General features: G+C 58.8%; 62 protein-coding genes (3 of these 62 cut by a window edge). 34 read left to right on the top strand and 28 right to left on the bottom strand.

Annotation, left to right across the window (positions count from 1 at the left end; translation table 11 throughout):
• Positions 1–518: the 3' portion of a quinone oxidoreductase gene (locus tag I5192_RS00575; protein ID WP_223117514.1), read on the top strand. The gene continues 466 nt to the left of window position 1, outside the view; only the last 518 of its 984 coding nucleotides appear in the window; its start codon lies off the left edge, out of view; it ends in the stop codon at positions 516–518.
• A gap of 41 nt (positions 519–559) precedes the next feature.
• Here the strand turns inward: I5192_RS00575 and I5192_RS00580 are convergent, their stop codons facing one another.
• From I5192_RS00580 to I5192_RS00615, 8 genes are all read right to left on the bottom strand, one after another.
• Positions 560–1,093: an outer membrane protein gene (locus I5192_RS00580; RefSeq protein WP_170465891.1), complete on the bottom strand. Its 534-nt coding sequence runs from the start codon at positions 1,091–1,093 to the stop codon at positions 560–562.
• A 261-nt stretch (positions 1,094–1,354) separates the two neighbouring features.
• A complete protein-coding gene (locus I5192_RS00585; RefSeq protein WP_170395661.1) occupies positions 1,355–1,828 on the bottom strand; it encodes a YHS domain-containing (seleno)protein in 474 nt (157 codons plus the stop codon).
• Between the two features lie 172 nt (positions 1,829–2,000).
• Positions 2,001–2,276 (bottom strand): hypothetical protein, encoded by a 276-nt coding sequence (locus I5192_RS00590; RefSeq protein ID WP_223117515.1) that lies wholly within the window; start codon positions 2,274–2,276, stop codon positions 2,001–2,003.
• The gene (plsY, locus tag I5192_RS00595; RefSeq protein WP_223117516.1) at positions 2,273–2,878 is read right to left on the bottom strand and encodes a glycerol-3-phosphate 1-O-acyltransferase PlsY; all 606 of its coding nucleotides are present in this window, start codon (positions 2,876–2,878) and stop codon (positions 2,273–2,275) included. The genes I5192_RS00590 and plsY overlap by 4 nt, the downstream gene beginning before the upstream one ends.
• A complete protein-coding gene (gene pyrC / locus I5192_RS00600) occupies positions 2,878–4,158 on the bottom strand; it encodes a dihydroorotase (RefSeq protein WP_223117517.1) in 1,281 nt (426 codons plus the stop codon). The genes plsY and pyrC overlap by 1 nt, the downstream gene beginning before the upstream one ends.
• Positions 4,155–4,541, bottom strand: coding sequence for a hypothetical protein (locus I5192_RS00605; RefSeq protein WP_170597242.1), 387 nt, complete (start codon positions 4,539–4,541; stop codon positions 4,155–4,157). The genes pyrC and I5192_RS00605 overlap by 4 nt, the downstream gene beginning before the upstream one ends.
• Positions 4,526–5,044 carry a hypothetical protein gene (locus tag I5192_RS00610; RefSeq protein ID WP_170408385.1) on the bottom strand — a complete coding sequence of 173 codons (519 nt, stop codon included), beginning with the start codon at positions 5,042–5,044 and terminating at the stop codon, positions 4,526–4,528. The genes I5192_RS00605 and I5192_RS00610 overlap by 16 nt, the downstream gene beginning before the upstream one ends.
• Entirely contained in the window at positions 5,041–5,976 is a 936-nt protein-coding gene (locus tag I5192_RS00615; RefSeq protein ID WP_170566212.1) for an aspartate carbamoyltransferase catalytic subunit, read from the bottom strand. Before I5192_RS00615 ends, I5192_RS00610 begins: the two co-directional genes overlap by 4 nt.
• 758 nt (positions 5,977–6,734) lie before the next feature.
• On the opposite strand from I5192_RS00615, the gene I5192_RS00620 reads away from it, so the two are divergent.
• The 6 genes from I5192_RS00620 (at position 6,735) to I5192_RS00645 (ending at position 14,231) form a co-directional block, all read left to right on the top strand.
• Positions 6,735–7,499: a uracil-DNA glycosylase family protein gene (locus I5192_RS00620; protein WP_170514155.1), complete on the top strand. Its 765-nt coding sequence runs from the start codon at positions 6,735–6,737 to the stop codon at positions 7,497–7,499.
• Positions 7,496–8,095, top strand: coding sequence for a metallophosphoesterase (locus tag I5192_RS00625; protein WP_170395679.1), 600 nt, complete (start codon positions 7,496–7,498; stop codon positions 8,093–8,095). The genes I5192_RS00620 and I5192_RS00625 overlap by 4 nt, the downstream gene beginning before the upstream one ends.
• Positions 8,092–8,712, top strand: coding sequence for a LysE family translocator (locus tag I5192_RS00630; protein ID WP_170423650.1), 621 nt, complete (start codon positions 8,092–8,094; stop codon positions 8,710–8,712). The genes I5192_RS00625 and I5192_RS00630 overlap by 4 nt, the downstream gene beginning before the upstream one ends.
• A 6-nt stretch (positions 8,713–8,718) precedes the next feature.
• On the top strand, positions 8,719–9,261 hold the full coding sequence (gene moaB / locus I5192_RS00635) for a molybdenum cofactor biosynthesis protein B (RefSeq protein WP_223117518.1): 543 nt from the start codon (positions 8,719–8,721) through the stop codon (positions 9,259–9,261).
• Between the two features lie 105 nt (positions 9,262–9,366).
• Entirely contained in the window at positions 9,367–10,824 is a 1,458-nt protein-coding gene (locus I5192_RS00640) for an efflux RND transporter periplasmic adaptor subunit (RefSeq protein WP_170513173.1), read from the top strand.
• 5 nt (positions 10,825–10,829) lie between these two features.
• The gene (locus tag I5192_RS00645; RefSeq protein WP_223117519.1) at positions 10,830–14,231 is read left to right on the top strand and encodes an efflux RND transporter permease subunit; all 3,402 of its coding nucleotides are present in this window, start codon (positions 10,830–10,832) and stop codon (positions 14,229–14,231) included.
• Here the strand turns inward: I5192_RS00645 and I5192_RS00650 are convergent.
• A complete protein-coding gene (locus I5192_RS00650; protein ID WP_170612826.1) occupies positions 14,198–14,647 on the bottom strand; it encodes an NUDIX hydrolase in 450 nt (149 codons plus the stop codon). The two genes, I5192_RS00645 and I5192_RS00650, sit on opposite strands and share 34 nt — an antisense overlap.
• 4 nt (positions 14,648–14,651) lie before the next feature.
• The gene (locus I5192_RS00655; RefSeq protein ID WP_223117520.1) at positions 14,652–15,464 is read right to left on the bottom strand and encodes a protein-disulfide reductase DsbD domain-containing protein; all 813 of its coding nucleotides are present in this window, start codon (positions 15,462–15,464) and stop codon (positions 14,652–14,654) included.
• A gap of 148 nt (positions 15,465–15,612) precedes the next feature.
• Here I5192_RS00655 and I5192_RS00660 point away from each other — a divergent pair, with 148 nt between their 5' ends.
• The gene (locus I5192_RS00660) at positions 15,613–16,167 is read left to right on the top strand and encodes a YqgE/AlgH family protein (protein ID WP_170395693.1); all 555 of its coding nucleotides are present in this window, start codon (positions 15,613–15,615) and stop codon (positions 16,165–16,167) included.
• Here I5192_RS00660 and I5192_RS00665 read toward each other — a convergent pair.
• Positions 16,164–17,111: an L-threonylcarbamoyladenylate synthase gene (locus I5192_RS00665; RefSeq protein ID WP_223117521.1), complete on the bottom strand. Its 948-nt coding sequence runs from the start codon at positions 17,109–17,111 to the stop codon at positions 16,164–16,166. The two genes, I5192_RS00660 and I5192_RS00665, sit on opposite strands and share 4 nt — an antisense overlap.
• Positions 17,112–17,243: 132 nt before the next feature.
• Between I5192_RS00665 and I5192_RS00670 the strand changes: the two genes are divergently transcribed.
• From I5192_RS00670 to I5192_RS00700, 7 genes are all read left to right on the top strand, one after another.
• On the top strand, positions 17,244–18,947 hold the full coding sequence (locus I5192_RS00670) for an acyl-CoA dehydrogenase (protein ID WP_223117522.1): 1,704 nt from the start codon (positions 17,244–17,246) through the stop codon (positions 18,945–18,947).
• Entirely contained in the window at positions 18,947–19,993 is a 1,047-nt protein-coding gene (locus I5192_RS00675) for an MBL fold metallo-hydrolase (protein WP_223117523.1), read from the top strand. Before I5192_RS00670 ends, I5192_RS00675 begins: the two co-directional genes overlap by 1 nt.
• Before the next feature lie 4 nt (positions 19,994–19,997).
• Positions 19,998–20,447: a DUF6173 family protein gene (locus I5192_RS00680; RefSeq protein ID WP_170395701.1), complete on the top strand. Its 450-nt coding sequence runs from the start codon at positions 19,998–20,000 to the stop codon at positions 20,445–20,447.
• A gap of 64 nt (positions 20,448–20,511) precedes the next feature.
• Positions 20,512–22,350, top strand: a complete 1,839-nt coding sequence (locus I5192_RS00685) for a glycerophosphodiester phosphodiesterase (protein ID WP_223117524.1) — start codon at positions 20,512–20,514, stop codon at positions 22,348–22,350.
• A complete protein-coding gene (locus tag I5192_RS00690; protein WP_170423670.1) occupies positions 22,337–22,891 on the top strand; it encodes a hypothetical protein in 555 nt (184 codons plus the stop codon). The genes I5192_RS00685 and I5192_RS00690 overlap by 14 nt, the downstream gene beginning before the upstream one ends.
• 68 nt (positions 22,892–22,959) lie before the next feature.
• Positions 22,960–23,094 carry an aa3-type cytochrome c oxidase subunit IV gene (locus I5192_RS00695; RefSeq protein ID WP_170395707.1) on the top strand — a complete coding sequence of 45 codons (135 nt, stop codon included), beginning with the start codon at positions 22,960–22,962 and terminating at the stop codon, positions 23,092–23,094.
• A gap of 21 nt (positions 23,095–23,115) precedes the next feature.
• Entirely contained in the window at positions 23,116–23,748 is a 633-nt protein-coding gene (locus tag I5192_RS00700; RefSeq protein ID WP_170395709.1) for a hypothetical protein, read from the top strand.
• Here I5192_RS00700 and I5192_RS00705 read toward each other — a convergent pair.
• Together I5192_RS00705 and I5192_RS00710 are read right to left on the bottom strand one after the other, a co-directional pair.
• Positions 23,737–24,069, bottom strand: a complete 333-nt coding sequence (locus I5192_RS00705; protein WP_170395711.1) for an AzlD domain-containing protein — start codon at positions 24,067–24,069, stop codon at positions 23,737–23,739. The genes I5192_RS00700 and I5192_RS00705 overlap by 12 nt on opposite strands.
• Positions 24,066–24,776 carry an AzlC family ABC transporter permease gene (locus tag I5192_RS00710; protein WP_170408370.1) on the bottom strand — a complete coding sequence of 237 codons (711 nt, stop codon included), beginning with the start codon at positions 24,774–24,776 and terminating at the stop codon, positions 24,066–24,068. Before I5192_RS00710 ends, I5192_RS00705 begins: the two co-directional genes overlap by 4 nt.
• On the opposite strand from I5192_RS00710, the gene I5192_RS00715 reads away from it, so the two are divergent.
• From I5192_RS00715 to glp, 4 genes are read left to right on the top strand one after another with little or no spacing between them, the layout of a single operon-like run.
• Entirely contained in the window at positions 24,775–25,716 is a 942-nt protein-coding gene (locus tag I5192_RS00715) for a formate dehydrogenase accessory sulfurtransferase FdhD (RefSeq protein WP_255612005.1), read from the top strand. The genes I5192_RS00710 and I5192_RS00715 overlap by 2 nt on opposite strands.
• The gene (mobA, locus tag I5192_RS00720) at positions 25,709–26,365 is read left to right on the top strand and encodes a molybdenum cofactor guanylyltransferase MobA (RefSeq protein ID WP_223117525.1); all 657 of its coding nucleotides are present in this window, start codon (positions 25,709–25,711) and stop codon (positions 26,363–26,365) included. The genes I5192_RS00715 and mobA overlap by 8 nt, the downstream gene beginning before the upstream one ends.
• The gene (gene mobB, locus I5192_RS00725) at positions 26,362–26,853 is read left to right on the top strand and encodes a molybdopterin-guanine dinucleotide biosynthesis protein B (RefSeq protein WP_223117526.1); all 492 of its coding nucleotides are present in this window, start codon (positions 26,362–26,364) and stop codon (positions 26,851–26,853) included. Before mobA ends, mobB begins: the two co-directional genes overlap by 4 nt.
• On the top strand, positions 26,850–28,115 hold the full coding sequence (gene glp, locus I5192_RS00730) for a gephyrin-like molybdotransferase Glp (RefSeq protein WP_170408366.1): 1,266 nt from the start codon (positions 26,850–26,852) through the stop codon (positions 28,113–28,115). The genes mobB and glp overlap by 4 nt, the downstream gene beginning before the upstream one ends.
• Here glp and I5192_RS00735 read toward each other — a convergent pair.
• From I5192_RS00735 to I5192_RS00745, 3 genes are all read right to left on the bottom strand, one after another.
• Positions 28,112–29,104 carry a hypothetical protein gene (locus tag I5192_RS00735; RefSeq protein WP_170513856.1) on the bottom strand — a complete coding sequence of 331 codons (993 nt, stop codon included), beginning with the start codon at positions 29,102–29,104 and terminating at the stop codon, positions 28,112–28,114. The two genes, glp and I5192_RS00735, sit on opposite strands and share 4 nt — an antisense overlap.
• Before the next feature lie 14 nt (positions 29,105–29,118).
• Positions 29,119–29,589 carry a transcription elongation factor GreA gene (gene greA, locus I5192_RS00740; RefSeq protein ID WP_170395722.1) on the bottom strand — a complete coding sequence of 157 codons (471 nt, stop codon included), beginning with the start codon at positions 29,587–29,589 and terminating at the stop codon, positions 29,119–29,121.
• A gap of 234 nt (positions 29,590–29,823) precedes the next feature.
• Entirely contained in the window at positions 29,824–30,204 is a 381-nt protein-coding gene (locus I5192_RS00745) for a VOC family protein (RefSeq protein ID WP_170408363.1), read from the bottom strand.
• Positions 30,205–30,293: 89 nt separating this feature from the next.
• Here I5192_RS00745 and soxR point away from each other — a divergent pair, with 89 nt between their 5' ends.
• The 4 genes from soxR to I5192_RS00765 all read left to right on the top strand — a co-directional run bounded on the left by soxR (position 30,294) and on the right by I5192_RS00765 (position 35,157).
• Positions 30,294–30,761: a redox-sensitive transcriptional activator SoxR gene (gene soxR, locus I5192_RS00750; RefSeq protein ID WP_170647134.1), complete on the top strand. Its 468-nt coding sequence runs from the start codon at positions 30,294–30,296 to the stop codon at positions 30,759–30,761.
• 124 nt (positions 30,762–30,885) lie between these two features.
• The gene (locus tag I5192_RS00755; RefSeq protein ID WP_223117527.1) at positions 30,886–32,532 is read left to right on the top strand and encodes an electron transfer flavoprotein-ubiquinone oxidoreductase; all 1,647 of its coding nucleotides are present in this window, start codon (positions 30,886–30,888) and stop codon (positions 32,530–32,532) included.
• Between the two features lie 104 nt (positions 32,533–32,636).
• Entirely contained in the window at positions 32,637–34,349 is a 1,713-nt protein-coding gene (locus I5192_RS00760) for a tetratricopeptide repeat protein (RefSeq protein ID WP_170395730.1), read from the top strand.
• On the top strand, positions 34,339–35,157 hold the full coding sequence (locus tag I5192_RS00765) for a 4-(cytidine 5'-diphospho)-2-C-methyl-D-erythritol kinase (RefSeq protein ID WP_223117528.1): 819 nt from the start codon (positions 34,339–34,341) through the stop codon (positions 35,155–35,157). The genes I5192_RS00760 and I5192_RS00765 overlap by 11 nt, the downstream gene beginning before the upstream one ends.
• Here I5192_RS00765 and I5192_RS00770 read toward each other — a convergent pair.
• Positions 35,150–36,148 (bottom strand): polyprenyl synthetase family protein, encoded by a 999-nt coding sequence (locus tag I5192_RS00770; protein WP_223117529.1) that lies wholly within the window; start codon positions 36,146–36,148, stop codon positions 35,150–35,152. The genes I5192_RS00765 and I5192_RS00770 overlap by 8 nt on opposite strands.
• Positions 36,149–36,204: 56 nt before the next feature.
• Between I5192_RS00770 and I5192_RS00775 the strand changes: the two genes are divergently transcribed.
• The 3 genes from I5192_RS00775 (at position 36,205) to I5192_RS00785 (ending at position 37,473) form a co-directional block, all read left to right on the top strand.
• Positions 36,205–36,420, top strand: coding sequence for a DUF2007 domain-containing protein (locus I5192_RS00775; RefSeq protein ID WP_008755664.1), 216 nt, complete (start codon positions 36,205–36,207; stop codon positions 36,418–36,420).
• The gene (locus I5192_RS00780; RefSeq protein ID WP_223117530.1) at positions 36,417–37,184 is read left to right on the top strand and encodes a tRNA1(Val) (adenine(37)-N6)-methyltransferase; all 768 of its coding nucleotides are present in this window, start codon (positions 36,417–36,419) and stop codon (positions 37,182–37,184) included. Before I5192_RS00775 ends, I5192_RS00780 begins: the two co-directional genes overlap by 4 nt.
• A 124-nt stretch (positions 37,185–37,308) precedes the next feature.
• Positions 37,309–37,473, top strand: coding sequence for a YdcH family protein (locus I5192_RS00785; RefSeq protein WP_170395738.1), 165 nt, complete (start codon positions 37,309–37,311; stop codon positions 37,471–37,473).
• Between the two features lie 4 nt (positions 37,474–37,477).
• Here I5192_RS00785 and I5192_RS00790 read toward each other — a convergent pair whose 3' ends face one another.
• The 10 genes from I5192_RS00790 to I5192_RS00835 form a co-directional block, all read right to left on the bottom strand.
• Complete coding sequence (locus I5192_RS00790) at positions 37,478–38,344, bottom strand: DMT family transporter (protein ID WP_223117531.1); 867 nt, start codon at positions 38,342–38,344, stop codon at positions 37,478–37,480.
• On the bottom strand, positions 38,341–39,288 hold the full coding sequence (locus I5192_RS00795; protein ID WP_223117532.1) for a transcriptional regulator GcvA: 948 nt from the start codon (positions 39,286–39,288) through the stop codon (positions 38,341–38,343). Before I5192_RS00795 ends, I5192_RS00790 begins: the two co-directional genes overlap by 4 nt.
• A 303-nt stretch (positions 39,289–39,591) precedes the next feature.
• Complete coding sequence (gene phbB / locus I5192_RS00800; RefSeq protein ID WP_170395744.1) at positions 39,592–40,314, bottom strand: acetoacetyl-CoA reductase; 723 nt, start codon at positions 40,312–40,314, stop codon at positions 39,592–39,594.
• Positions 40,315–40,501: 187 nt separating this feature from the next.
• Complete coding sequence (locus I5192_RS00805) at positions 40,502–41,677, bottom strand: acetyl-CoA C-acetyltransferase (RefSeq protein ID WP_039540509.1); 1,176 nt, start codon at positions 41,675–41,677, stop codon at positions 40,502–40,504.
• Positions 41,678–41,871: 194 nt separating this feature from the next.
• The gene (locus I5192_RS00810; RefSeq protein ID WP_223117533.1) at positions 41,872–42,705 is read right to left on the bottom strand and encodes an EAL domain-containing protein; all 834 of its coding nucleotides are present in this window, start codon (positions 42,703–42,705) and stop codon (positions 41,872–41,874) included.
• Between the two features lie 110 nt (positions 42,706–42,815).
• Complete coding sequence (locus I5192_RS00815) at positions 42,816–43,004, bottom strand: hypothetical protein (protein WP_223117534.1); 189 nt, start codon at positions 43,002–43,004, stop codon at positions 42,816–42,818.
• A gap of 90 nt (positions 43,005–43,094) precedes the next feature.
• Positions 43,095–44,066: a sterol desaturase family protein gene (locus I5192_RS00820; protein ID WP_170395752.1), complete on the bottom strand. Its 972-nt coding sequence runs from the start codon at positions 44,064–44,066 to the stop codon at positions 43,095–43,097.
• On the bottom strand, positions 44,063–44,449 hold the full coding sequence (locus I5192_RS00825; protein WP_170395754.1) for a hypothetical protein: 387 nt from the start codon (positions 44,447–44,449) through the stop codon (positions 44,063–44,065). Before I5192_RS00825 ends, I5192_RS00820 begins: the two co-directional genes overlap by 4 nt.
• Before the next feature lie 59 nt (positions 44,450–44,508).
• Positions 44,509–44,838 carry a hypothetical protein gene (locus tag I5192_RS00830; RefSeq protein ID WP_170395756.1) on the bottom strand — a complete coding sequence of 110 codons (330 nt, stop codon included), beginning with the start codon at positions 44,836–44,838 and terminating at the stop codon, positions 44,509–44,511.
• A gap of 93 nt (positions 44,839–44,931) precedes the next feature.
• Positions 44,932–45,498 carry a TlpA disulfide reductase family protein gene (locus I5192_RS00835; protein ID WP_170395758.1) on the bottom strand — a complete coding sequence of 189 codons (567 nt, stop codon included), beginning with the start codon at positions 45,496–45,498 and terminating at the stop codon, positions 44,932–44,934.
• Between the two features lie 21 nt (positions 45,499–45,519).
• Between I5192_RS00835 and argH the strand changes: the two genes are divergently transcribed.
• The 4 genes from argH to I5192_RS00855 all read left to right on the top strand — a co-directional run bounded on the left by argH (position 45,520) and on the right by I5192_RS00855 (position 51,232).
• Positions 45,520–46,908 carry an argininosuccinate lyase gene (argH, locus tag I5192_RS00840; protein WP_170408352.1) on the top strand — a complete coding sequence of 463 codons (1,389 nt, stop codon included), beginning with the start codon at positions 45,520–45,522 and terminating at the stop codon, positions 46,906–46,908.
• Positions 46,908–47,090, top strand: a complete 183-nt coding sequence (locus I5192_RS00845; RefSeq protein WP_170395762.1) for an argininosuccinate lyase — start codon at positions 46,908–46,910, stop codon at positions 47,088–47,090. The genes argH and I5192_RS00845 overlap by 1 nt, the downstream gene beginning before the upstream one ends.
• A 293-nt stretch (positions 47,091–47,383) precedes the next feature.
• The gene (gene lysA / locus I5192_RS00850) at positions 47,384–48,649 is read left to right on the top strand and encodes a diaminopimelate decarboxylase (RefSeq protein ID WP_223117535.1); all 1,266 of its coding nucleotides are present in this window, start codon (positions 47,384–47,386) and stop codon (positions 48,647–48,649) included.
• A gap of 96 nt (positions 48,650–48,745) precedes the next feature.
• Positions 48,746–51,232: a TIGR02302 family protein gene (locus tag I5192_RS00855; protein ID WP_255612156.1), complete on the top strand. Its 2,487-nt coding sequence runs from the start codon at positions 48,746–48,748 to the stop codon at positions 51,230–51,232.
• Here the strand turns inward: I5192_RS00855 and I5192_RS00860 are convergent.
• Positions 51,229–51,996, bottom strand: coding sequence for a zinc-ribbon domain-containing protein (locus tag I5192_RS00860; protein ID WP_223117537.1), 768 nt, complete (start codon positions 51,994–51,996; stop codon positions 51,229–51,231). The two genes, I5192_RS00855 and I5192_RS00860, sit on opposite strands and share 4 nt — an antisense overlap.
• A gap of 182 nt (positions 51,997–52,178) precedes the next feature.
• Between I5192_RS00860 and I5192_RS00865 the strand changes: the two genes are divergently transcribed.
• Positions 52,179–52,856: a cell division ATP-binding protein FtsE gene (locus I5192_RS00865; RefSeq protein WP_170423929.1), complete on the top strand. Its 678-nt coding sequence runs from the start codon at positions 52,179–52,181 to the stop codon at positions 52,854–52,856.
• Positions 52,853–53,752: an ABC transporter permease gene (locus tag I5192_RS00870; RefSeq protein ID WP_223117538.1), complete on the top strand. Its 900-nt coding sequence runs from the start codon at positions 52,853–52,855 to the stop codon at positions 53,750–53,752. The genes I5192_RS00865 and I5192_RS00870 overlap by 4 nt, the downstream gene beginning before the upstream one ends.
• Positions 53,752–54,480, top strand: partial view of a 1-acyl-sn-glycerol-3-phosphate acyltransferase gene (locus I5192_RS00875; protein WP_170395772.1) — the 5' portion only. It continues 12 nt past the right edge of the window; only the first 729 of its 741 coding nucleotides appear in the window; its start codon is at positions 53,752–53,754; the stop codon falls past the right edge of the window. The genes I5192_RS00870 and I5192_RS00875 overlap by 1 nt, the downstream gene beginning before the upstream one ends.
• Positions 54,479–54,480, top strand: partial view of a pyridoxamine 5'-phosphate oxidase family protein gene (locus I5192_RS00880; RefSeq protein WP_223117539.1) — a 2-nt sliver only. It continues 604 nt past the right edge of the window; just 2 of its 606 coding nucleotides fall inside the window; only part of the start codon is in view: it crosses the right edge, with 2 bases visible at positions 54,479–54,480; its stop codon lies off the right edge, out of view. The genes I5192_RS00875 and I5192_RS00880 overlap by 14 nt, the downstream gene beginning before the upstream one ends.

The raw sequence follows: 54,480 nt of genomic DNA on the forward strand, positions 1-54,480 counted from the left end.
GACTGATCGCCTGCCAATGGGCGAAATCCGAAGGCATCAAACTGATCGGGACAGCGGGAACGGATGAGAAATGCAGCCTGGCGCAGTTCAATGGCGCGTCACAGTGCATCAACTACCGGACCGAGAATTTTGTCGAGCGTGTGGCCGAGATCACCGGAGGCAAAGGGGTTGATGTGGTGATGGACTCCATCGGTGCGGACACGTTTGAGGGATCGCTGGATTGCCTGAAACCCTTGGGCATGATGATTTCATTCGGAAACGCTTCGGGGCCAGTGCCGCCTGTCGATTTGGGAATGCTTGCGCAGCGGGGATCTCTGAAGGTGACGCGGCCAACCTTGTTCACGCATATCTCGGATCACGCCACCTGTCAGGCGATGGCGCGACGCTTGTTTGGCAAAGTGGACGGGCGCGAGGTCAAGATCCATGTCGATCAGGAGTTTCCGTTGGATCAAGTTGCTGATGCGCATCGTGCTTTGGAAGCACGACAAACCACCGGCAGCACAGTCTTGGTGCCCTAGCGGCACGGGCCCGGCGCAAATAGCCGGGCCCTACTTTCTCATCAAAACCGATATGCGACGCGCAGTTGAACTGTAGTTGCGTCAACATCGACGCCCGATGAGTTGAAGTCGTCGAACTCATGATACAGAATCTCGCCTCCAACGCTGATATTGGGGGCTACGATCTGCTCATAGCCTGCGCCGATGAACCAGCCATCGTCACTGCCCAGATTATCGGTATCCGCATCGGCATAACCGGCGGTGCCATAAAGCAGGCCCTGCGGGTTCAACTTGTAGCCCGCGCGCGCTTTGAGCCGCCAGACATTCTCGACCGTGGCGGCGCCGGAAAGGTCTACGTCGCTCCAGTCATAGTCGAAGCCACCTCCGACGACCCAATCGCCCAGATCGTAATCATATCCAAGGATGATACCGCCGATCGCACCATCGCCGTCGACGCCTGATACGTTTGTGTCGATGTCCGCATAACCAAACTGCGCACCGCCGTAGAATCCAGTCCAGTTGCCTGAGGATTGCGCCATGGCGGATCCCGCAGCCAATACGGCGACCGAGGTGATCAGTGCCAATCTTCCTGTCATCGTCTCATTCCTTTCGCTCGAAACCTGCTGCCAATCAAATCTAATGGCAGCGTTATGATTGAATCTACGTTCCGGCCCTTAGGCCGGATCAGTGATGTTTTGACTGTCCCGAACAACTTTATTCTGGCCGGTGCCCCGGCGTGGGCCCACTCAGGTTGGGCTCTTTTCTCATATGCTAGATAGGGTGAAACATGATGCCTTCAAACGAAGATCGGCGGCAGATACGATCTGCCGCCGATGCACAAAGGTCTTGTCAGCGAATTATTGCTGTAGTTCAGCCGGGTCTTTGTCGGCGATGTCTTCCCAGTTCGCGCTGGCTTTCTCAACAAAGCCCGGAATGTCGCCTTCCCAACGCTCCTGAATGTCTTGTGACAGGTTCAGATACAGCTTGTTGTCGACGATTTTCCAGTAGTTCGGGTCACCATCGAACTTGAAGCCCATTGCGGTGCCAAATGCGCAGTAGCCGCCGTAAGCAGGCAGATAGGCCTCTGGGTTCGCCTCAAAAGCGGCTTTGTTCTCTTCCGATGCAAAACGGTACAGGGCGTCGTTGTGCAGCGTGGTGATTTTGTAATCACCCTTGGTTGCTTCGCCAACGGTGAAATAGGCAACCGGGTCATAGCCCTGCATTGCCAATCCGGTCGAGCTTGCGTTGATTTCGACGCCAGCCGCCATTGCTGAGCTTGCGATCGCAACAGACAGCGCGACTCCGCTGATGATGGATTTGAACGTGTTCATGACTTCACCTTTCGTGAATAGGCTCGCTGAAGAGCACTGTAATTTTGCCCGGGCGAACCGGATTTGATTGTCGCGACGCCTGTAATTGGCCGTCACAAAATCCCAGTTGGGGAATGGCCCGATCACGTTCAAAGCAATCAATTGTGATTGTGCAATCACAAAGACCGGTTGTTTATTCCTGCACGTCAGGCGCCAGCGCCAGGACAAAATCCACCACCTTTTCCGCAGGCATTTCGCAGGGGCGAAGCAATGCGCCGCTTTTCTGTGTGAGATAAAGGTTCAGGCTGATGTAATCCGGCCCGCCCAATTGATGAGCCACCAGTTTGTGAGATTTCCCGCAGGCCATGATCTGATGCGATACCAAATATCGATGCGGCCCAACGGAACCGGTGAACGTGCCGACCGGCAGATCATGGAACGCTTTCAGAAACGCGCTGGGCGCTGTCACGATTTCCCGATTTTCGGTTCTGTCCCCGCCTTGATCCGCGCTAGGTTGGCGCTGTGCCGCCAGTAGAGCAGCAAGGTCAGAGCAATTCCAAGAACGAAGGTACTGCCATCTGTCAGCACCATGATCCAGGTGGTGGATAGGGCGGCGGCGGCCAGCGCACCAACGGATGAAATACGCCAGATCAGCGCCGCGACCAGCCATGTCAAGCAGCAGGCGACACCCACGCGCCAGTCAAGTGCCAGCCAAAGGCCCAGAAAAGTCGCAACGCCTTTGCCGCCTTTGAAACCCAGCCAGACCGGAAAGCAATGCCCGAGGAACGCGGCCAATGCGGCGATCTGCGTGGCATCTTCACCAGCCAAAGCGCGTGCCAGCAGAACAGCAACGGCACCCTTGGCTGCATCAAACAGCAATGTCAGCGCTGCCGCTACCTTATTGCCGGTTCGCAGGACGTTGGTTGCGCCGATATTGCCCGACCCGATTTGCCGCAGATTTCCCAGACCCATCACGCGCGCGACGATCATGCCAAAGGGTATGGACCCAAGCAGGTATCCTAACGCGGCCCACAGGATGAGCTGAGTCATTGTGCTGTCGATCAGGGGCATCAGGCTCTCCGGTACACTTCTTGTCCAGCGACAAAGGTTGCGGTGACCTTACCCTGCATCCGCTGACCGTCAAACGGTGTGTTCTGCGATTTCGATTTCAGCGTAAATCGGTCCAGAACAAAGGGAACATCCGGGTCGAACTGCACCAGATCGGCAGGCGCGCCTAGGGCCAGGCGACCGCTCTCCAACCCCAGCCGTTTGGCCGGATTGAGGGCCATGGCGCGGAACAGGGTCGGCAAGTCCAGCTGTTCGGAATGATATAGCCGAAGCGCAGCAGGCAGCAGTGTTTCCAGCGCCACCGCGCCCGAGGCCGCCTCTTCAAACGGCAGACGCTTGCTTTCCTCATCCTGCGGCGTGTGCATGGAACTGATCGTGTCTATCAGACCGGTTCGCACTGCTTCGATCACCGCTTGCCGGTCATCTTCGGATCGCAGCGGGGGCTTGATCTTGAAGAAGGTGCGATAATCAGACACGTCCAATTCGTTCAACGTCAGATGGTGGATTGACGTGCCTGCTGTGATGTCCAGCCCGTTGCGCTTGGCGCGCTCCAGTGCAGGCAGGGCGCGGGCGGTGGTGATCTGATCGGCGTGATAGGCGGCCCCGGTCATTTCAAGCAGGGCGATGTCGCGGTCCAACCCCATACGCTCGGCTATAGGCGATACGGCAGGCAAGCCTCGCAGTGCGGCGAATTTACCGCTGGTGGCCGCGGCACCGCTGCTCAGGCCCGGCTCTTGCGGGTGGGCAATCACAAGCGCGCCACAGGATTTGGCGTAGGTCAGCGCGCGTGAGAACACCTTGGTATTGGTGATGACATGATCGCAATCGGTGAAGGCCACAGCTCCCGCATCTTGCAGGAACCCGATCTCGGTCATCTCACGCCCTTCGCGTTCTTTGGTCAGGGCGGCCATTGGCAAAACGTTGACCGGAGCGTCCGCTTGCGCGCGGCGGGTGGCGAACTCCAGCGTCTCGGGTGTGTCGACGGCAGGCAGAGTATCGGGACGGGTGACGATGGTTGTCACACCCCCTGCAGCCGCAGCCAGACCTGCGGATTTATAGCTTTCTTTGTGCCGCTCACCGGGCTCACAGACCTTGACGCCAATGTCGACAATTCCGGGGGCGAGGCACTGCCCACCGCAATCGACCACCTGCGTGTCAGCGTCTGGGGCCGTGCCTTCATCAAGCGCTGCGATCCGACCATCGGCAATCTGCAGCCAGCCGATGCTATCTGTGCCAGCTTCGGGGTCGATCAGGCGAGCGTTAGTAAAAATCAGATTGCTCATGCCATGGCCCTTTCGATTGCAGCTTTGGTGGCGGCGGGGTCCGCCTGATATTTGATCAGGTGCTTGTCGCCGCCTTTTGTGACGATCTGGACAAAGCTGCCAATGGTATTGACCGCCTGAATTTGGTTCAGCGCCACCTTACGCGGACCAGGACCGGTGAGAGTGGTGCCCGTCATTTCCCACTTGGCGACCAGTTCTTCCGAAGCCAAATACCAAGCGCGGATGGTGATGGCGGCCAACCCTGCGGGCGCGCCGGTCCAGACGTAAGGGTTGCCTATCAACCAAAGCAAGACCATCGCAGCCGCCATTGCAAACGCGGCGAGCCATGCGTTGGTGCGGATATAAGCGCCCTTGTCTGGCGTGAATGTTACAGGATCAGCCACAAGGCACCTCCGACGGCGATCAGAATCAGCAAGGCAATGACGGCTGAACCGATGCGGCTTGGTTTATTATCCACTGGCGGGCTTTGCGCGGCCGAGAACGGTTTTGCGCTTTCGGTCTCAATCGTGCCGCCGGACCAGTTGGTAGCCTCTTCGGTGAACAGGCCAATCAGATGCAGGCGGGGATCGAGGGAAAGGGTTGCAGATCGACCACCCAGCGCCGCACTGCGCAGGACCATCACCCAGCCTTCGATGGCCTCCAATTTCGTGCGGTCCAACTGGTCTTCCGAGACACCGCAGCCTTCGCTGAGATAGCCATAAAGCCCGAGATCTTCGAGGTCGGATACCGGAAAAATGTCGATTTGTTCTGGATCCAGCCCCTCGACACCCAACACCTGATCAACAGCCCCCGGTTCGCGCAGGAATTTCGCTTCTTCCGGGCGCATGTCCAGCGAGAACAGGCGGATCACACCGCGCTCATGGGGGGCGATGATCAGATCGTTCATGCGGCTTCTCGCACGTTGCGCGCCAGCAGGTCCATGGCGGCCATGCGGACGGCAACGCCCATCTCGACCTGTTCCTGAATGACGGATCGGTTGATGTCATCGGCCAGAGTGCCGTCGATCTCGACCCCGCGGTTCATTGGACCGGGGTGCATCACGATGGCGTCTGGCTTGGCCAGCGCCAGCTTTTCAGCGTTCAGACCGTAGCGGTGATAATATTCGCGTTCCGAGGGGATAAAGCCGCCGTCCATCCGTTCCTTCTGAAGGCGCAGCATCATCACAACGTCGACGTCTTTCAGACCCTCATTTATATCATCATAGATCTCGGCCCCGAATTCCGCGAATTGCGACGGCACCAGCGTCGGCGGGCCGATCAGACGGATGCGGTTTTCCATCTTGCCCAGCAGGATCAGGTTCGATCGCGCCACGCGCGAATGCGCCACGTCTCCGCAAATCGCGATGTTCAGCCGGTGTAGGCGGCCTTTGGCACGGCGGATGGTCAGCGCGTCCAGCAGGGCTTGCGTCGGGTGCTCATGCCGCCCGTCACCTGCGTTCAGCACGGCGCAGTTTACCTTCTGCGCCAGCAGGTCCACCGCGCCGGAATGAGGATGCCGCACCACCAGCAGATCGGGATGCATTGCGTTCAGCGTCATTGCTGTATCAATCAGCGTCTCGCCCTTTTTGATCGAACTGGCCTGCATCGCCATGTTCATCACATCCGCGCCCAATCGCTTGCCCGCAATTTCGAAACTCGCCTGCGTACGGGTCGAGTTTTCAAAGAACATGTTGATTTGAGTCAGGCCCGACAGCACATCGGAATGCTTAGCCGATTGCCGGTTCAGATCGACATAGGTTTCGGCCAGATCAAGTATAGCGGTGATATCGGATTGCGACAGATGCTCGATGCCAAGAAGGTGACGATGGGCGAAACGCATGGGCGGGCTCCTGTCTGACAATCGGACCGCTTATAGGAAGCCATGCAGGCCAAGGCAACCTAAGGTTCCGACCCTTCGGTTAGTTTCTCACATCCGCCTTCGGGCAGGCATTGTTCCCCTGGTTTGCACCACTTGCCATAGCCACAATCAATGGCCTTGATCGGAACACAGCCCTGATAAGCCGAGCATTTAAAGCCGGGTCGGCATTGCGAACCGGTTTCTTCACACAGAAACCAGCCGGGGCGCGAACATCCGCCGCCCGGCAAGCAGGATGAACCGGCTCCGCAACTCCTGCCATCGGCGCAGGTTGTGGATGGAGCGGGGACCAAATCCGGTCGGCTGCGCTCGCATTCACCGCGTCCGTTGCAGAAGCTACCACCGGGGCAATCCAAGCGCGAGGTGCACTTATTCGCCCCAGCAGGGGCGCAACGGGTTCCTCCTGCCACGCAGCGCTCGAACGGGCCGCAGGTGCGCCCACCTCCACAATAGGTGTGTCCCGGAGGGATACAGCGGCCATCAAAGCTGCAGCGCTGGCCTGCGGGGCAACAACCGCGCCCGCATTGCAACTGTCCGGCGCGGCATTGTGTATCCCGATCAAACAGCTGCGCACTCGCCGAACCGCCAGAGGTTGCCAGCAATAGAGCAATCAGAAGGAATCGCAGAAATGACAGCATGACCCTGCCATGGTCGGTGCGACCCTGTGCCATGGCAAGGTCTATTCGCTTTCCCTCGGTCAAAAGCTGGTTAGATTGAGGGTTATGGAATCGGGCTTGGACCATCATACCGCGCGGGCGCTGCTGGAATGGCAGATCGAGCTGGGCGCAACCGAGGCGATCGGCGACGCGCCGGTAGATCGCTATGCGTTGCCGGACAAAGCGGCCAAGGCTAAGAAACCAGCTGCGGTTGAACCTGCGAAAAAACCAGAGCCGGTCGATGCCGCAGCTGTTGCAAAACAGGCGGCGAAAACCGCTGGATCGCTCGTCGATTTGCGTGCGGCGATGGAGGCGTTTGATCTTTGCGACCTCAAACGCGGCGCGCGGCAGTTGGTGTTTGCCGATGGCACCCCCGGTGCACGGGTAATGATCATCGGCGAAGCGCCCGGCCGTGATGAGGATCGCGAAGGTAAGCCCTTTGTCGGGCGCGCTGGGCAATTGCTGGACCGGATGCTGGCCGCGATTGATCTGGATCGGCGCGAGAATGTCTACATTACCAACGTGTTGCCGTGGCGGCCCCCGCAGAATCGCGATCCCAAGCCGGAAGAGATTGGCATGATGAAGCCGTTTCTGGAACGGCATGTGGCGTTGGCCAAGCCCGAGGTGCTCGTGGTGATGGGCAATATTAGCTGTCAGGCCTTGCTGGGCAAACGCGGTATCACGCGGCTGCGCGGGAAATGGGATCAGGCGCTGAACCTGCCGGTCATCCCGATGTTCCACCCGGCCTACCTGCTGCGTCAACCGCAGATGAAACGTCAGGCCTGGGCCGATTTGCTGGATTTGCAAGCAAGGCTGAGGGGCGCGGGATGAGAGTTCTGGCGTTTTCCGATCTTCATATGGCGCGCAACCGGGCCGCTGATCTGGTGGTCGCCAGCGCCGAGGCTGATCTTGTCATCGGAGCGGGGGATTTTTGCAATGCGCGGCGGGGCCTGAAAGAAGCGATGCAGATGCTGTCGGGCATTGCAGCGCCGCTGATCCTGGTGCCGGGCAACGCTGAGAGCGCCGAGGAACTGACAGCCGCTGCGCCCGAAGGCGCGCATGTTCTGCACGGGACGGGCATGACATTGGATGGTCTGCGCCTGTTCGGGCTGGGCTACGGCGTGCCGGTGACGCCTTTCGGAGACTGGTCCTGCGATCTTACTGAAGCTGAAGCATCGGAACTGCTGGACCGGTGCGAGGCTGCGGATGTTCTGATCGCGCACTCTCCGCCAAAAGGATATGGGGATGTGACATCGCAAGATGTGTCGGTCGGCTCGACCGCAGTTCGTGACGCGGTTGAACGCATCCAGCCCGATTTTGTCTTTTGCGGTCATATCCACGACAGTTGGGGATACCGCGGCATGCTCGGGCGGTCTCAGATCGCCAATCTGGGCCCAAAACCACATTGGTTCGAGGTAACAACGTGATCGAGACAGTGACATTGATGGCCTTCATCCCAGCCGCACTGGTGCTGAATTTCACACCCGGCGCTGACATGATGTTCTGTTTCGGGCAAGGGTTACGGTCTGGGTCACGCCCAGCGATGATGGCCAGCCTCGGTGTTTCGACGGGTCTGATGGTGCAAGTTTTGCTGGCGGGGCTTGGACTTGGGGCGTTGGTATCAGCCGTGCCTTGGCTGTTTGACGTTATCCGGTGGATGGGCGTTGCTTATCTATTGGTTCTTGCATGGGGCGCAATCCGGAAAGGGGCAGTGTCGGACGATGCAGCAATCAAGCCTGCTCATTTCGCGTTTCGCGAGGGGTTGCTGGTGAACCTGACCAATCCCAAGGTCATTCTGTTTGTTTTGGCCTTTATCCCTCAGTTCGTGGACCCAGCAAACGGCCCGGTTCTGCTGCAATTCCTAACCTTTGGTGCAATTATCACCTTGGGCAGCATTCTGGTGAACGGGGTGGTCGGTATCTTTGCGGGCGGAGCAGGGCGCATTTTGATCTCAAACCCACGCGCTTCACGTATCATTGGATGGGTCACGGGCGGGATATTCGCGGCTCTTGCCATCCGGCTTGCCATTATGGAAAGGGCTTGACGACATATGTCGCGCATTGATGAAAGCATTGAGTTCATCCCCGTCCGCATTGCGGTTCTGACTGTGTCGGATACTCGCTCGCTGGACAACGACCGCTCGGGCCAGACGCTTGTCGACCGGATCGAAACGGCTGGACATTCAGTGGCGGACCGCAAGATCATTCAGGACGAACGCGCCCAGATTGCCGAGCAATTGCGCAGTTGGATCGCGGATCCTGAAATCGACGTCGTGATCTCGACCGGCGGCACAGGTCTGACGGGTCGCGATGTTACAGTCGAGGCGCACCGGGACGTTTATGAAAAAGAGATCGAAGCGTTTGGCACCGTTTTCACCATCGTGTCTATGGAAAAGATAGGTACTTCTGCCGTGCAGTCCCGCGCCACAGGCGGAGTTGCAGGCGGAACCTATCTGTTTGCGTTGCCGGGCAGCCCGGGTGCCTGCAAAGACGCTTGGGATGCGATTCTGGAGAAACAGTTCGATTATCGCCACCGGCCCTGTAATTTCGTTGAAATAATGCCCAGATTGGACGAACACCTGCGACGGAAGTAGACTGGTTCTGCGTTTAACGGATCATAACCGCTTTGTGGCTTGGCATTTTTTGCGACCCGGCTACCTTTGCGGAAGGCAGCATGTGCGACCAAAGGTGAGTGACCGATGCGATTTCTGCGGCAAAGCCTTGTTGGGGTGTTCCTGGCGTTTCTGACGCTGGGCCTGTTGATCGTTGCCGCACAGATGATCTCGGGCGCGGTTCAGGATGTGCTGACGCGGGACAATCAGGCACCTGAGGCGCGGGAACGCATATTCGCCGTTACCGTACGAACCGCCGAGCCGGAAACCGTCACTCCTTATCTGGAAGCGTTTGGCCAGATTCAAAGCCGCCGCCGGTTAGAGCTGCGCGCGGCCTTGGGTGGGCGCGTTGTATCACTGGCCGAAGACTTTGAAGATGGCGGTACCGTAACGGCGGGAGAATTGCTGGTCGAACTGGACCCAGCCGATATGCAATCGGCTCTGGACCGTGCCAAATCCGATCTTCTGGATGCCCAGTTTGAAGAGCGGGACGCCGAACGCTCGCTGCTGTTGGCGCAGGATGAGTTGAAATCAGCCGAGGCACAGGCCGAACTTCGCGACCGGGCGCTGCAGCGCCAGCAGGACCTGCAGACGCGAGGTGTCGGGGCTGCTGCAAGCGTCGAAGAAGCGGAACTGGCCGCAACATCGGCTCATCAGGCAGTTCTCGCGCGCAGGATCGCTTTGGCGCAGGCCGAATCTCGTGTGGATCAGGCAACAACCTTGTTTGCGCGGGCTCGTATCGCGTTGGAAGGGGCCGAGCGTGACCTTGAGGATATGACGATCCATGCCGGGTTTGATGGGACGCTGACCGAGGTCACTTTGGTTGAAGGCCGCTTGGTCGCGGCCAACGAAAAGCTGGCCGAACTCGTCGACCCCAATGCGCTTGAGGTCGCGTTTCGGGTTTCCACCGCGCAATTCGTGCGGTTGCTGGACGCGCAGGGTGATCTGATCTCAGCCCCGGTGACTGTATCGCTTGAGGTCACGGGGACCGATCTCACTGCCACCGGCCGGATCAGTCGCGATAGCGGCGCGGCGGGTGAAGGGCAAACCGGGCGTCTGATCTATGCGCGTCTCGACGACGCGCCGGGATTCAAGCCGGGGGATTTTGTCACCGTTTCGATTGAAGAACAGCCGCTCGATAATGTGGTCCGTCTGCCATCCTCGGTTCTGGACGCCACGGGCAACGTGCTTGTTCTCGGCCCCGATGACCGGCTGGAACCGTTGGCTGTGCAATTGATCCGTCGTCAGGGCGATGAGGTGCTTTTGCGTGGTGAAGGCCTGGAAGGCCGCGAGGTTGTGATTGGCCGGACGCCTCTGCTGGGTTCGGGTGTACGTGTGCGGCCCCTACGGATTGAGGCGAACGCTGAAACTGATCCGGGCATGGTCGAGCTTTCGGACGAAAAGCGCGCTCAGCTTGTGGCTCAGGTCGAGGCCAGTGATGCAATGTCTCAGGAAGACAAAGCCCAAGTATTGGGCCAGTTGAGCGAGGCCAAAGTGCCCGCCACCCTAATACGCCGTCTTGATGACAATCGGGCCGGGGGCTAAGCGCGATGATCCGCGACATTCCCAACGCGGCGGGCGGTATCCTCAGCTATTTCACCCGGCACCGGACTGCGGCCAATCTGTTGCTGCTGATCATGCTGGTGCTGGGGGCCGCCGCGATCCCCAACATGCGTGCACAGTTCTTTCCTGATGTGATTCTCGAACGCGTCGATGTGAACGTTCAATGGGACGGCGCAGGCCCCGAGGATGTCGACAATGGCATCGTCCAATTGCTGGAACCTGCGTTACTGGCGGTTGAGGGTGTTGCCAGTACTGAATCGACCTCACGTGAGGGAACTGCGCAGGTCCGGCTGGAGTTTGAGCCGAACTGGGACATGTCTCGCGCGGTTGAGGAGGTCCGGACCGCCGTCGATAGCGTCACCAACCTGCCCGAAGACGCCGAGGAACCAACCATCAGGCGCGGCGCTTGGCGGGATCGTGTCACGGATGTTGTCATAACAGGGCCCATAGAAGCTGAACAACTGGCCAAATTCACCGATGAATTGATCAGCCGCCTATTCGCGGTTGGTGTCACGCGCACCACGATCCGGGGACTGGCCGCGCCGCGTGTGGTGGTCGAAGTCCCCACCGCACAGTTGATCGCCAATGATATCTCGCTTTCGGACATTGCCGAGGCCATCGCGGCAGAAGTCACCGCGAACCCTGCGGGCGATGTCACAGGTGCCAATGCGCGTATTCGGACAGGCGTTGAGAAACGCACCCCGGAAGAGATCGAGGGTATCGCCCTGCGCAACTTTGCCGATGGTTCAAAGCTGGTTGTGGGCGATGTGGCTGAAATTCGGGTCGAGGGGGTCACGCGCAACCGCAGCTATTTCGTGGGTGACAATCCGGCGATGTCGATCCGCGTCGACCGGTCCAATTTGGGCGATGCCATCGGAATTCAGCGCGATGTCGAGGATGTCGTGGCCGAGATGCAGGCCAGCCTGCCCGAAGGTATCACGATTGAGCTGATCCGCACCCGCGCACAAGCGATCACCGACCGGCTGGATATTCTGGTCGACAATGGGCTGGTCGGGCTTGGGCTGGTGGTTTGTCTACTCTTCTTGTTTCTGAACGCCCGCATCGCTTTCTGGGTGGCTGCCGGTATTCCGGTGGCAATGTCTGCGGCGATTGCGCTGATGTATCTGGGCGGGTTGTCGCTGAACATGGTGTCTCTGTTCGGTTTGATTATTACCTTGGGCATCGTGGTTGATGACGCCATCGTCGTGGGAGAGCACGCCGATTTCCGTGCCCGCCGTTTGGGCGAAGCGCCAATCGTCGCCGCAGAACGCGCTGCCCGCCGAATGGCGATGCCGGTGTTTGCTGCAACAGTGACCACGGTCATCGCCTTCTTTGGTCTCACCGCCATCGGTGGCCGCTTCGGAGAGCTGATCCGAGACATCCCGTTCACCGTTATCGCTGTCCTGATTGCCTCACTGATCGAATGCTTCCTGATCCTGCCGAACCATATGGCCCATGCCATCGCGCATTCGGCTAAGGAGCATTGGTATGACTGGCCCAACCGGGTTGTGAACAAGGGCTTCCGCTGGGTGCGCGACCACCTGTTCCGCCCGTTGGTCGCGTGGGTGGTCTGGGCACGGTATGTGGTTGTTGCACTGATGGTGGTGATACTGGCCAGTCAGATCGCTCTGTTCATTCGGGGTGATGTGAATTGGCGGTTCTTCAACGCACCGGAACGCGGCTCGGTCACGGGCAATTTCATCATGGTCGAAGGGGCGACGCGCGCTGAGACGCTGGAAATGATGCGCATGGTCCAGGAAGCCACGGAAGAACTGGGTCAGGTTTACGAAGAACGCCATGGCCGCAATCCAATCGAATACGTTCTAGCCGAGGTTGGCGGTTCGGCCGGATGGGGGCTGCGCGCGGCGGATGGCAAGGATGACGATTTGCTGGGCGGCATCTCGATCGAGCTGATCGATGCCGACTTGCGCCCCTATTCCAGCTTTGAATTTGTGGGCGAGCTGCAGGATTTCGTGCCGCGCCACCCGAAGGTCGAGCTGCTTAGCTTCCGTGGTTGGCGTTCAGGGCCCGGTGGCGACGCGATTGACGTGCAGTTCTATGGTGCGGATGTGAACACGTTGAAATCTGCATCCGAGGACCTCCAGGCGGAACTTGCGAAATACCCGGAAGTTTCAGCGCTCGAGGATAACCTCGCCTATGACAAGGAAGAGTTCATTCTGGACCTCACCGCGCAGGGTCAGGCGCTGGGTTTCCGCATCGAAACACTGGGCCGCGTGTTGCGAAACCGGCTGAACGGGATTGAGGCCGCGACCTTCCCGGATGGTCCGCGTAGCACCGAGATTCGGATCGAACTGCCTGAGGGCGAACTGACTGCTGATTTCCTCGAACGCACATTGATGCGGACTCCGGATGGCGTTTATGTCCCGCTCGCCGATATCGTCTCGGTCGAGCGTAAATCGGGTTTCTCGACCGTCCGGCGCGAAAATGGTCTGCGGGTCATCTCGGTGAATGGTGATATTTCCGAGGACGACCCGGCGCAGGCTGCCGAAATCGCCCGCGCCATGCGCGAAGAGATATTGCCAAACATCGCCGCCGAACGGCAGGTCGAATGGCGCATGGCTGGCCTGAGTGAGCAAGAGGATGAATTCCTGTCCGAGGCCCGCACAGGCCTGATCCTGTGTCTGACCGGAATTTATCTGGTATTGGCTTGGGTCTTTGCCAGTTGGACAAGGCCCTTGGTGGTCATGGCGATCATTCCCTTTGGCCTCGTGGGCGCGATCTGGGGGCATTACCTGTGGGGCGTGCCGTTAAGCATGTTCACCGTCGTCGGCCTGTTGGGCATGACCGGGATCATAATCAACGACTCGATTGTTCTGGTGACCACAATCGACGGATACCGGAAAGAGCGCGGGTTGGTGCCGTCAATCGTCGAAGGCACGGCAGATCGATTGCGGCCTGTGATGCTGACCACGCTGACCACGGTACTCGGGCTGACGCCCTTGATGTACGAAAGCTCGCAGCAGGCGCAGTTTTTGAAACCGACCGTGATCACACTGGTCTATGGGCTGGGCTTTGGCATGGCCCTGATCCTGCTGCTAGTGCCTGCATTGCTGGCCATCCTAAACGACATCTCACGCCCGATGACATCGATGAGACGGGCCTTGCGAGCGCCGGACAGGGTGGTGCGCAATGCCGTGCGCGCAACGGGCGCAGCGTTGGCGATCTGGCTGGGGGCCTCGATGATCTGGCCCGTAGTGACAGGTGCGCCGTTGGCGCTGCTCTCGGGTCTCTACCCAGCCGCCGAAGGTCCAAGTGTGTTGCAAATGGGTTTTGGCGTTTTCGTAGCGGGTGCGACCGTGATCCTGCTGGTAGGTGTCGTGCTGTCCAGCGTGCTTTATGCACGCTTGTCGGATCGGGTCGAGGCTTGATCCATCTCTAAAGCACGCCGCAAAAGATCGGGAACGCGGTCGCTCATTGGCAGGTCGCCGCTGGTGATCTGGTCCACCGGAAACCACTGAGCGTCCTGCGCGTCGTCTGCAGCGACAGGCGTGCCGGTTACATAGCGACACGCAACTCCGACCAGCAGGTAGTGCGCCCGGGTCTGCCCGCTATCATCGCGCAGCAAAAGGTCGAGATTGTCGAGATAGACCAAAGGCTCAGCAATCACACCGGTCTCTTCCCGCAGCTCGCGGGTGGCGGCGTCCAGAACCGTTTCACCCCATTCCACATGGCCGCCTGGAAAGCCCCACAACCCCTGATCGGGTTGCTTGCTGCGTTGCACCAAAAGTACCTGGCCATCGTGCAGCACGACAGCCAAGGCACCGATCTTTGGGGTCTGGCTCATCCGGTCAGCCTGCGCTGCATCCTTGGATATCGACAGCGTGGTTTGCCCCCAGAACCGTGATGCGCACTTCGGACCGATCCAGCGCAAATGGCCCGCCGGAGGCACCGATAATCTCCGAGCTTGCAATCAGGGTGTTGCCCTGACGGCGTGTATCGGGCTGCGATGCCCAGAGTGCCGGGTTTCCTGGTTCAATGACGGCGAATTCGGACCCGCCCGCTGAAGGCATGGTGATACGCGCCTCGATCCGCATTCCGTCTGCAGTGGGAGTCAATTGGCACGTCGCATCCGCCACGCCTGCTTCGCGTTCGGAAAACGGGCGCTGGGCGAGGGCTGCGGCGATGGCCGGATTGCGTGCAGCGTCGGCATCCATTGTGTGATCGAATTGCAACCGACCCGGCACGCAGACATCCTTACACACGCCCAAGTCCATCTCGCCGCGCAAACGCACGGGTTTGGCAGGGTTCTTAGGCGTGATTTCGACGGGCAGTACAAGTTGATCCTCATACCCGACCGAGCGCAGCCCGTTCTGATCAAACACATGCGGCGCGGGCCACGTGAAGGCTATGTCTGCAATATTGTGAGAGCCTTTCCAATCAAACTGTGGCGGAATGCCCGCATCGCCGGGTGCGCGCCAATAGGTCTTCCACCCGTCCTTGAGCTTTAGACGCAAGGCCCCCTGATAGGTACCTTCGGCGGTTTTGCCGCCGTCCAACACCTCAATCTGAACCAGATTATCAACCCCCTGCGCAATGGCGGGGGCACCAAAACAAAGGCTAACGGCCAACACGGCTGCAGCAGATTTGCAAAGCGCTTTCATATGCAGAACATGCGCATTCCGGTCGTGATTGCCAAGTCACGTTCCGGTCACTTCTGTGAAATGCACGGAAATCCCGGCTGATCCCTTGCCATTCCCCGGTTCACAGGGTCATTCTAGGGATATCCTATGGCGCAAGAGATATCTGCTGATGGACCTTACGGGAAAACTGTTGATTGCGATGCCCGGAATGGGCGACCCGCGATTCGAGCATTCGGTCGTCTATATCTGCAGCCATGGTGATGACGGCGCGATGGGATTGATCGTGAATAAGCCTTCGGACTTGCGGATCAAGACCTTGCTGGAACAGCTCAACATCCCGTGTCGGATACCCGTAATTGGCGAACGGCTGGTGCAGTTTGGCGGCCCGGTCGAGATGTCGCGTGGCTTTGTCCTGCATAGCGCAGATTACGAGGCGAATCTGCATTCAATGCAGATTTCCGAAGATTTCAGCATGACCGCAACGCTGGATGTGCTCGAGGATCTGGCCTCGGGCAAGGGGCCGCTGAATTCGATGCTGACTTTAGGTTATTCCGGCTGGGGGCCGGGTCAGTTGGAAGATGAGATCGCGATGAATGGTTGGTTAACGACTGATGCGTCGTCGAAACTGGTCTTTGATGTCCCTGATGACGAGAAATGGGAGGCGGCTTTGGCTACGCTTGGTGTTGATCCGCTGACCCTATCAGCCAGTGCAGGCCGCGCCTAATCGCGAGGGGCTGCTGCGCGGCGTAGACGGTCGTTGATGGCCGCACCTAATCCGTGATGGGGAATTGGTGATACGGCGATTGGCCGACCGGTATCGTTAAGTTTGTGAAGGGCGGCAAACAGGCTGGCGGCGGCCTCGGGCAGGTTGCAGGTGCTGGAGAGGTTCAGATCACAATCAACAGGGCCAAAACCCAGCAACACCTCGTCCCCCTGCCGTGACCGGGCGTTCAGCCGCACCGGCGCGTCCGGCGCGTAATGGGATTGCAACTGCCCCGGCGCAGTAAGCAGATCGCCGGGTTGGTGGTGATGCAGTTCTGCCTTTAGAACCTCTTCGATTTGTTCCAATGCGACACCACCTGGACGCAACAAGGCAGGGGTGCCGGCCAGACCCACAATAGTGGACTCAAGCCCGACACCGCACGGCCCATCGTCCAGAACTGCGGCTATGCGTCCCTCCAGCCCCGCTCGGACATGGGCCGCCGTCGTTGGGCTGATCTGACCAGAGGGGTTGGCCGATGGCGCTGCCACAGGACCGTCAAAAGCGGTCAGTAAAGCCTGCGCTGTGGGATGCGCAGGCACGCGAACGGCCAGAGTATCCAAGCCAGCTGTGACCAGCGACGAAATCCCGTGATCGGGGCACAGAGGAAGAACCAGAGTTAACGGTCCGGGCCAGAAGGCATCAGCCAACAAATCAGCCTGATCGGTCCATTGGACAAACCGTTTGGCGGTCTCGGTTGAGGCGACATGGGCGATCAGTGGGTTAAAACTGGGTCGCCCCTTGGCTTCATAGATCGCGGCCACAGCCTTGCCGTTCCGTGCATCGCCACCCAGTCCATAGACGGTCTCGGTCGGGAAAGCGACCAGCAGCCCCTGTCGCAACAGGTCAGCGGCCTTGGCGAGCCCGTCGGCGTTTGCTGGTAAGTCTTGAGTGCCGAGAAGGGTCATGGATCGTGACGCCGCGTTTTGGTTGCTTGCAGTTCAGGTAACGGTAGGTAATCGTGCCAGCCCAGATGAATACCGGCGTGGGGCCGGGATTCCAACCCCACGCTGACAACTTGCCAGAACCAGAGGGAAACCATGCCCTATCGCGCCCCGATCTCAGACTATGAATTCCTGTTCCGCAACGTGATCGGCTTTGACCAGATCGCCGCGACCGAAAAGTTCTCGGAAGCCAGCGAGGATGTGGTCAGCGCCATTCTGACCGAAGCCGGAAAGCTGTGCGAAGAGGTCATGGCCCCGCTGCAGCGCCCCGGCGATCTGGAACCGGCCCGATTGGAAAACGGCGTGCTGCGAACGTCTCCAGGCTATGCCGAAGGTTGGAAAGCAATTGCCGAAGGCGGCTGGATCGGGATGAGCGGCGATCCCGAATATGGCGGTATGGGTCTGCCCATGACCATGACCACTGCCGTGAATGAGATGATGAGCGCGGCCTGCCTGTCGCTGCAACTGGCCCCGCTGATGACCCAAGGCCAGATCGAGGCGCTGGAGCATCACGCAAGCGATGCGTTGAAGGCGCTCTATCTGCCCAAGATGATGGCGGGTGAATGGTCAGGCACCATGAACCTAACCGAACCGCAGGCCGGATCGGATGTGGGCGCGCTGACCTCGAAGGCCGAAGACAATGGCGACGGCACCTATTCGGTGACCGGGCAGAAGATCTATATCTCTTGGGGCGACAACGACTTTGCCGAGAATGTCTGCCATCTTGTTCTGGCCCGCCTGCCAGACGGTGTTCCGGGAACCAAAGGGATTTCGCTGTTTCTGGTGCCGAAATACATACCCGACGAGAACGGCAACCCCGGCGTGGCCAATGACCTCAAGGTGGTCTCGCTGGAACACAAGATGGGTCTGCACGGCTCGCCCACCTGCTTGATGCAGTATGACGGGGCCAAGGGTTGGCTGGTCGGCAAGGAACATGGCGGCATGGCCGCGATGTTCACCATGATGAACAACGCGCGTTTGGGCGTTGGTGGCGAAGGTGTGGGCGTCGCCGAGGGCGCTTATCAACACGCGTTGGCCTATGCGTTGGAGCGTAAGCAGGGCAAGACGCCCTCGGGCACGATCATCGACCATGCGGATGTGCGGCGGATGCTGATGTCGATGCGCGCGGATGTGTTTGCGGCGCGGGCGATCATGCTGGCCAATGCAGCTGCAATCGACATGGCGCAGGCCACGGGTGAGGCCGATTGGGCGGCACGTGCGGCGCTGCTGACGCCGATCTGCAAGGCTTTTGGCACCGAGACCGGCATGCGCGTTTCCGAGACCGGCGTTCAAGTGCATGGTGGCATGGGCTTCATCGAAGAAACTGGTGCTGCACAATATTATCGCGATGTCCGTGTGACCGCGATCTACGAGGGCACCAATGGTATTCAGGCCATGGACCTCGTAGCGCGCAAGATGATGGATGGGGGTGAGGCGGCCTCGAACCTTCTGGATGAGATCGAGGATCAAGCTGAGAAGGCGCGCGCCACGATGCCTGAACTTGCTGGTCCTGTTTGGGAAGCTTCCGAGTCGCTGCGGGAAGCGACGGAGTGGCTCGTTGCTCAATCGGATATGAACAACCGGTTTGCTGGCGCGGCTTCGTATCTAAAAGCGTTCGCGCGGGTTCTGGGCGGGCATTACCATCTGTCAGCGGCGCTAGCCGATCCCGATGGACCGCGCGCCAAGTTGGCACGTTATTATATTAATGTGCTGCTGCCTGAACATACGGGCTTGCTTGCGCAGGCGCAGAACGGGGCGGATGACCTCTATGCCCTCAGCCCAGAGGAACTGGCGGTTTGATGGATGGCGAGGCTCCGCAAGTGATGCGATATCCGTGGGAGGAACCACCCGCTCCTGGCGAATGGGTCGAAGTTGCAGAAGGAGTTCTGTGGATTAGGCTGCCTTTGCCGATGGCGCTGGATCATGTGAATGTCTATGCACTTGATGATGGCGACGGCTGGACCATAGTCGACACAGGGCTTTCTTCAAAGAAAACACGGGGAATCTGGCAGGCCCTGATGGAAGGGCCATTGGCTGGCAAACCCGTCCGTCGCGTTGTCGTGACTCATCACCATCCTGACCATGTCGGCAATGCGGGCTGGTTCCAGTCCGAGCATGGTGCAGAACTGGTCACCAGTCGTACCGCATGGTTGTTCGCACGTATGCTGACGCTGGATGTGCAAGAGAATTGGCCGAAGGAAACGTTGGATTATTACCGCAGCGCGGGGATGGATCCGGACGTGCTGGCCGGTCGGATGGCCGAGCGTCCGTTCAACTTTGCCGACGCCGTGTACCCTATGCCGCTGGGATTTACCCGTGTCAAACAGGGCGACGTGATCCGCATGGGTGGCCGCGACTGGGATGTTCACATGGGCAACGGCCATGCGCCCGAGCATTGCACCTTCTGGAGCCGCGAGGACAATCTGGTGCTGACCGGTGATCAGATCCTCAGTTCGATCAGTTCCAACTTGGGCGTCTATGCCACCGAGCCGATGGCCGATCCGGTGGCCGACTGGTTGGAGGCGTGCGAACGCCTGCAACCGCTGGCCCGGCCCGATCATTTGGTTTTGGGCGGGCACAAACTGCCGTTCACCGGGTTGCCGATCCGCATGCGGCAGTTGATCGATAACCACCACGGCGCGCTTGAGCGTCTGCTGAACGATCTCGATCAACCCAAAACTGCCGCCGAGTGCTTTGCCCCGCTGTTCAAGCGCCAGATCAGGGGCGGGGAATACGGCCTCGCGCTGGTCGAGGCGGTTGCACATATGAACCATCTCTACCACATTGGAGCTGTCGCCCGGACGCAGCGCGCGGACGGAGCTTGGGAATATCAGCGCAAAGGGTAGAGCAATGGACAAGATCGAAACCTCAGCCGAGGCAGCGGAATCTGCGGCGTTGCCGCGGTGCTATGAGGTGCACGCCAACCCTGAAGCGGCATCGGGGAACAAGGATTTGCCCAAGCCATTGCAAAAGCCGGTCGAAAGCAAAAGCCCTGCTCAATGGGCCTATGAGCGGCTGATCATGTATATTCAGAATTTCGAGAAGACTCTGGATGGCGATCATGAGGTTGCCATGGGATTCACCGGTGGTGATGCCGGTGTAATGCGGATCGAGGGCATGGGCTATTTCGATCCGGATGTGATTACCTTCTATGGCTCGGACGGAGGCGGCGCCAAAACGCAGCTCGTCCAGCATGTCAGCCAGTTGAATGTGATGCTGCGTGCCTTGCCGAAATCGATCGAGGATAAACCAGCCAACCGCATTGGTTTCCGGCTGGCGGCTGATCTGGAAGAAAGCTGACGCCCACTCTTGCAATTCACACTTACGCAGCCTTGAATGGATAGACCATTCAGGAGGCAACCGCGTGACCAATTTCTCAGCCGTTACAACTGCCTACCGGGGCGCATGGGCGCGGCGGCGCGTGTTTGTGCCTGTTTATGTCGCCGTTCGGTTGCTGTTGGTTGCACTGATCGCTCCGGGCGTTGCCATCGCCGTCAATGTTGCTGTTTCATTGTCTGATCAATCGGCGCTGACGGATCAGGACATTGCGATGTTCCTGCTGTCACCAGCGGGCTTCATCGCTGCGGTTGTAGTTCTCAGCCTGTTCTTACTGGCCGAGGTCTTTGTCTTCTCGGTCATGGCCGGATCATTGCGGATGGGTGAGCGTGACCCTTGGCGCGCGGGCAGTGCTTCCATCCGGTTGATCCTGACGCGTTTACCTGCGCTTTTCGGCTTTGCCGCACGGTTCATTTTGCGTGTGCTGGTACTTGCGCTGCCTTTTGTCGCCGTGGCTGGCCTGATCGCCTGGTGGATGCTGACTGAATACGACATCAACTATTACCTCACCTTCCACCCGCCTTCATTCTGGGTCGCAGTGGTGCTGATCGGATTTGTGGTGCTGTGTCTGGCTTGGGTTCTGATCCGCAGGCTCTCGGCCTGGGCGCTGTCGCTGCATCTTGTATTATTTGAGGGCTGCAAACCCGCCGAAGCCTTCTCCACCAGCACGGATCGAATGGAAGGAAAACGCGGTCGCCTCAAGATCGAGCTCGGCCTTTGGCTTGCGATGCGTCTCGTGATCGCCGCACTGATTGCCTTTGTGGCCGGACTGTTGTTCGATCTGGTGCCGTTGCAGGAAAGCACGAACCTGCGCTTTGCGCTGATCCTCAGTATGATCGTAGCGGGCCTATGGTCGCTGGCTGGGCTTGTGCTTGCAGCCGTCGCTCTGGGAGCATTGGCGGTTCTGCTGGATGGGTTCTTCGACACACAAGGCCGAGAGGTCTCTCATCCCGAACCCGGCAACCTGCGCGCGCCGCTTTACGCTGTGGTCGGTGGCGCGGCAATCGCCCTGCTGATCGGGCTCTGGTCCGGGCAGGAGTTGCTGGTCCGCATTCAGGCCTCCGATCATGCGGATGTCATTGGTCATAGGGGTGCGGCGGCGATAAGGCCGGAAAATACCATGGCGGCAGTGTTGAAGGCTATCGAAGATGGCGCCGATTGGGTTGAGATCGACGTTCAGGAGACTGCGGATGGTGTGGTCATCATCGCGCATGACAGTGATTTCATGAAACTGGCGGGTGTGCCGCTCAAGGTCTGGGACGCAACCATGGAGGATATAGCCGAGATCGATATCGGCAGCTGGTTCGGCCCCGAATATGCTTCGGAACGGACGCCCACGCTGCGGGATGTTCTGGAAGCTGCGAAGGGCAAATCCAAGGTCATCATCGAGCTGAAATACTATGGCCATGACGTCGACCTGGAAAACCGAGTTACCACGATTGTCGAGGAGCTGGATATGCAGGATGACATCGCCACCATGTCATTGAAATATCCGGCCGTGCAGAAGATGAAAGCGCTGCGCCCCGATTGGCGGGCAGGCGTTCTGGCCGCGACCGCGATAGGCGATCTTTCAGGGCTTGAGGGCGATTTCGTGGCCGTAAACGCAGCGACGGTATCTCCGGGTCTGATCCGCTCGGTCCATGAGGCGGGCAAGGACATCTATGTCTGGACGGTGAATGACCCGCTACAGATGTCGGCCATGGCATCGATGGGGGTCGACGGGCTGATCACCGATCGTCCTGCCATGGCCCGCGAAGTGCTGCGTGTTCGTGCCGAGATGGGACCGGGCGAGCGTCTGATGCTATGGTTGGCGACGACGTTCGGATTGTCTATCGATACTGCCGAGATGCGCGATGCGAACCCGTGAACTCACCCTCATTCTGGCCTGTTGCGCGCTGCCTGCAGCTGCGCAGGACCTGATGCGTAGCGTGGAAATGCCCGCTCACCGGGCGTTGGCCGACACGATAGAAGGCGCTGAACTGACCCCCTTTGAAACGGATGGCTGTTCGGGCGGATTATCTTCCAGCTGGCGTATGGTTGCCGAGACCTTTCCGAAGTTCAGTCTGCTTTATGAAGAACACCCGCCATGGGAGTACTGCTGCGTTACTCACGATCGCGCCTATTACAACGCAGGCGGCGCATCGCAGGCCGAGGCCAGCTTTGACGCCCGGCTCGCTGCCGATGACGCGCTGCGCACCTGTGTCAAAACCCACGGCGAAAGCCATGCTGATGAATATGCCGAACGCTATGATATGACGCCGGATCAAATCCGCTCGGTTCATTCGATCACCTCCGAGGCGATGTTTCTGGCCGTGCGTTTTGGGGGTGGTCCCTGCAGCGGGTTGCCCTGGCGCTGGGGGTTTGGTTATCCAGGCTGCACGATTTTTGGACCAACTGCGCGCGAATGACGTCGTGACAGGCTCTGAATTTTGCATTATCCAACATTTCAAATACGCGAATTGGGATTCTAATAAACATGGCTGATCACAAGCACGGCGAGATGGACATCACCGTTCAAACAAAAACCTTTGACGGTTTCATCAAATTCACCACGTGGTGCGTGGTAGCAATTGTACTCCTTTGCCTGTTCCTGGCGGTCTTTGCGGCCTAAACGGTACACGAGGCGCATCTCTTGTTCAGGATTCTGATTGCCTGCCTGCTGGCAGTGACAGTTGCGGGTTGCGCGGGATCGCAGCGCCCGCAGGCTGATCCCTCGGAAATCGTGGCCCGGTCCTATCGTGATCCGGGGCCATCGACACTGACGCTCTATACGATGATCAGCACGCGCACCGGGTCGGGGGCACACACGTCGCTGATGATCAGCGGCAGCGAGCGGGTCATATTTGACCCTGCCGGATCGTTCCGGGCGGATGTGGTGCCGATCAAGAATGATGTCCTTTATGGCATCACGCCAAATGTCGAACGCGCTTATCGTAGCAGTCATGCGCGCGAGACGCATTATGCCCGTATTCAGACGATCGAAGTGACGCCACAGCAGGCCGAGATCGCGCTGCAATTGGCCAAGCAGATGGGCCCGGTTTCGCAGGCTTTTTGTGCAAATTCGACCTCGCAATTGCTGCAACAGGTCCCGGGGTTCGAGCAAATCAAAACAACATTCTACCCGGTGAAGCTATCCGATCAGTTTGGTCAGATTCCAGGCGTTGTCACCACGGACTATCGTGAGAATGACTCGGCTGATCTTCAGCAGGGGCTGGCGGAAAACAATGCGCGCCTCAATCAGCTTGAAGCGGTCTCAACCAACTAGGTACAGCAGACCGTAAAGCGTGGCGGCCCCTGAAAAGATGGCCGCTATGACGTTTTTCGTTACAATTCCCACCGTCAACGCAACTGCCGCAGCCGCCATGCGCGGCATATCCGGTTGTCCTTCGGTGGCCGTGGGCCAGACTACCAAAGGTGCGATCAGGGCAGGCAGAATCGCCACTGCTGTGTACCTCAGGTGCCGCAGAAGCCAGGGCGGCATCGGGCGGTCGCCAACCAGCCCGATAAAGGTAAAGCGCAGAAGGTAGCTGCCTATCGCCAGACCTACGATGATGATCCACATGGTTGTCGGGTCGATCTGCGTCATGACTTTTTCCGCTCTAACATCAATTCAGCCCGTGCACCTGCCATCATCCCGGCTATCCCTGCGATCAACAGTCCAAGATTGAACGGCACTGCCACGCAGAGCAGGGCGACAACAATCGCCACCAGCGCGGCTACAACATGCGCCATGGTGCGCATCATCGGTCCGATCATGGACAAGAACGTGATCGGCAGCGCAAAATCCAGAGCCCAGCTTTCCGGAATCTGCGCCCCCAGAACAGCACCCAGATAAGTGGCGAGTATCCAAAGCGGCGTGATCGGCGTGACCGAGCCGACAAAGTACGCCATGCGCTGAGGCACGGACATATCCGGTTCTTTCTCGAATCGGACAATCGAACAGGCGTAAGACTGATCAACAATAAGATAGGCTCCAAGGGCCCGTTGCCACAGCGGAGCCGCCCCCAGATAAGGGGTCAGTGAAGCCGAATACATGGCCACCCGCAGGTTCACAGCCAGGGCCGAGATCAGAACGATAACCGTTGGTGTATTGTCCTGGAGCAATTGCAATGCGGTGAACTGAGCGGCGCCGGCAAACACCGTGGCGGAAAAGGCCATCGTCTGGATGATATCCAGCCCTGCTTCTGTGGCAAAAACACCAAACAGAAGGCCAAAGGGCATGGCGACGAAGATAAACGGCGTCCCGTCGCGAAAACCTTTCCAGAAGTACGACTTGGATGTGGCAGAGGCCATGGCTAAATCCTATGGTGACGCGAGCAGCAGTAGCCGTCTTGGGAAGGGGTTGCAATTGGCCACGGAGATCGACCTGTCAGACTACCTCATTGCGCCCGATCCGGGGGCTGCCCGCCTGACGCGCGGTGTCGAGGGTGTGGACCAGAATGGTGAGATAAGTCAGATCTCAGTGGTCGAGGAACGCCCGCTGACCATTTTCCTCAACTCACAGGAAATCGTGACGGCAATGACCATCGGCGACTATCCTGAATACCTTGCGCTCGGGTTTCTGCGTAATCAGGGGATGCTGCTTGCAGATGATGAAATTACTCGGGTCGACTATGACGACGATCTGGAAACCGTGGTCGTGCGTACAGCGCGTGAGACCTCATACGAGGACAAGCTGAAGAAGAAGACCCGCACCAGCGGTTGCGCAGTAGGCACTGTGTTCGGAGACATGATGGAGGGGCTAGAGGACGTGCGCCTGCCACAGGTCTCGGTGCGCACCTCGTGGCTGTATGAGTTGGCGTCGAAGATCAACCGCACCCCGTCTCTGTACCTCGAGGCGGGTGCCATCCATGGCACGGTGCTTTGTCATGAAAGCCACCCGTTGGTTTATATGGAAGACGTGGGCCGCCATAACGCGGTCGACAAGATCGCAGGCTGGATGCTCTCCGAGGGTGCGACTGCGTCTGACAAGATCCTCTATACGACCGGTCGTTTGACCTCGGAAATGGTGATCAAAACGGCGATGATGGGCATCCCTGTTCTCGCTTCGCGATCGGGATTCACCGCCTGGGGTGTCGAGATCGCGCGCGAGGTCGGTTTGACTCTGATCGGCCGGATGCGCGGGCAGCGGTTCGTGTGTTTGTCGGGCGAAGACCGATTGGTGCGCGATGTTGATCCGTCGAGCGTGGCGATTGAGGACAAAAAACATCGCAGGAAAAGTGCCGATGGCTGAACAGTCGCAAAAACCGCTGGGGGTTATTCTGGCAGGCGGCCTCGCTACGCGGATGGGGGGCGGTGATAAAGGGCTGTTGCAGATCGGCGGGCAGAGCCTGCTGGATCGGGTGATAGACAGGCTGCGCCCTCAGGTCGGCGGGCTGGCTTTGAACGCCAACGGCGATGCCGAACGGTTTGCCCGCTTGAACTTGCCGGTTGTTTCGGACTCGATCGAGGGCTTTGCAGGACCGCTGGCCGGCGTTTTGGCCGGGCTTGATTGGGCCGCTGAACAGGGCGCTCAATCTATCGTGACGGTTGCGGCGGATACTCCGTTTTTTCCGCATGATCTTGTGGCGCAACTGGTGCACGCATCCGAAGGTCAGAAATACCCCCTTGTTCTGGCAACCACCCCGCGCACGGGTGACGAGGCTTTGAAATCCGGTGGCGGCAAGCGGGTCAATCGGCACCCGACCTTTGGGCTCTGGCCGGTGGCATTGCGCGATGATCTGAGGGCGGCGTTGAACGGTGGACTGCGCAAGGTTGTCCTGTGGACCGACCAGCATGATGGGCGAGAGGCGCTGTTTTCGGCCCAGCCGTTTGATCCGTTCTTCAACGTCAACACTCCCGATGATCTGGCCCGCGCTGAAACCTTGTTGGAGCAGGTATGAGGGTCTACGGCGTCACCGGTTGGAAAAACGCGGGCAAAACCGGCCTAGTGGAACGGCTGGTGGCTGAAATCACCGGACGTGGGTATACCGTTTCCACCGTTAAACATGCGCATCATTCCGTCGACGTAGACCATCCGGGTACCGACAGCCAGCGGCATCGCGCGGCGGGTGCGTCCGAAGTGCTGTTGGCATCCGGCCAGCGGATCGCACTGATGCAGGAGTTGCGCGGTGCGCCCGAGCCGAAGCTGGACACCCTGCTGTCGCGTTTGTCTCCGGTCGATCTGGTGTTGATCGAAGGCTTCAAACGCGAGCGTCACCCCAAGATCGAAGCGTTTCGCGCAGAACCCGGAAATCCGCTGATCGCCACGGATGATGACACGGTTCGCGCGGTTGCAAGTGATACGCCTTTGGAATTGGATTGCCCGGTGTTTGATCTGGATGATACGGCGGCCATTGCAGATTTTATCCTGGAAGAGGTCGGATTATGAGCACGCCGGATATCTCACCTCCGCCCTTGCGCAATGATTGTTTCGCCTTGCCTGCAGGGGTGAACTGGACACCCGTTGATGAGGCTCTGGCGCTTTTGCGAGACAGATTGTCGGTTGTAGCTGGGGTTGAAAACGTGCCCGTGATGCGGGCGGCGGGCCGAGTTCTGGCGGTGGACGTGTCGGCCAAACGATCAAACCCGCCTCAGCCCAACACCGCTGTCGATGGGTACGGATTTGCCGGTCCGGTGCCGGACGGACCCTGTGTCATGCCTTTGGTAGAGGGCCGGGCGGCCGCGGGTGTACCCTTTGACGGTGAGGTCCCAGAGGGCCATGCGATACGCATTCTTACCGGAGCTGCACTGCCAAAGGGTGTTAATACGGTCATATTGGAAGAGGATGTGACCTTTGATCAGGGGCACATTGCATTCCGAGGTCCGTTAAAACAGGGCGCGAACACGCGAAAGGCAGGCGAAGACGTGGTTGAAGGCGCGCTGACCTTGCCAGTTGGGCGGCGTTTAACACCAACGGATCTGGCGCTTTTGTCGGCGGTTGGTCTGACTGAGGTTTCTGTCCGCAAGGTTTTGCGGGTCGGAGTGCTATCGACCGGGGATGAGCTGGTCGAGCCGGGTGACAGCGCCGGACTGGGGCAGATTTATGATGCCAATCGTCCGATGCTGCTGTCACTGGCCGAGCGGATTGGATTCAAATCGGTTGATCTTGGGCGCGCCGAGGATGATCGCGCGGCGCTGAAACAGCATTTGGATCGCGCAGCTCAGCAAGTGGATGTAATCCTTACCAGTGGCGGCGCCTCCGCCGGCGATGAAGATCACGTCTCGGCATTGTTGCGAGAGGCCGGGGCGATGCAGGAATGGCGCATCGCACTAAAACCCGGGCGGCCTTTGGCGCTGGGCATGTGGGATCAGACGCCGGTGTTTGGCTTGCCGGGCAATCCGGTGGCAGCACTGGTTTGCACGTTGATCTTTGCCTGCCCAGCACTGAACCTGCTGGCCGGTGCAGGCTGGCAAGAGCCGCAAGGCTTCGACGTGCCCGCCGCGTTCAAAAAGCACAAGAAACCGGGTCGCCGGGAATACCTGCGGGCGCGCATCCGTGAAGGACAGGCCGAGGTATTCCATTCGGAAGGATCTGGCCGGATCAGCGGGCTGAGCTGGGCCGAAGGCTTGGTCGAAATCGAGGACGGTGCCCGCGATATCAAGCCCGGCGATCTGGTGAGGTTCATACCCTACGGGAGTTTTGGGCTTTAATCGAACGTCCCTGCGACACGTCCCACCAGCATGAAGGCACGCGCTGTGCGGGTTTCGCCCAGAGCTGTAAGCTCGGCATCGCTGGCATTAGGTTCGAACTCGACGATCATATGGTCAAAGCGGCGCAGGAAATGGTGTGCGGCATCGCGAAAGATCGGATCCTGTTTCATCCGCGCCGCAGTCAGCGCCAGTGACGAACGGTCCCGAATGCCACCCAAGGCAGCCACCGACCGCCCGCGCGCGCCTTGGGCAAATTGCCGCCAGACTTCGGGTCGGGCCATATCGGGGCGCAGGTCATCCATATAGATGCCTTCCTGGCTGAGAAGGGTCAGAACATCTTGTGAGGCCTGCACAAGTTTCGAGGTCTTGCGATCTTTCAATGCAAGCCGCAGCGCGTTAAATCCCTCGGCATCGCTTTGCGTCTCGGGGAAGTTCAGGGCGCGGATAAAGATGTCGGTGGGCAACGGGGGCGCAATTTCTTCCGCTGAGGTGCCAAGTTCCAACGAAGTCTGATTGGCCATGTCCGGCGCGGGCCTTTGGGTGCGCCCGGGTTCACCGCGATTGGTCGAGAATGTCGCCAGCGCGCTCTCGGTCTTTTTTGCGCTTTCGGCGATTTCATCCAGTTTCTTGCCGACCGTCGGTTCATACGTGCTGGCCGCGCGTTGTTGCTGAACGACATAGCTGTTGCGGATCGCATCGATCGCTGTCTGCAGGCGGGCGCTTTCTTCGCGCATCACGCGGCTGGCGCGCATCGCGAGGGCTGCGACCCAGATCATTGCGACCGGCATGAACACCGCCAGGAAGGTGACGATGAACCCTCCTTGTTGCCCGCCGGGCAGTACCAGAAACACGACCGACACCACCAGCCAGATCAGGCTGAGAACAACTGCTGCAATCTCGATCTCGGTGACCGAACGGTGCGCCGGACGGTCGTAGATACCCAGCGAGGTTGGTTTCTCGGGTTCTTGCTCAGGTTCAGACCCTGACATGACAAACGCTCCGGTCAGGCGTATTCGATACTCAGAACTTCATAAGAGCGCACGCCTCCGGGGGTGCGGACCTCGACACTGTCGCCTTCTTCTTTGCCAATCAGGGCGCGGGCGATGGGGGATTTGATGTTCAGAAGGCCCGCTTCGATATTGGCCTCATACTCACCTACGATCTGCCAGGTCTTTTCTTCGTCGGTATCTTCATCCACCAACGTGACCTTCGCGCCGAACTTGATGGCCCCTGACAGTTTGGCCGGATCAATGACATCTGCCAGCGACAGGATGCCTTCAAGCTCTTTGATGCGGCCTTCGATAAAGCCCTGCTTTTCGCGCGCCGAGTGGTATTCGGCGTTTTCTTTCAGGTCGCCCAGTTCGCGGGCTGAGGCAATCGCCTCGATGATCGCCGGGCGCTCGACGGATTTCAGATTCTTCAGCTCTGCCTCGAGCGCGGCATTGCCCGAAGGCGTCATGGGGATCTTTTCCATTGTCTTGTCGTCCACGCAGAAATTGTTACGCCCCGCCGCACAATAGCGTCGGGGCGAAGGATGGGTTGGCAATTACCTGACCCAAATGAGGCGTGAATTGCAAGAGGGGAGGTGTGCGTTGTCAGTAAACTCGCAACTTAGCGCCGCCGTTCCGGGGGGCGGGTGCGTCTGTGGCGCTTTCCCAACAATTCTCCACTTCGCCAACGGCTGGCTTCGTGCCCAAGCCACAGCATCTCAATCATACTGAACCACTTCGAATTCGATGCCATTGTCATCTTCGAAATAGAACCGCTTGCCTGGCTCATAGTCTGCGTGGTTGTGCGGTTCAAATCCCGCTTTGCGGACCTTTTCCTCGGTGGCGTCGATATCCTCGACCAGCACACCTACATGGTTCAAGCCGCCCACGAAATCATAGCTGTTTTCGCCTGATGGCTTGGGATCGCCGGGGGCGTAGAGTGCCAGATAGGTATGTGGGCTGCCCACATGCACCGTATAGCCACCGGCAATGGCAGGGCCTTCCCAGCGTGTTTTCCAGTCGAAGACTTTCTGCATCCACGCCGCAGATGCCTTTGGGTCGCGGACCGTGAAATTAGTATGTTCCAGCGTCGCCATCATGGGATTCTCCTTCCAATTTGAGGCTTGTCCCGACTCACTGTAATTTCTAAACCTAACTTTAGGTCAAGAGATTTCTTTGGGAGGATGTAATGGTTGTTTCGGAAGGTCTGGCGATTGGAGCATTGGCCCGGCGCACCGGGTTGGCGGTGTCGGCGATCCGATACTACGAGGCGCAAGGTTTGATATCTCCATGGCGTAACGCGGGTGGGCAGCGGCGTTATCAGCGCGCCGATATCCGACGGCTAAGCTTTGTGATGATCGCGCAGCAATTCGGTCTGACTTTGCCCGAGATCCGCGAGGTATTGTCGGGCTTGCCAGGAAACCGCACACCGACGCCTCAGGATTGGAAGAGTATCAGCGAACGGCTGCGCACGCATCTGGATCAGCGAATCGATACGCTGATGCGACTGCGCGACAATCTGGATGGATGTATTGGTTGCGGCTGCCTCAGCCTGCCGAAATGCAAGCTTTACAACCCCGATGACAGGGCCAAATCCCATGGTAGCGGTCCCAGATACCTCATGGGGGACGCACCCGAAGCCAGAAGTGTCGAATAGCGGCGTTGTTACGCCGTGTTTCGATTGACCAAAGTCTTTATGACCATGTAATCAGCCGTGAAACAATATTGCGCCGACCGCATGAAGAAAGCGCCAATTCGGAAAGTTAGCTAAGGAGCCCGCGATGGCCGAGATTGAACGCGAAGCGATGGAATATGACGTGGTGATCGTGGGTGCTGGCCCTGCGGGACTGTCTGCGGCCATCCGTCTGAAACAGCTGGATGCCGACCTGAACGTCGTGGTTCTGGAGAAGGGTTCAGAAGTGGGTGCGCATATCCTGTCGGGTGCGGTGCTGGACCCTTGTGGTCTGGATGCTCTGATCCCCGATTGGAAGGAAAAGGGTGCCCCGCTGAACGTGCCGGTGCATGAAGACAATTTCTACATGCTGGGCGAGGCTGGCAAGATCCGCATCCCCAATTTCCCGATGCCGCCGCTGATGAACAACCACGGCAACTACATCGTCTCGATGGGCAATGTCTGCCGCTGGATGGCCGAACAGGCCGAAGAGCTGGGCGTCGAAATCTTCCCCGGCATGGCCTGTTCCGAGCTGGTCTACGGTGAGAACGGCGAAGTCAAAGGCGTTGTTGCCGGTGTATTTGGTCTGGAGCCAGACGGATCCTACGGTCCCAACACCGAACCGGGCATGGAACTGCATGGTAAATATGTCTTTCTGTCGGAAGGCGTGCGCGGCTCACTGTCCAAGGAAGTCATCGCCAAATACGACCTGTCTGCCGGTAAAGAGCCGCAGAAATACGGCGTTGGCATGAAAGAGATCTGGGAGATTGATCCAGCCAAGCACAAAGAAGGCTCGGTCACGCACACCATGGGCTGGCCGCTGGGCAGCAACGCGGGTGGCGGGTCGTTCATCTATCACCTTGAAAACAATCAGGTCTATGTCGGCTTTGTGGTTCACCTGAACTACAAAAACCCGCACCTGTACCCCTACATGGAATTCCAGCGCTTCAAGCATCACCCGATGGTGGCTGACCTGCTTAAGGGCGGCAAGCGTGTGGCTTATGGTGCCCGCGCGATCACCGAGGGTGGCTACCAGTCGATGCCGAAACTGGTCGCGCCGGGTGTTGCGCTGTTGGGTTGCTCGGCGGGCATGGTCAACGTGCCGCGCATCAAGGGCAACCACAACGCGATGCTGTCAGGCAAGGCCGCGGCCGAGGCCGCCTTTGATGCCATCAAGGCCGAGCGTTCGGGTGATGAGCTGACCGCTTATGAGACCGACGTTCGCGATGGTGCAATCGGCTCGGATCTGAAGAAGGTGCGCAACGTCAAACCGCTGTGGTCGAAATACGGCCTGACCGCCAGCTTGGTACTGGGCGGTATGGACATGTGGACCAATACGCTGGGCTTCTCGCTGCTGGGCACTCTGGGCCACGGCAAGAACGACGCGGAATCGACCGAAGATGCAAGCAAGCATCAACCCATCGACTACCCGAAACCCGATGGCACACTGTCCTTTGACCGCCTGACGAACGTATCGTTTGCGGCCACCAACCACGAGGAAAGCCAGCCTTGCCATCTGAAACTGACCGACCCGGACATCCCGGTTAAGGTCAACCTGCCCAAATTCGACGAGCCGGCACAGCGTTACTGCCCCGCAGGCGTCTATGAGATGGTCGAGGATGAAGACGGGCCGCGATTCGTGATCAACTTCCAGAACTGTGTTCACTGCAAAACCTGTGACATCAAGGATCCCAGCCAGAACATCACCTGGACTACACCGCAGGGCGGCGACGGGCCGAACTACCCCAATATGTAGGCAAGAACACGGGCGTTGGCAGGGTCGTGAAGGCTCTGCCATTGCCTCTCGCCCAGCAAAGCCCTAGCTTGTCGGTCAGTCAACGACAGCAAGGCAGATTATCAGTGGTTTCCCTGGTTCGACGCGCGGCTCTGGCCGTGATCCTCAGTTCTTCAATCGCGTTTCCTGCGGTATCGGATACCGGATCGGGGTCGTATCTGGCCGGGCGTCAGGCGATTTATGAGAGCGACTATCCCGCTGCCGAGCGTTACTATGCGCAGGCGCTTCGCGCTGATCCCCAAAATCCGAAACTGCTGGAAAACGTGGTCGTCGCCCGGCTCGCTTTGGGTGAGATTGAGCGGGCCCTGACCGTCGCCGAAGTTATCGAGGAAAATGAACTGCCCAGCCAGGCCGCTCGGATGGTGATCGCCGCCAATCTGGTGGCAGATGGCAAGCTGGATGAATTTCTGGCCCGCGATCCTGAAACGCAAGGGGTTGGACCGCTGGTTGATGGCCTGATGATTGCTTGGGCTCATATGGGGCAAGGCGCCATGACCAAAGCGATGGAACAATTTGACGTTGTTACCACGCAGGAAGGTCTGAAAGAATTTGCACTTTATCACAAGGCCATGGCGCTGGCGTCAGTCGGAGACTTTGAGGGGGCCGAGGCGATCCTTGCCGCAGATGATGGCCTGGTTGCCCGTTTTTCACGCCGGGCTGCGCTGGCGCGTGCCGAAGTGCTGTCGCAGCTGGATCGCAACGACGATGCGCTGGAATTTCTGGATAACGTCTTTGCCGCCGGCAGTGATCCGACCATCGAAGGTTACGTCACCCGGCTGTCTGATGGCGAAACGCTGCCCTTTACCCATGTCCGTTCTGCACAGGATGGCATGGCCGAGGTTTTCTTCACCGTTGGCGCTGCGCTGAGTGCCGAGGCCGCGCAGGATTATGTTCTGCTATATGCCCGGGTCGCGGCCTTTCTGCGGCCTGACCATATTGATGCGCTTTTGCTAAGCGCTGAGTTGTTGGATGGGCTGGAACAATATGATCTGGCGGTTGATGTCTATCGGCAGGTGCCTCCGGACAGCAGCGATTATCATGCCGCCGAGCTGGGGCGCGCCGAGGTCCTAAGTCGCTCTGACAGAAAAGAAGCTGCCGCCGAGGTCCTGCAAAACCTTGCCGCCCAAAGCCCTGATTTGCCCGGTGTGCATGTAGCCCTGGCCGACCTGCGGCGCCAGCAAGAGGATTACGCGGCAGCGGTCACCTCTTACGACAAGGCGATTGGCCTGACGGAAGAGGGTGCAGGCGGAAACTGGTTCCTGCATTATGCCCGCGGGATATCGCATGAACGCCTGAAGAACTGGGACGAGGCCGAGGCCGATTTCCGCCGCGCGCTTGAGTTGAACCCGGACCAACCACAGGTGCTGAACTATCTCGGGTATTCGCTGGTCGAGCGGCGCGAGAAATTGGACGAAGCGTTGAATATGATCGAACGCGCCGTCGCAGCGCGCCCTGACAGCGGCTATATCGTTGACAGCTTGGGCTGGGTGTTGTTCCGCCTGGGCCGGTACGACGAAGCAGTTGACCACATGGAGCGCGCCGTTGAGCTGATGCCGGTCGATCCGGTGGTAAATGACCATCTGGGCGATGTTTACTGGGCCGTAGGTCGTGGGCGTGAAGCCGAGTTCCAGTGGAAACGAGCACTGTCTTTCATTGATCCTGAAGATACCGACGGCGAAGCCGATCCTGAACGCATCCGCCGCAAGATCGAAGTCGGATTGGATGCTGTTCTGGCCGAGGAAGGTGCCGAACCCCTGAAGGTCGCCAATGAAGGCTGAGGCATTTGCCCCCGCCAAGATCAACCTGACCCTGCATGTGACCGGCCAACGCGCGGATGGCTATCATCTGCTTGATTCGTTGGTTGCCTTTGCCGATGTTGGGGATCAGTTGAGCCTCATTTCCGGCCCCGAGCTGTCTCTGTCGGTCACGGGTGAGTTTTCGGATGGCGTACCGACCGATGATCGCAATCTGGTCTGGCAGGCCGCCGAGGCCGCAGGCTGGACCGGTCGCATTCATCTGAACAAACAACTGCCGCACGGTGGCGGTGTCGGGGGCGGCTCCTCGGATGCTGCGGCGCTATTGCGCACTGCGACGAAGGGGGGAGAGTGGCCCGATAGCGTGCCGCTGTCGCTTGGCGCGGATGTCCCGGTATGCATACATGCTGCTGCAGCGCGTATGCGCGGGATTGGTGAACAGATTGAGCCGATGGCGTTGCCGCCCCTCCCGGCGCTTTTGGTCAATCCGGGTATTGAAGTTTCCACCGGCCCGGTGTTTTCCGCTTTGCACAGCAGAGACAACGCACCGATGCCTGCTGAGATCCCTGCATTCAAAACACCGGAAGACTGCGCCACGTGGTTGCAGGTTCAGCGGAATGATTTAGAGGCACCTGCAATATCTGTAGCGCTGGGCATTGCGGAGGTCATAGCGGCGTTGGAAGACACCCGAGACGCGTTGATGGTTCGTATGTCGGGTTCAGGCTCAACCTGTTTCGCACTTTATCCAACGCTCAAAGCAGCCCATTTTGCCGCCTATGAGATCGGCGCGGCCCAACCCGGCTGGTGGTACCGCGCAACGACGCTCAGTTAAGGCGCGATACGACGTAGTCTGCCAGATCGCCTAACAGGGTGCGGATTTCGTGATCCGGAAGAGGCGCCAGCGCAGCCTTGGCCTTGGCCGCCCAACCAAACGCATCCGCGCGGGTTGCATCCAGCGTGCTGTATTTGGCCATCAGCGACAAAGCGTGATCCAGATCACCCTCTTCCTGCCGCCCGCGACCGATCGTCCGTTCCCAAAACGCGTGTTCCTCGGCAGTTGCCTGAGCCACGGCTTTGATCACTGGCAGGGTCAATTTGCGTTCACGGAAGTCGTCGCCGATGTTTTTGCCTGTGGCCACACTATCGCCTTGATAATCCAGAAGATCATCAGCGATCTGGAACGCGATTCCAAGCGCGTCGCCATAGTCATACAGCGCCTTGACCTGAGCCTCAGTCGCGCCTGCGATCACACCACCCACTTCGGTTGCGGCAGAAAACAGCGCCGCCGTTTTGCCGCGTACAACCTGCAGGTAGACACCTTCATCCGTGCCCAGATCGGTGGCCGCTGTCATCTGCAGCACCTCGCCTTCGGCGATTGTGGCCGATGCATTTGCAAGGATATCCAGAACCCGCAACGAACCGGTTTCGACCATCAACTGAAAGCTGCGGGAAAACAGGTAATCGCCAACCAGAACACTGGATTTATTGTCCCATAGTAGGTTTGCCGTCGGTCGCCCGCGCCGCTGCCCGCTTTCATCGACGACATCGTCATGCAGCAGGGTTGCGGTATGAATGAACTCGACCGTTGCAGCCAGCTTGACGTGATGGTCGCCTGAATAGCCGAACAGCTGCGCCGCCGCCAGGGTCAGCATCGGGCGCAGACGCTTACCGCCCGCCTCGACCAGGTGCGCGGTCACTTCGGGAATGCGCGGGGCATGTTCCGACGCCATACGCGTCCGAATCAGCGTATTTACTGCTGCCATTTCGCCCGCAAGCATCTCTGCCAGACGCTCATGCGGTTTCGAGATCGTGCTGACGTTCATCACTCTCCTGATACAAGGCTCGACATCCCTGTCACCTTGCCCTTACATCCATCCCCATGAAAGAACTATTGCGCAGCACCGATCCGACAATCCTAGCCTTTGCAACGGCTCTCCTTGAGGGCGAGGATATAGACTGCTTTCAGATGGACGTAAATATGAGCATCCTAGAAGGCGGCATCGGAATCTTTCCCCGTCGCCTGATGGTGCGGGCAGATGATCTGACTCGCGCCGAACGGGTCATGCGCGATAACGAGATCCCGCTGGGGCGATGAGCAGCTTTTCCGACAGTGATCTGACCTGCAATGATTTTCTGGGCGGGCGTGTGCGTCTGTGGCAGCCGCGCTCAGGATATCGTGCAGGGGTCGATCCGGTCTTACTGGCGGCATCGGTCCCGGCACAAGCTGGCCAGTCGGTGCTGGAATTGGGCTGCGGGGCAGGGGCTGCTATTCAGTGCCTAATGGCGCGAGTGCCGCACCTGAAGGCAACTGGGGTTGAACTGCAGGCTGGCTATGCAGATCTGGCCCGCCGCAATTCGGAACAAAACGCAGCGATCACCGTGGTTGAGGCGGATTTGAACGCACTACCGAATGATCTGCGACAAGAACAGTTCGATCATGTGATCGCCAATCCGCCCTACTACCGGGCAGGCGCGCACAGCCCTGCCACCGACGCGGGTCGGCAGATCGCACTAGGTGAAGACACGCCGCTTAAGGACTGGATCAGTGTCGCCGCTCGACGTCTGGCGCCGCGCGGTTATCTTCACATGATCCAGAGGGCAGACCGGCTGCCCGATATGCTTGCGGGGTGCGCGGGCCGCTTGGGCTCGATTCAGGTGCTACCTCTGGCCCCTCGTGCGGATCGCGCGTCCGAGCTGGTGATTTTGCGTGCCAGAAAGGGCGGGCGCGCCGCATTTCGGCTACACGCACCGCTGATTCTGCACCTCGGTGACCGGCACGTAGAAGACGGCGAAAGCTATACCCCAAAGGTTTCGGCGGTGTTGCGCGATCGGGCGGATTTGACCGGGCACTTTGCCTGATCGGCAATGACCAGCCGAATTTGTCGGATTTATTATAGATTTCGTGCGTCTGCAGCGTGACAGGCTGGAAATGATGTGATCAACTTCCTACGTGACACTTACAAACCAGAGAAGGAGGACCGCCATGAGCGTGAGCGCACATCTGACGGAGTTGAAGAAAAAACACGAAATTCTCGGTCTTGAAGTGGAAGAAGCGCAACGCTCACCTGGTATTGACGATCTCCATATCGCACAGCTGAAGAAGCAAAAGCTGAAGCTAAAAGAAGAGATCGAGCGCCTGTCGACCTAAGGTTCTAGGCCTTCAGGCTGGCGCGGGCCGCGATGGCAGCGCCACCGGTGACAAACAAGGCCGCGATCGCCAGACCCCAGGACGGGGCGGCGATCCCGGCCAGAACCAACACAAGCGTCGATAACAAAGGTGCCGCGTATGAGGCGGTGCCCAGGACTTGAATGTCTCCGCGCTTGACCCCGATATCCCAGACATAGAATGCCAGCCCCACAGGCCCGAGGCCGAGCGCAAGGGTCGAGGCCCAGCCGAATGCGCCTTGCGGCCAGATCGTTTCTTCCACCGCGAAATGCAGGCCCCATGAGGCGATGGCCGTCAGGACGCAGAACACCGCGACCGAGCTTGTGGGCACATCGCCCAGCCGACGCGACAGTACTGAATAGCTGGACCATGTCAGCGCGCAGAGCAAAGCCAGCCCGTAACCGGGCAAGTGTTGAATCTGGAAGCCAGCGCTGCCTCCACCGGTGATGATGACGGCGGCTCCGGCAAAGCCAAGGCAGGCTCCGATAAGGTGGCCCGGTTTCAGATGCTCTCCGGGCAGCAGGCCTGACAGAAGAACGATCAGTAAGGGCCAGAGATAGGCGATCAGCCCGGCCTCGGCCGCGGGGGCCATGCGTAAGGCGGAAAAATACAGCGCGTGGTAGCCAAAAAGACCAATCGCGCCAAACAAATATGTCGTCCACGCGACTTGGCGCAGTTGCCCCAGCCCACCGCTCGACATGGTCCAGATCAGGCCCAACGTGCCGCCGATGGTAAAACAGATCGCGTTCAACAACAAAGGCGGCGTCGGGGCCGAGCCCACAGTGAACAGCGCCAGAAGAGACCACAGCAAAACCGCGACAAAGCCGACTGCGGTCGCGCCCATTCTGCTCATTCACCAGCTACCTTCTCAACAGGGATGATTTCAAACTCATCCGATATATGCGCAGTCTTTTCAATCTCGGATATGAACCAGTCGCGGAACGCTGCGATCTGCGGTCGCTTCTCTGCCCCTTGCAGGCAGAGGAAACGAAATCGCCCGGCGGTCTCCAGTGCCACTTTGAACGGCGCGACCAGTCGCCCTTCGGTCAGGTCTTTCAGGATCATGGCGCGCCGCCCCAGAACCACGCCCACCCCGGCCACGGCAGCGTCGATGGCGTGATCGGCGTTCGAAAAATGCGCCCCATGGGTCGGAGTGAAATCCAATCCAACCGCACGGAACCACGCGGGCCAGTCGCAACGCGGCTTGAGGAAACTGATCGAATCGTCATGGATCAGAGGGGCCTCGCGCAACGACGCAGGCGTGGGGAATTGCTCGGCTAGTTCCGGGGTCATCACCGGTGTCAGCCATTCCTTGCGGACGGGAACGGAATAGAGCCCCTCATCCGGCCCATAGCCGAAGCGGATCGCCACGTCGACGTCATCGCGTTCAAGGTCCATGTTGCGCAGAGTGGCCGAGAATTTCAGGTCAATCCCCGGATTTGCACGGGCGAACTCATAAAGGCGCGGCGCCAGCCATTTCGCTGTCAGGGCAGGGCCTGCTGTAACCGTCAGGCTGGTTTCATCCTGCAGCCTCCGCGTCGCTTGCCACGCGGCTTGCAGGGCGGCAAAGCCATCCGCGGTTCCGGGGGCTAATGTACGCCCGGCTTCGGTCAGTTTGACGGCGCGATTGAGACGGCGAAACAAGGGGTGGCCCAGATGCTCCTCTAACGACTTGATTTGAAAGGACAGGGCGGCAGGGGTCACATTCAATTCCTCCGCCGCCTTGGCAAACGACATATGTCGTGCGGCGGCATCGAAGGCGCGCAATGCAGTCAGCGGAGGCAGGCGGTCAGTCATCACAGTTAAGTTTTTCTGAACTGAATGGGCGAAAACTCTCGTTTGTGCGATTTAAAATCAAAGGCCATGCTGATGGCAAGACAAATCCAACTTGATTGAGAAGGGTTCAGCATGATCGAGATGACAACAAACCCAGCCATTCAGAATGCCATTCACCGTGCGCATGAAGAGCGCGGCAAGGCGGTTGTCGGGTTCTGGTCCTGGCTATTCGGTTCCCGCTGATCACAGCGCGCGTGATCTTACGGGATAAAAGAAGGGCCGGTCCTTGTTGGACCGGCCCGTTTTCATTCTCAGGTCGTCGGTTTAGACGAAGAACTGTGCCCCGTTTGCCGAAATGGTCGAGCCGTTGATGAACTGCGAATCGTCCGATGCCAGGAAGGCGACGCAGCGCGCGATTTCTTCCGGTTCACCCAGACGACCAGCCGGGATCTGGCCGATGATCGATTCGCGGACCTTTTCCGGCACTGCCATGACCATCTCGGTCGCGATATAACCGGGGCAGATGGCATTGGCGGTGATACCCGCCCGTGCGCCTTCCTGCGCCAGAGACTTCACAATCCCCAGATCACCTGCTTTCGTCGCAGCATAGTTGACCTGCGCAAACTGACCTTTCTGACCGTTGATCGAGCTAATCACGATGATACGACCAAATTTACGCTCGCGCATGCCCGGCCATACCGGGTGCACGGTGTTGAAGACGCCGGTCAGGTTGGTGTCGATAACCTGATGCCATTGCTCAGGCGTCATCTTGTGGAAGGGTGCATCACGGGTGATGCCAGCGTTGGCGACCACGATGTCGATCGGGCCAACCTCGGCCTCGACTTTTTCGATGCCCGCTTTGGATTCGTCATAATCCGCAACATTCCATTTATAGGTCTTGATACCGGTTTCGTCGGTGAACTTTGCGGCGGCTTCGTCATTGCCTGCATAAGTGGCGGCAACATTGTATCCTTCGGCCTTCAGCGCCTTGGAAATTGCTGCGCCGATGCCGCGGGAACCGCCGGTTACGAGTGCTGTACGTGCCATTTAGGACTCCTCCAAATTTAGTCGTCTTGGTAATTCTGTTACTCTGAGAGTTAAGGATGCGCAATATCGTTTCGTGCTCGATCTTATCTTTCTGTCCGGCGATATTGTCGCATCTAAGGGATATGATCCGATTGTAACAAAAAAGGGCGCCCAGTGGACGCCCTTTTGTATTTGGTTTTCAGCGCACTTAGTCACGCTCCACGCACAGTGCAACGCCCATGCCGCCGCCGATGCAGAGGGTCGCAAGGCCCTTCTTGGCATCCCGGCGCTTCATTTCGAACAGCAGGGTGTTCAGAACCCGGCAACCGGATGCACCGATCGGGTGGCCGATAGCAATCGCACCGCCGTTCACGTTCACGATCGACGGGTCCCAACCCATGTCTTTGTTCACGGCGCAGGCTTGCGCTGCGAAGGCTTCGTTTGCTTCGACCAGATCCAGATCATCGACCGACCATCCAGCTTTCTCCAGCGCCTTGCGCGAAGCGTAGATAGGGCCAACGCCCATGATCGACGGGTCAAGTCCGGCGGTCGCGTAGGATGCAATTCGGGCCAAGGGCTCAATCCCACGCTTTTCGGCATTCTCAGCCGACATCAGCAGGGTGGCTGCGGCACCGTCATTCAGGCCCGAAGCGTTTGCGGCTGTGACAGAACCGTCCTTGGCGAAGGCCGGGCGCAGTTTGCCCATGGCTTCGATCGTCGCGCCGTGGCGGATGTATTCGTCCTTGTCCATCACGATGTCGCCCTTGCGGGTCTTGATGGTGAAGGGCACGATTTCGTCGGCGAACTTGCCAGCGTTCTGGGCGGCTTCGGCCTTGTTTTGCGAGGCGACGGCAAATTCATCCTGCATATCGCGGCTGATCTGCCATTTCTCGGCCACGTTCTCAGCCGTCTGGCCCATGTGATAGCCGTTGAAGGCATCCCACAGACCATCGCGTATCATGGTGTCGATATACTTCATGTCACCCATTTTGTGACCGGCGCGCAGGGCGGCGGCGTGGGGCGACAGGGTCATGTTTTCTTGTCCACCGGCGGCTACGATCTCGGCATCGCCCAACTGGATGTGCTGAGCGCCCAGGGCGACAGCGCGCAGGCCCGAGCCACAAACCTGGTTGATGCCCCAAGCCGCGCTTTCCTGCGGCAGACCTGCATTGATATGCGCCTGACGCGCTGGGTTCTGGCCTTGAGCAGCAGTCAGAACCTGGCCCATGATGGTTTCGCTTACCTCGCCCTTATCGATCCCGGCGCGTTCTACAACGGCCTCAAGGACGGCAGCGCCCAGATCATGTGCGGGGGTGTTCGCAAACGAACCGCTAAAGCTACCGACGCCCGTACGTGCGGCGGATGCGATTACTACGTTGGTCATAAAGTCAATCCTTTACCGTCATGGTCCTGTGGGAAATCTGACGGCGCGGTTTGAGGAGAAGTCTTCTCCGGGTGCAAGAGCGCCTCGTGATCCCCCGCTCAAGCATCTTCTGCAATAGCGCAATGCTGCATCTGCAGCAACGGACAGCTTGTCTCAGAGTGAGCCTTGGCGGTGTTCCGCGCGACCAGCTGCTATCAACTGCCCGTTTTTGCAGCTTTTTTCGAGCTCCAGGGCGGAGTGACTGAAGGCGCTCCATACAGAAAGCCCTGCAGACAATCGACACCATTTGCGATCAGGAAATGAGCATCTTCGTCACTTTCGACCGATTCGGCGGTGACAAGAATTTCGAATTCCCGCGCAACTGCAATCAGTGCGCGCGCCAGCGATTGATTGTCGGGATTGCTGCTGATGCCCCTGATGAACTGCCCATCGATCTTGGCGGCATCGAACAGAAATTCACGAAAGTGGCGAAAGCCAAAGTTACTGGCCCCAAAATCATCCAGCGCAAAGGCGATACCGCGGGCTTGTTGGCGATCCATGAAATCTACCACCAGTTCGGGCACCTGCATCGCCGAAGATTCTGAGATTTCCAGAATCAACCTTTCGCCCAAGCTTGTGTCTTTTTTCAGAAACCTATCCAGCACACGCGACCAGTTGGAATAACCGATGGACCGCGCGGACATGTTGATCGACAGGCGGATGCCAGGGTTGCGGATCAGAGTGCGCAGCCCCATTTCAAGCGCGACGCAATCAAGGTCCCGGCCAATTGGCGTGTTCTCAACCTGTGGCATGAACTCGCGCGCGGGGATGACGCGGCCGGTTTCATCCAATACACGGATGAACCCTTCGTAGAACGCGATTCCCTGAGGAGGATGTGCTTGAACGACAGGCTGGAACGCCAGCCTGCATTGTCTATGCTTTACGGCTTCGGTCGCCATCTGTACCACCGATCGATCCCGTGAAGTGACGGCGGCGCTCAAAGGGTCGTCCGATCCCTCGGGCAGGTCTGCGCGTTTCCTGTTTCCCATGACGTACCGTTCCCCTGATCCCGATGATTTTGGCCGGGGCCAGTTTCAGGGAAGACAGGTAAAACCGGGGTTAACGCTCAAAATTTTATCGCAGGTGGTGGGGCGGAAGATCAGTGTGTTGATTGCCATGCATGACGCAGCGAAGCAGCTGCACCGATAAGCGCTCCTAAAAGTCCCAGCGCGGCCATGACAAATCCCAACCCCAATAGCGCGGGCATTGCTCCGTTGAGTGCGACGGTCATTGTGATGACGAGGCCCAGCAAACCTGTGATCGTAGAAATTCTCATCAGCTTTGACATGCGGACCTCCGGAAATGCACTCTTAAAACATCTCAGGGGATATGGAGCGCTTGTGCCAAATTTCAAGCAAAGAAAAGGTCTTTTTGAGACCTAGGCCCGCTTGGCTGTGGAAGCAGGTGATTTGGTGCCGAACTGCTCGAATCCCGGTGTGCCGTGATCTTGCGGATGGCGGACAAGGTGCTTGGCCTTGATCTGTTGGGAATTGTCGCGGCTGCCATCGTGGCTATAGCCCGGAGGGGCAAAACAATAAGCCAGACGTTGGCGCAAGGTCAGGCCCGGTTGGGTGGCGTCCCGCCAGATTCCAACCCATTCATGAAACGCCACGCGCAGCGGATTGAACGTGCCGATATTGTGGACAAGCCCATAGTCGACCTTGTCATCTTCTTGCTCGGGGACAAATGTGCCGAACATCTTGTCCCAGATGATAAAGACACCCGCATAGTTGCAATCAAGATATCGCGCATTTCGCCCATGATGGGCGCGGTGGTGACTGGGCGTATTCATGACGGCTTCGAACCAGCGCGGCATTTTGCCGATCGCTTCGGTATGGATCCAGAATTGGTAGATCAGGTTCAGACCTCCGACGAACAGCACCATCGCCGGGTGAAAGCCTAGTAAGATTAGCGGCGCACGTACCACCATCATAAAGGTGAATGTATAGGTCCAGGTCTGCCGCAGCGCCGTTGTCAGGTTGTAATGCTGTGAGCTGTGGTGGTTCACATGACTGGCCCAGACCCAGCGAATGCGGTGCCCAAAGCGGTGCACCCAGTAATACCGCAGATCGTCCAGTACAAAGCACAAGATGATGACCGGGATCGAGGTCCCTAGGTTGAGCGGTGTTATCTGCCACAGCCACATGAAAAACGCATATGCGATGAAGCCCAGCAAAAAGCCCGAGGCGATATTGCCTGCCCCCATGATCAGCGAGGTCAAGGCATCGCGGGTTTCGTACCTACCGCCCCGGCCTTTGATCGCGATCCAAAGGAATTCGGCCAGAATGGCCGCGATGAAGAAGGGCACGGCCCATTGCACCGCGTCGGGAAAGCTCACGTGATCGGTCATGCGGGATCCATCAGATATTGCCAGTGCTGGCGTTCGGTCTCATCAAGGTGGACGATGACCCGAGGAGTGCTGAAATCGTGGAACAGGACTTCAAAGCCTTCGGGATGATCCAGCCAATCGAAATCCCGTAAATGGCGGGCCACGGTATCGGCACCAAAGGACCACAGCAGACCGGCTCCGGTTTCGGTTCGGATAAGGGCGGCGTGACTATCATGGGCAACGGTTACGTCAATGATTGAATCATCTGGAAAGTGACGCAGCCACTGTTCCTGTGCTGTCTTGGGCGTCAGCACTTGCAAGCGTGATTTGCCCGTCAGATGCAGCAGCAAGGCGACCCCGGCAATGCCGCCGACGACGAGGATCAATAGTATTTCCAGCGGCATTCCATCCTCCTGCAGATAACCTGCAAGCGGGCGATTTGTCTGTCAAAGGTGGCGTGGCGTCAGCCGCTTTCCAGGCTTTCCAGAATCTCATGCTGGACGATGCGTGCGACAAACGGCATTAACCCGTCAGGGCCAGAGGCCCGATCTTTGAGATGGATGCAGATATCGGGCCTTCGCGCGGCGATGATGCCAACCATTTCTCCGCGTATCTTGTCATCAAGACCCGCGCCCATGATCGCACAGGCGATGCGCGGTTCCGCGTCCAGCTGCCGCCGCACCTCATCCTGATCATGCGCGCCCAGCCACTGAATCGGCAGGTGATCCAGTTGTTGTGCCACGTTGCCGATTACATTCGGCAACCGCCCAATCAACAGAACTACCGGTTTCATCGGAGTCTCCCTTTCTTCCGGTCGCAAACGAAAACCGGCCCGTTGGGGCCGGTCTCATTCTAACACAGATTTTCTGCAAGAGCGCGCGGGACCTCAGCTATTGCCTTCGACAAGCGCTGAAATTATCGCCTTGGCACTGTCCGAGTTCCATTCTGCATCACCGATCAGGCGTGCGATCTCATTGCCATCGGGGTCGATGATCACAGTGATCGGCAGGCCAATCACTCCCATTTCGCGTGCAACCGCCTGTTTCGGATCCTGATGGCGCGGCAAGTTGTCGATGCCGTTTTCGTCAAAGAACTTCTTGATCCCGGCAGGTGTGTTGCGACCGGTCGCCAGGGTCAGAACCTCGAATTTGTCACCGCCAAACTCCTGTTGCAGTTCAGCGATCTGAGGCATTTCTTTGCGGCACGGCGCACACCATGTGGCCCAGAAGTTCAGCAGCACATACTTGCCTTTGTAGTCGGCCAGCGATCCGGTGCCACCATCATCTTCTAGTTCAAAATCGACCACTTTGACCGGCTTGGGCTCACTATGCAGTATCAGCCGCTTCAGGCTGCCCTCACGCAATGGGCCAAGCGTTGCCGCATCTGTTGCCAAAGCGGCGTTTGCACCCAGCGCTAGGGCCATATAAAGGGGGATCAGACGTAACAGGCGCATATCAACTCCGGGTTTTCTTTCATGACCGATCAATCTTCGAACCAGATGTGGGGCGGCCGCTTTGCCGCTGGTCCAGACGCGATCATGGAGGCGATAAATGCCTCGATCGGGTTCGATCAGCGGATGGCAGCCCAGGACATCGCAGGCTCGCGCGCCCATGCCGCCATGCTGGCTGCCACAGGCGTTATTACTGATAGTGATGCGCACGCCATTCGGGAAGGCCTGCTCACCGTTTTGTCAGAAATTCAGAACGGAGAATTTCAGTTCTCGACTGCGCTGGAAGACATTCACATGAATGTCGAGGCGCGACTGAAAGAGGTGATCGGAGAACCCGCAGGCCGTCTGCACACTGGCCGGTCGCGAAACGACCAGGTGGCGACCGATTTCAAACTCTGGGTTCGCGACCAGCTAGATGCCGCAGAATCCGGTCTTCTGGCCCTGATCCGCGCGCTTTTGGCGCAGGCCGAGGCCGGGGCAGACTGGGTCATGCCCGGTTTCACCCACCTGCAAACCGCGCAGCCGGTAACCTGGGGTCACCACATGATGGCCTATGTCGAGATGTTTGGCCGCGATCTGTCCCGCGTGCGCGACGCCCGTGCCCGGATGAACGAATCCCCCTTGGGCGCAGCCGCGTTGGCCGGGACCTCTTTCCCAATCGACCGCCAGATGACAGCCGAGGCGCTGGGCTTCGACCGCCCCGCAGCCAACTCATTGGACGCTGTCAGCGACCGCGACTTCGCGTTGGAGTTCCTGTCGACCGCCTCGATTTGCGCCATGCACTTGTCGCGCTTTGCCGAGGAATTGGTAATCTGGTCCTCGGCCCAATTCCGGTTTGTATCACTGTCTGATCGCTTCTCGACTGGTTCATCAATCATGCCGCAAAAGAAGAACCCCGATGCAGCTGAGCTCATCCGTGCCAAGGTTGGCCGCATATTTGGTGCGAATACTGGCCTGATGATGGTGATGAAGGGGCTGCCGCTGACCTATTCCAAGGACATGCAGGAAGACAAAGAACAGGTATTTGATGCGGCAGATAACTGGATGCTGGCACTTGCCGCGATGGAAGGCATGGTCAAGGACATGACCGCCAATCGCGAAAGCCTGGCTGCCGCTGCCGGGTCTGGCTTTTCAACTGCGACCGACCTGGCCGACTGGTTGGTCCGCGTGCTGGGCCTGCCCTTCCGCGACGCGCACCATGTCACTGGATCGCTGGTGGCCATGGCTGAAAGCAAGGGCTGCGACCTACCGGATCTGACGCTGGAGGACATGCAATCGGTCCACGCGGACATCACCGACGACGTCTATTCTGTTCTTACCGTCGAAAATTCGGTAAACTCTCGCCAATCCTATGGCGGCACCGCACCGGATCAGGTGCGGGCCCAGATCAAGCGATGGAAGGCGCTGGTGTAATGCAGATACGACGGGTGGTGCTATTGATTGCGGTCGCAGCGGCCTTGGCCGGGTGTGGTGCCGATGGCGAACCCATACAGCCCACCATGAGCGCAAGCGTCGGCGTAGGCAGCAGCGGCACCTATGGTGGTGTTGGCGTTGGTCTCAGACGCGGTGGGCTGGGCGTTTATCTGGGGCTCTGAACTCCAAAATTGCAATTTGCTGATCGCACACCCATCTGCATCTGACACATCCTGAATGACAAAGAGAAAATGCATGAGACCTGCCGGCCTGATCCTCTGCCTCGCCGTACTTGCAGCTTGCGACCCGTCAGGCGCACCCCGAACGGAACCAACCGCCGCACCTAGCGGGTCCGGGGTCTCGGTTTCAGGATATGCGAGGGTTGGCGCGTCAAAGACATTCTGAACCGCGACGGTGACCACAACCCTACCGGAATCATTTGATCCACATACCTCTTTTGGTCTAAGCGCGCGGTATGGATCATTTTCTCTACCGCGACGGCGCGCTTTTCGCCGAGGATGTGCCAATCTCCGAAATCGCTGCCGCGGTCGGAACCCCGTTCTATGTCTATTCGACGGCGACGCTGCAGCGGCATTTCAAGCTGTTCGATGACGCGCTTGAGGGCACTGATCACCTAGTCTGCTATGCGATGAAAGCGGCCAGCAATCAGGCCATCCTGAAGACGCTGGCGCAGGCAGGTGCGGGAATGGATGTGGTTTCGGGCGGGGAATATCTGCGCGCCAAAGCCGCGGGCGTGCCCGGAGACAAGATTGTCTTTTCGGGCGTCGGCAAGACAGCGGATGAGATTCGTACCGCTCTGACCGGTGGCATTCGTCAGTTCAACGTCGAATCCGAGCCCGAAATGCAGGTGATCAATGCGGTTGCACTGGAATTGGGCAAGGTTGCGCCGATCACTGTTCGGGTGAATCCGGACGTGGATGCAAAAACCCACGCCAAGATCGCCACCGGCAAGTCCGAGAACAAGTTCGGTATCCCAATCTCGCGTGCGACCGAGGTTTATGCACTGGCCGCAAGCCTTCCGGGACTGGAGGTGATTGGGATCGATGTCCATATCGGATCGCAACTAACCGAGCTTGAGCCGTTTGAACTGGCTTATATGAAGGTTGCGGAACTGACAGAGCGCCTACGCGCAGAGGGGCATAACATCCGCCGCCTCGATCTGGGCGGTGGTTTGGGTATTCCTTATGCCCGTTCCAACGACGCGCCTCCGCTGCCGGTTGAATATGGTGCGATGGTTAAGAAAACACTGGGCCATCTGGGCTGCGAGATCGAGATTGAGCCCGGTCGACTGATCGCTGGCAATGCGGGTCTGATGGTGTCCAAGGTCATCTATGTTAAATCCGGCGAAGACCGCGATTTCCTGATCCTCGATGGCGCAATGAACGACCTGATCCGCCCCGCGATGTATGAGGCGTATCATGATATAGTGGCGGTCGAAGAACCTGCCGCAGGGGTCGAACAGCGCCCGTATGATATCGTTGGTCCGGTCTGTGAATCCGGGGATACCTTTGCAAAACAACGCAACATGCCGGCTTTGAAATCGGGCGATCTTATCGCATTCCGCAGTGCAGGTGCCTACGGTGCAGTCATGTCTAGCGAATACAATACGCGGCCCCTGATCCCTGAGGTTCTGGTGAACGGGGATCAATTTGCCGTAATTCGTGAACGCCCAAGCTTTGACGAAATCATAAACCGCGATACCATACCTGAGTGGCTTTGACGCGATAGGCGCGTCGGGCCGATCAGGAGGCCCGCCTTGCGCGACAACCAGACCTTGCCAATTCCAAGACTGTCCCTGTGGCTGACGCACGGGGGTATGCTGGCTGAGCAGGTGATGCGCGCCTTCTGGCCGTTCTTTTCTATTCTTATGGCGCTGCTGGCCGCCCTGATGCTGGGTCTGCACGATCTTGTGCGCATTGAAGCCGTTTGGATTTCTGCAGCGGTCGCATTGATTGCTTTAATTGCGACAGCGGTTTTGGGAATCAGACGGTTCCACCTGCCAACCCGGGCCGAGGCGCTGGTTCGGCTGGATGAAACCCTGCCCGGACGCCCGATACAAGCACTGATGGACGATCAGGCAATCGGTGCGATGGATGCGGATTCGGTGGCACTGTGGCATGCGCACCAGACGCGCATGGCAGATCGTGCATCAAAGGCCGATCCGGTGAAACCCGACTTGCGGCTGGCGTCTCGCGATCCCTATGCGCTTCGCTATGCTGCCTTATTGGCACTCGTCGTTGCGGCTCTGTTCGGCTCGTTCTGGCGGATAGGCTCGGTCGCTGACATGACGCCGGGGACCGCTCAGGCGGGGCAGGGCCCGACTTGGGAGGGTTGGATTGAACCGCCGCGCTACACCGGGCTGCCAACGCTCTACCTTGCCGATCAGACCGATCCGACGTTGACGGTGCCTAAAGGCAGCCGCATCACACTTCGGTTCTACGGCGAGATCGGCGCGCACAGCCTGACAGAATCTTCGACACCTCTGGGCACCGAAGCCGCGACAGAACCGGAACAGGAATTTGTTGCGGAACGCTCGGGCCAAATGCGGATTGATGGCCCGGCAGGGCGCGATTGGGCGCTTGAGATCCTTCCAGACACTGCCCCCAGGATCGCGACGGCAGGAGTGGCGCAATCAGAGGCTGGCGGACAGATGAAGCTGCCCTTCGCTGCTGCGGATGACTATGGAATCGTCTCCGGCACCGCCCGGATCGAATTGGACCTGCCTGCGGTCAACCGTCAATTCGGTCTTGCGACCGAGCCTGAACCGCGCGAGATCATTACGGTCGAGTTGCCAATGCCGATTACAGGCGATCGGACCGATTTCACCGAAGACTTGATCGAGGATTTCTCGCAGCACCCTTGGGCACATTTGCCGGTAAAAATAACCCTCATGGCTATCGACGCGGCAGATCAAGAGACGGTGGCAGAACCTTATCTGACAGAACTGCCGGCCCGTAGGTTCTTTGACCCATTGGCTGCTGCGGTGATCGAACAGCGGCGCGATCTGCTCTGGTCGCGCGAAAACGCGCTGCGTGTATCGCAATTGCTGCGTGCGGTTTCGCACCTACCCGAGGACCTGTTCCGCTCAGATACAGCGTATCTGCGTCTGCGTGTGATCCTGCGGCGGCTGGAGACCTTCGACAAATACGGCGCACTGAACGTCAAACAGCAGGAAGAAATTGCGCAAGCGCTGTGGGATCTGGCGGTTCTGATCGAGGATGGCACGCTGGCCGACGCACTGGAACGGATGCGCCGTGCGCAGGAGCGTCTGACCGAAGCGATGCAGAACGGTGCCAGCGACGAAGAGATTGCCGAACTGATGCAGGAGCTGCGCGAAGCGACACAGGATTACATGCGGCAACTCCAGCGTCTGGCGCAGGAAAACGGTGAGACGCAGCAAGGACAGCAGGGCCAGAACGGCGAAACCCTGCAGATGACGCAGGATGACCTGCAGCGAATGATGGACCGCATTCAGGAGCTCATGGAACAAGGCCGCATGGCCGAGGCGCAGCAGGCATTAGAAGAGTTCCAGCAAATGATGGAAAACATGCGCGTCACACAGGGGCAGGGCCAAGGTGGCCAGTCCGAAGGACAGCAGGCCATGGAAGGGCTGGCAGAAACCCTGCGCGAACAACAGGGCCTCAGCGATCAGGCATTCCGCGACCTGCAGGAACAGTTCAACCCCGGTGCGCAAGCGGGCGAAAGTCAGGGCAATGAGGGTCGCAACGGTGGTCTGGGACGCGGCCAGAGCCATGAAGGCCAGGGCGGCCAGGGCCAGGGTCAGGATGAGGCTGGTGAAGGCCAGCAAGGTCAGGGGTCACTGGCGGATCGGCAGCAGGCGCTGCGGGATGAGTTGAGTCGGCAACAACAAGGTCTGCCCGGCGGTGGTACACCCGAAGGCGACGCTGCGCGCGAAGCATTGGGCCGTGCGGGCCGGGCCATGGACGACGCCGAAGACGCCTTGCGCAGCGATGATCTGGCCGAGGCGATTGACCGTCAATCCGAGGCGATGGAAGCCTTGCGCGAAGGCATGCGTTCACTGGGCGAAGCCCTGGCGCAGAACCAGCAGAACCAGCCGGGTCAAGGGACCGAGGCCGGCGACATGCAGGCCAATAACCGCGATCCATTGGGTCGTACGCCAGGTTCCGCGGGATCAATCTCGACCGACGACAACCTGCTGCAAGGCGAAGATGTATATCGCCGTGCGCGCGAGTTGCTGGATGAAATCCGCCGCCGGACCGGTGAACAGGATCGGCCTCAGATCGAGTTGGAATACCTCAAGCGATTGCTCGAAAGGTTCTAGTTCTGCCCTGCGCCCCCAGTCTGTGTCTCAAGCCAAAGGCGCGCTTGATCGACCAGTGAGACATATGATTTCAGCATCGGATCGGCTTGCGGAACCGCCTCGCTGATCTGATTGGCATTGCCATATATCAGAAACAGAATGACGCCGATGATAATGATCAAGGCAAAGCCACGCAGAAACCCACCGGATTTGCGGGCCGGAGCAACGGCTTCAGCTTCGTCCGATGTCAAGTCGCTGCGCAGACCCGAGTTGATCGCCTCAACATCCGGCAGCTCATCTTTCTGACCTGCGTCAGCGGCGGTTTCAGTGGCCGAGGGCCGTTTCGGTTTGACTTTGGGCTCTTCAGGCGGATCCAATGCCAGATCAGGTTGGCTTTCCAGATTGCTGCCTTCACGCTCGCGCAGTTCTGCCTCGCGTGCAGCCTCTTCCTTGAGGATGCTGGATACCGCTGGGTCTACGTTTCCAACACTCAATTCCTCGGGCGCATCGGGTTCTGGTGTGTCTTCTACCTTAACCTTTTCTGGCTCGGCCTTGGCCGCATCGGGTTCTGGCGCATCCTCTGACTTAACATCTTCCGGTTCGGCAAAGGCTGCCTGGATTGCACTCGCAGATTTCGCTTCCAGCTCTGCTTTGCTGGCGACTGGATACTTTTCCTGAAACCAGGTCTCTTCGCAAGCCGAGCATTGAACTTCGCGCCCGTCCTCGGGGATCACTTCGTCCGGGACTTCGTACTGGGCGCTGCAATTCGGACACGTTAAACGCATTCTGCCTCCTGGCCTTCAAGGCTGGCCTGATAATAGTTTTTTCAGGGATGATATTCCGTTAAGACCCAACAGCAAAGCGTGTTTTCGGTTTCGCGGGCCAAGTGTCGCCAATTGGCCCCGCCCGAGGCATTGAATCCACCGCTGCGCTCGGGCAAGAGGTGAGCAGAACAAAGGGGGCAGGCGTGATCGAGCTGGAGAATATCAGCTATACCTACGGCGGTGGTGAGTTGCTGAGCGATGTTTCGCTGCAATTGCAGCCCGGATCGTTCCACTTTCTGACCGGGCCTTCGGGTGCGGGCAAGACCACATTGCTGAAACTCTGTTATGGCGCGTTGTTGCCAACCTCGGGCAGGTTGATGGCCTTTGGCGAGGATATCGCCCGCATGGACCGTGATCAGATGGCGCTGCTGCGCCGCCGAATTGGCGTGGTGCATCAGGATTGCCGATTTTTGGATCACATGACGCTGGCCGAGAATGTCGCGTTGCCGCTGATGGTCTCGGGGCGCTCTGAAAATGGGCAGCAGGACGATCTGACCGAACTGCTTGGCTGGGTCGGGCTTGGCAGCAGGCTTGAGGCGCACCCGCCTGAACTATCGGGGGGCGAACGCCAGCGTGCCGCATTGGCCCGCGCAGTCATCCTATCGCCCGATGTGGTGCTTGCGGATGAACCCACCGGCAATGTGGACTGGGAGATGTCGCAACGACTTCTGCGCCTGTTGGTCGAATTGAACAGGATGGGAAAAACCGTGCTGATCGCCACCCATGACCTAAGCCTGATCCGCGCCGCCAAAAGCCAGGTTCAGGCTCGCGTACTGCGTATCGCGCAGCGCCGGGTGCAGCTTGCGGGGGCGGATCTATGAGCAAGGGCACGATCCGCAATTTGCTGCGCCGTGACAGCCGCGCCGACCGGGTGGTGCCACCCACGGGCTTTACGGCGCAATTGACCCTGTTCGTGTCTGGCGCAATGGCCTTTCTGGCGGTGTTTGCGCTGGCTCTTTCGTTAGCCTCGGGCCGTGTGGCGGATCGTTGGGCTTCAGAGTTGGCGGGGGCAGCGACCTTGCGGATCAATGCCCCTGCAGATCAACGTGCGGCGCAAACCGAGGCTGCTTTGAATGTCCTCCAGCAAACGCCGGGTGTGGCTTCGGCTCGCGCGTTGACGAGCGAAGAGCAGGCCACACTGCTGTCACCCTGGTTCGGACCGGACTTGCCTCTGGACACTTTACCAATCCCGCAGCTGATAGAGATTATCGAAGGTGAGCCGGGTCTTGATGCGGCTGGCCTGCGGCTGCGGCTAGGGGCTGAGGTGCCGGGCGCAGTGCTGGATGATCACACTCGCTGGCGCGAGCCATTGGTTGATGCGGCCAATTCACTGCGGCGTCTGGGCTGGATTTCGATCCTGCTGATCGGTGGCGCCACTGCCGCTATGATCACGCTTGCCGCCAACGCCTCGCTTGCCGCCAACGCGCAGATAATCGAGGTTCTGCGTCAGGTCGGCGCGCGGGACCGGTTCATCGCCGGAGCGTTCGTGCGCCGCTTTACGTTCCGGGCGCTGTTTGGAGCAGCAGTTGGCACTTTGCTGGGTATGACGGGTGTATTTTTGCTCCCCGAAGCCTCGGATGCGGGTGGTTTTCTCACTGGCCTTGGGTTTCAGGGTATCGGTTGGATCCTGCCCGTGCTGATCCCGGTATTGGGCGCGGCCGTTGCGTTTCTGGCCACATGGTCAGCCGCGCAGCGCAAGTTGAAGGAGCTTTCGTGATGTTCATGGCTATTCAATGGGTCCGGTCGCTGATCTTTATGATCACCATCTATGCCTGGATGCTGGTGCTGGGGCTTGTCTTTGCCCCCTATGCGCTGTTCGCCAAGCGTGGCGCATTGCGAGCATGCAAAACCTATGCGCGCACAACCAAGTGGTTGGCCCGCTGGATGGTTGGTATTCGCTGCGAAGTGCGCGGGGAAGTCCCACATGGCGAGGTTGTGATCGGCGCCAAGCACCAGTCGTTTCTGGACATCATCATAATCTTCGACGCCATCCCGCACGGCAAGTTCATCATGAAGCGAGAGCTTCTGTGGACGCCGGTCATTGGCATGTATGCGCGCCGTCTGGGATGTATCCCGGTCAATCGCGGAAAACGAGGGGCGGCGGTTGCCAAAATGGTCAAGGATGTTGCGCGCGAGTTCAGCGAACCCGGTCAGTTGGTGATCTACCCGCAAGGTACGCGCGTCGCGCCAGGGGTACACAAGCCTTACAAGGTTGGAACGGCGGTTCTGTATGAAGGGCTCGGGTTCCCGTGCGTGCCAGTTGCCACCAATGCGGGCGTCTTCTGGCCCAGAACCGGTGTCATGCGCAAGCCAGGCACCGCGATTGTCGATTTCCTTAATCCGATTGAACCCGGCGTTGCGCGGAATGCCTTTCTTGAGCAGCTGGAAAACGTGATTGAGACACGCTCGAACGAATTGATGAGAGAAGTGGGGTTTGACCCGGAT

The sequence above is a fragment of the Ruegeria sp. SCSIO 43209 genome, assembly GCF_019904295.1.
Lineage (GTDB): Bacteria > Pseudomonadota > Alphaproteobacteria > Rhodobacterales > Rhodobacteraceae > Ruegeria.

Excerpts from the sequence above, each read along its gene's own strand:
- I5192_RS00580 (WP_170465891.1), bottom strand. The coding sequence starts at position 1,093 with ATGACAGGAAGATTGGCACTGATCACCTCGGTCGCCGTATTGGCTGCG.
- I5192_RS00585 (WP_170395661.1), bottom strand. The coding sequence starts at position 1,828 with ATGAACACGTTCAAATCCATCATCAGCGGAGTCGCGCTGTCTGTTGCG.
- plsY (WP_223117516.1), bottom strand. The coding sequence starts at position 2,878 with ATGCCCCTGATCGACAGCACAATGACTCAGCTCATCCTGTGGGCCGCG.
- pyrC (WP_223117517.1), bottom strand. The coding sequence starts at position 4,158 with ATGAGCAATCTGATTTTTACTAACGCTCGCCTGATCGACCCCGAAGCT.
- I5192_RS00610 (WP_170408385.1), bottom strand. The coding sequence starts at position 5,044 with ATGAACGATCTGATCATCGCCCCCCATGAGCGCGGTGTGATCCGCCTG.
- I5192_RS00615 (WP_170566212.1), bottom strand. The coding sequence starts at position 5,976 with ATGCGTTTCGCCCATCGTCACCTTCTTGGCATCGAGCATCTGTCGCAA.
- I5192_RS00620 (WP_170514155.1), top strand. The coding sequence starts at position 6,735 with ATGGAATCGGGCTTGGACCATCATACCGCGCGGGCGCTGCTGGAATGG.
- I5192_RS00625 (WP_170395679.1), top strand. The coding sequence starts at position 7,496 with ATGAGAGTTCTGGCGTTTTCCGATCTTCATATGGCGCGCAACCGGGCC.
- moaB (WP_223117518.1), top strand. The coding sequence starts at position 8,719 with ATGTCGCGCATTGATGAAAGCATTGAGTTCATCCCCGTCCGCATTGCG.
- I5192_RS00640 (WP_170513173.1), top strand. The coding sequence starts at position 9,367 with ATGCGATTTCTGCGGCAAAGCCTTGTTGGGGTGTTCCTGGCGTTTCTG.
- I5192_RS00645 (WP_223117519.1), top strand. The coding sequence starts at position 10,830 with ATGATCCGCGACATTCCCAACGCGGCGGGCGGTATCCTCAGCTATTTC.
- I5192_RS00650 (WP_170612826.1), bottom strand. The coding sequence starts at position 14,647 with ATGAGCCAGACCCCAAAGATCGGTGCCTTGGCTGTCGTGCTGCACGAT.
- I5192_RS00655 (WP_223117520.1), bottom strand. The coding sequence starts at position 15,464 with ATGAAAGCGCTTTGCAAATCTGCTGCAGCCGTGTTGGCCGTTAGCCTT.
- I5192_RS00660 (WP_170395693.1), top strand. The coding sequence starts at position 15,613 with ATGGACCTTACGGGAAAACTGTTGATTGCGATGCCCGGAATGGGCGAC.
- I5192_RS00665 (WP_223117521.1), bottom strand. The coding sequence starts at position 17,111 with ATGACCCTTCTCGGCACTCAAGACTTACCAGCAAACGCCGACGGGCTC.
- I5192_RS00670 (WP_223117522.1), top strand. The coding sequence starts at position 17,244 with ATGCCCTATCGCGCCCCGATCTCAGACTATGAATTCCTGTTCCGCAAC.
- I5192_RS00675 (WP_223117523.1), top strand. The coding sequence starts at position 18,947 with ATGGATGGCGAGGCTCCGCAAGTGATGCGATATCCGTGGGAGGAACCA.
- I5192_RS00680 (WP_170395701.1), top strand. The coding sequence starts at position 19,998 with ATGGACAAGATCGAAACCTCAGCCGAGGCAGCGGAATCTGCGGCGTTG.
- I5192_RS00690 (WP_170423670.1), top strand. The coding sequence starts at position 22,337 with ATGCGAACCCGTGAACTCACCCTCATTCTGGCCTGTTGCGCGCTGCCT.
- I5192_RS00695 (WP_170395707.1), top strand. The coding sequence starts at position 22,960 with ATGGCTGATCACAAGCACGGCGAGATGGACATCACCGTTCAAACAAAA.
- I5192_RS00705 (WP_170395711.1), bottom strand. The coding sequence starts at position 24,069 with ATGACGCAGATCGACCCGACAACCATGTGGATCATCATCGTAGGTCTG.
- I5192_RS00715 (WP_255612005.1), top strand. The coding sequence starts at position 24,775 with ATGGCTAAATCCTATGGTGACGCGAGCAGCAGTAGCCGTCTTGGGAAG.
- I5192_RS00710 (WP_170408370.1), bottom strand. The coding sequence starts at position 24,776 with ATGGCCTCTGCCACATCCAAGTCGTACTTCTGGAAAGGTTTTCGCGAC.
- mobA (WP_223117525.1), top strand. The coding sequence starts at position 25,709 with ATGGCTGAACAGTCGCAAAAACCGCTGGGGGTTATTCTGGCAGGCGGC.
- mobB (WP_223117526.1), top strand. The coding sequence starts at position 26,362 with ATGAGGGTCTACGGCGTCACCGGTTGGAAAAACGCGGGCAAAACCGGC.
- glp (WP_170408366.1), top strand. The coding sequence starts at position 26,850 with ATGAGCACGCCGGATATCTCACCTCCGCCCTTGCGCAATGATTGTTTC.
- I5192_RS00735 (WP_170513856.1), bottom strand. The coding sequence starts at position 29,104 with ATGTCAGGGTCTGAACCTGAGCAAGAACCCGAGAAACCAACCTCGCTG.
- greA (WP_170395722.1), bottom strand. The coding sequence starts at position 29,589 with ATGGAAAAGATCCCCATGACGCCTTCGGGCAATGCCGCGCTCGAGGCA.
- I5192_RS00745 (WP_170408363.1), bottom strand. The coding sequence starts at position 30,204 with ATGATGGCGACGCTGGAACATACTAATTTCACGGTCCGCGACCCAAAG.
- soxR (WP_170647134.1), top strand. The coding sequence starts at position 30,294 with ATGGTTGTTTCGGAAGGTCTGGCGATTGGAGCATTGGCCCGGCGCACC.
- I5192_RS00755 (WP_223117527.1), top strand. The coding sequence starts at position 30,886 with ATGGCCGAGATTGAACGCGAAGCGATGGAATATGACGTGGTGATCGTG.
- I5192_RS00765 (WP_223117528.1), top strand. The coding sequence starts at position 34,339 with ATGAAGGCTGAGGCATTTGCCCCCGCCAAGATCAACCTGACCCTGCAT.
- I5192_RS00770 (WP_223117529.1), bottom strand. The coding sequence starts at position 36,148 with ATGAACGTCAGCACGATCTCGAAACCGCATGAGCGTCTGGCAGAGATG.
- I5192_RS00775 (WP_008755664.1), top strand. The coding sequence starts at position 36,205 with ATGAAAGAACTATTGCGCAGCACCGATCCGACAATCCTAGCCTTTGCA.
- I5192_RS00780 (WP_223117530.1), top strand. The coding sequence starts at position 36,417 with ATGAGCAGCTTTTCCGACAGTGATCTGACCTGCAATGATTTTCTGGGC.
- I5192_RS00785 (WP_170395738.1), top strand. The coding sequence starts at position 37,309 with ATGAGCGTGAGCGCACATCTGACGGAGTTGAAGAAAAAACACGAAATT.
- I5192_RS00790 (WP_223117531.1), bottom strand. The coding sequence starts at position 38,344 with ATGAGCAGAATGGGCGCGACCGCAGTCGGCTTTGTCGCGGTTTTGCTG.
- I5192_RS00795 (WP_223117532.1), bottom strand. The coding sequence starts at position 39,288 with ATGACTGACCGCCTGCCTCCGCTGACTGCATTGCGCGCCTTCGATGCC.
- phbB (WP_170395744.1), bottom strand. The coding sequence starts at position 40,314 with ATGGCACGTACAGCACTCGTAACCGGCGGTTCCCGCGGCATCGGCGCA.
- I5192_RS00805 (WP_039540509.1), bottom strand. The coding sequence starts at position 41,677 with ATGACCAACGTAGTAATCGCATCCGCCGCACGTACGGGCGTCGGTAGC.
- I5192_RS00810 (WP_223117533.1), bottom strand. The coding sequence starts at position 42,705 with ATGGGAAACAGGAAACGCGCAGACCTGCCCGAGGGATCGGACGACCCT.
- I5192_RS00815 (WP_223117534.1), bottom strand. The coding sequence starts at position 43,004 with ATGTCAAAGCTGATGAGAATTTCTACGATCACAGGTTTGCTGGGCCTC.
- I5192_RS00820 (WP_170395752.1), bottom strand. The coding sequence starts at position 44,066 with ATGACCGATCACGTGAGCTTTCCCGACGCGGTGCAATGGGCCGTGCCC.
- I5192_RS00825 (WP_170395754.1), bottom strand. The coding sequence starts at position 44,449 with ATGCCGCTGGAAATACTATTGATCCTCGTCGTCGGCGGCATTGCCGGG.
- I5192_RS00830 (WP_170395756.1), bottom strand. The coding sequence starts at position 44,838 with ATGAAACCGGTAGTTCTGTTGATTGGGCGGTTGCCGAATGTAATCGGC.
- I5192_RS00835 (WP_170395758.1), bottom strand. The coding sequence starts at position 45,498 with ATGCGCCTGTTACGTCTGATCCCCCTTTATATGGCCCTAGCGCTGGGT.
- argH (WP_170408352.1), top strand. The coding sequence starts at position 45,520 with ATGACCGATCAATCTTCGAACCAGATGTGGGGCGGCCGCTTTGCCGCT.
- I5192_RS00845 (WP_170395762.1), top strand. The coding sequence starts at position 46,908 with ATGCAGATACGACGGGTGGTGCTATTGATTGCGGTCGCAGCGGCCTTG.
- lysA (WP_223117535.1), top strand. The coding sequence starts at position 47,384 with ATGGATCATTTTCTCTACCGCGACGGCGCGCTTTTCGCCGAGGATGTG.
- I5192_RS00855 (WP_255612156.1), top strand. The coding sequence starts at position 48,746 with ATGCTGGCTGAGCAGGTGATGCGCGCCTTCTGGCCGTTCTTTTCTATT.
- I5192_RS00860 (WP_223117537.1), bottom strand. The coding sequence starts at position 51,996 with ATGCGTTTAACGTGTCCGAATTGCAGCGCCCAGTACGAAGTCCCGGAC.
- I5192_RS00870 (WP_223117538.1), top strand. The coding sequence starts at position 52,853 with ATGAGCAAGGGCACGATCCGCAATTTGCTGCGCCGTGACAGCCGCGCC.